The organism is Marinilactibacillus sp. GCM10026970 (assembly GCF_042660675.1).
GTDB lineage: Bacteria > Bacillota > Bacilli > Lactobacillales > Carnobacteriaceae_A > Marinilactibacillus.
The window spans coordinates 1-57,671 of the sequence record NZ_JBHSUL010000012.1; the positions used below are offsets into that span (position 1 = coordinate 1).

A 57,671-nucleotide genomic window follows, 5' to 3' on the forward strand; every position below is an offset into this window, starting at 1 on the left:
AGATTTGGTGTGGTAACTTTAGTCTATCAGAGAATCTCGCTTGTTTCATTTTACATAAAAATAGTGCTGGCGAATTCTCACCAACACTAGATATTATAGAACCTCCAAATTTTGGGCATCTATCTCTTTTGATTATTCTTGTGCTTTAAGTGCTTCTATCATATCAATATACTTCAACTTGAAATGCATCAAGATCATGACAAGCCCTGAGAACAAGAATGTCAATAAACCTGAATATAGATAACTAGTAAAGTTGATGTGACGACTGAAGCGCATCATATCTACTTCGGCTGTATTGATGACGAATCGATGCATAATAATGCCTAGCCCCAATCCGAAAATAATACCCATCAACGTCAGTACAAGATTTTCTCTATAGACGTACATGGTCACTTCCTTGTCATAAAAACCAAGTACTTTAATCGTTGATAATTCACGTTCTCTTTCTGATACATTAATGTTCGTTAAGTTATATAGAACAATAAAAGCCAGTGTCGCTGCTGAAATAATAATGACGAGCGTCACAACATCCAGACTATCTAGCGACCCTTGCATACTGTCGTAGACCACAGAGACAAAGGTTACGCCCTGTACGGCTTCTTCTGCATTCAGTAATTGCCCAACATCTGTGTCTTCTACTTCGTCCGTATCGTATTTCAATAGACGAGTATTATAGACAGGTTCTTCTCCTGTCGCTACTTCAAACGCTTCTGGAGAAAGATAGACGAAATGCTGGAAGTAATGTTCCACGGTCCCTTTCACTTCAACATCGTATACTTCTTGGTCATTTCCATTAATTTGAATCCTATCTCCTACAGAAATATCTAAAAGATCTGCTAGTTTTTCTGTAATGATTGCCCCTTCGTCAGGCAGATCATAAATGTTTTCTGGATCCTGCTTGTCTTTTAGGACTACGAAATCTTTTAGCTTCTCTGTATCTTCCGGAACAAATAAGTTGATATCTTGACGGTTGCCTTCTGCTTCAGCAGTAAAGGTATTTTGTTCAACTCTAAGATTTTCGTCAATCTCACTCATTCCATTAAGTGTGCTGTCGTAATTTTCTAAATCACTTTGTTCAGCTTCTGAATTTTCAGATACAATGGCTTGGTATAAGTTGATTTCTCCATATTGGATACCACCAATATTTGCAATGGAGTCTGATAAACCAAAACCTGTAAGCAAGAGCGCTGTACACCCAGCCACTCCTATGATGGTCATCAACATACGACCTTTATACCTGAATAGATTTCTTGAAGCAACTTTTTGAGTAAAGCTAAATCTATTCCACAAAAAAGGGATTCTTTCAATCAAAATTCTTTTTCCTTTTTTAGGCGCTTTTGGTCTCAGCAAGTCGGAGGCATTGCTTTTCAAAGAAATTCTTACGGAAACTAAGGTTGCCAATCCTGTTGCACAAAGGGATGCCAAGATTGAAATAATAGAATAGCTCCAATAGAACTGTACACCGATATCAGGTAGATTGTAAATTGACCCGTAAGCATCCATAATGACTGACGGGAATATCCAGTAGCCAATACCTAATCCAATTAATGCACCTAATATCGTAGCTAGGAAAGCATAAACAAAATATTTTAGAGATATATCTGAATTTTTGTATCCCAATGCTTTCATTGTCCCGATCTGACTTCTACCTTCATCGACCATACGTGTCATCGTTGTTAAAGAAATCAGTGCCGCTAATAGGAAGAAGAAGACAGGGAATATCTGAGCAATTGCTCCGATTCTTTCTGCATTTTCACCGTACTCAGAGTACCCTGCGAAATAAGAGCGATCATTAATTAGATACTCCGGATCATTTAAATTATCAAGATCATCTTGTGCTTCTTCTAATTCTGCTCGAGCATCTGCTATTTCTATTTCTGCATCTTCACGCTCATTTTCAAAGGTTTCAAGGCCTTCTTGATACTCAGCCTCTCCATCTTCTAATTCTACACGCGCATCTTCAAGCTCTGCTCGACCATTCGCAAGTTCTGATTCCAAAGTAGCTTCTGCTTCATCTAGCTGCTGCGTTCCAGATGCAACTTCTGCTGCTTGGCTTTCAAGTTCTGCTAAACCGTTTGTAACTTGCTGCTGTGCTTGATCAAGTTCAGCTGCTGCGTCCTGTAATTGCTGACGACCTTGCGCAACTGCTTGTTCACCTTGTTCAAGTTCTTGTTCTTGAGCAGCTATTTGTGCTCTATTATTCTCCAACTCTTGTTGCGCTATAGCTAGTTGTTCTTCTGGTAACTGACCAGCACTTGCCTGAAGCTGTTGTTCAGCAGCATCAAGTTCTTGACGCGCAGCTTCGATTTGCTGCCTACCATTTGCAATTTCTTGTTCTGAAGAAGCTAACTGAGCTTCGGATGATTGACGTTCCTCTTCAAGTCGAGCTCTACCTGCATCAATATCTGCTTGTGCATTCTGAAGTTCTGTACGAGCACTTTGAATCTGAGCCTCGCCTTGTTCAATTTCTGCTCTTTGCGATTCAATCTCAGCACGGGCATTCGCCTCTTCTTGCTCCAGTTCAGCAAGACCATCTTCATAGGCTGCCCAACCTTCATCAAGTTCACTTCGAGCATCTTGTAATTCACTTCGAGCATCTTCCAGTTCGTTTTCTGCTGACTCTATTTCCTCATATCCATCATTGATTTCTTCTTGACCTTCTGCTCTTATTTCAGCCAGTCTTTCTTGAGGTCGATTTTCAACTAAGGTTTCGAGTTCAGCTGTTTTCTCGGTAATAAATGCATCATAATCATCACTATAGGCTTCATATTGAGACGATTCGTCAAAACGAATAAATGTCTCTGTATAATATTCAACATCAAAATCTTCTTCCAAAATAATGGAAAATCCATCCAATGTTCCAGAACCAGCTTGTGTGTTCCCACGTGTATCACTTTCTACATAAAGCGGACTTTTCACAAATCCAACAACTTCAAATTCAAGTTGTTTAAACGTATCTTCATAAGCATCATCTGTGCCAGACTCGAGTTTGATCACATCGCCGATAGCATACGTTTTCTGATAAGTTGAAGTAGAATCGAGCGCAATTTCACCAGACTTTTCTGGAAGGCGGCCTTCTAGTATTGTAAAATCATTGATTTCTTTTTGATCTTCTGGATTGTATCCATATATTTTAGACGTCATCCCAGTTTGGTTCATGACAACATCGGTGGAATACAGGGTTTCAACTGTACTGCCTTCTACCGATTCTAAAAGAGTTTTGTCGTCATCATTCAGACCATAAGTAGATAGGATTTGAAAATCCATTAAATCATGTTCCTGATAATAATCATCTGCCGTTTGGATCATAACTGGACCTGTTGCACTGATTCCCGCGAAAAAGGCTACACCCAGTAAGATTATGGCAAAAATAGATAGAAAACGTGTTTTAGTTTTCCATATTTCTCTAAACGTATCTTTCCATAAAGCTGTTTTTTTCACTACTATTCCTCTTTTAATTTAGATTCGTTTGCTTATAGACTCTTAGGTGTATTTTACCATTCGATATCCTGAACAGGTGTCGGATTTTCATTAACCGTCATACTTCTTACTTTTGCATTATTAATATCAATGACTCGATCAGCCATTGGTGAGATTGCCCGGTTATGCGTAATAACAACAACCGTTGCGTTATATTCTTCTTTTGATTTGTTCAATATCTCTAAAACTTTTTTCCCAGTTTCATAATCTAAAGCGCCAGTTGGCTCATCACAAAGAAGAAGTTTAGGTTGTTTAGCTAACGCTCTTGCAATCGCTACCCTTTGCTGTTCCCCACCTGATAATTGTGCCGGAAAATTATCCATTCGGTGTCCTAATCCAACACTTTTTAATACTTCCGCAGCATCCAATGCATCTGGTGAGATTTCTGCCGCAAGTTCCACATTTTCTTTTGCGGTCAAGTTTGGAATCAGATTATAGTTTTGAAACACAAAACCCACATCATCTCGGCGATACTTAGTCAGTTGTTTCTCACTGAACCCTACAATATTCGTGCCGTCTATAATCACGTCACCTTCGTCAGCAAAGTCCATTCCACCCAGTATATTCAGTACAGTTGTTTTACCTGCTCCACTAGGGCCTACAATAACGGCGAATTCATTTTTTTCTATATCAAAAGTAATCCCATCGTTCGCAACAACGGTTGTTTCTCCTGAACTGTATCGTTTGTATTCATCTTTTACTGTTATATAAGCTGTCATTCTGTAGTTCCTCTCTTAAATTCTCTTACTCTATATTAGCATAGGCAATGTAATCTATGGGTTTTGTTTGCCTTTCATTACATATTCTTCACAAAATAGTCATGATTTTATGATTATTGGCACTTTGTTTTAACTATTTACCCTTTTAAAAATGGCGACAAACATTTAAAAGTCAGAAAACAAAAAAGATCAGCAGAGTCATTTTCACTCCACTGACCTTTTCATATCCTGATTAGTTTGTTTTTTCTAAGACCATCACTTTAAGATAATCACTTTCAGGATACTGTTCATTAATTTTAAAATCTTCTGGCAATTTGTATTCATCGAGTAGATAAGCATCAACATTTTTATTGTCAAACGCTTCGTTTACCATTTCATAGAAATCATCACGAGTTAGCTTCCAAGTATTGGATGAAGCGATTAACATACCTTTATCTGCTAACACTTCAAGAGCATCTTCAATTAATCCAACATAATCTTTTTCGACTGTAAACGTACGCTTTTTAGTACGAGCAAAAGTTGGTGGATCCAGGATGATTATATCAAATTTCGAATCATGTTTTCTAGCATAATCTAAATAATCAAAAACATCGATCACTCGGATTTCATGATCATCTGGATTTAAACCGTTCAGCTCGAATTGTTCAATTGTCTTTGCTTTACTTCTGTTCGCAGCATCGATGTTAACTGTTTTTACTGCGCCACCCATAGCTGCTGCTACTGAAAATGCTCCAGTGTAACTAAACGTATTTAAAATCGTTTTCCCGGTGCCCCAGTCTTCCATCAATTTCCCTCTGACATTTCTCTGATCAAGGAATATCCCTGTCATCCAGCCTTCATTGATGTAAGTCGCATACTGAATACCGTTTTCTTTGATAATCAATGGTTCTGGCGGCACTTCTCCGTCCACATGCTTGGAATCTAAAGTAGCATCGCTAAAGCGGACTTTTTCAACGATTCCTTTGAAATCAGGAACTGCTACTTTGAAAGCTTGATAGATTTCTTCTTTATGTGTATAAATTCCTTTGTTGAACCAAGAAAAGATATAGAAGCCATCATAGTAATCGACTGTTATTCCACCGATACCATCACCATCTGCATTGAATAAACGGAAAGCAGTTGTTGAGCCATCTGCATAGAAAGCAGAACGAGCCTTATGAGCAATTCTAAATTGACGATCGTAGAAGACAGAATCAATAGTTTCTTCTTTATCCGTAGTCAAGATCCAGCCAATAGTACGATTTTCTTTACCTAAATAGCCTTTACCGATAAATTTATTTTTCTCATCAACGATCTCAACAGCTTCACCTTCAGTATAATCACCTAGGTTTTTAAAATCATATTCTTCCAAAGCTTGATAGCCGTTGCGCAATCGATTCGCTGCTAATGCTTTAACTTGTAATTTTCTCAATTTATTACCCCTTTATTTTCGAGTGATTCTTTTTAATTTAGATTAATTTTGTAGTTAATTTTGGATGCTTATACGTTCTATATTGCATCCGGAAACCTTATTCTACCATACAAAAAGGTGAATGCCAGATATTTATATGACATCCACCTTTTTCACTATTCAATTATTCTTCGTCTTGTGCTTGTTCTGGCATTACAGGTTCTTCATTGTTTTGATCAATAGAGTCCGCTGGCTGTTCTTCTTGCTCCGTGTCCATATCGTTTTGTAACTCAGGTGCGTCTGTTTTATATAAGTCGACCGTAGACTCTCCACCATTTGTTTCGATTAGACTTGTACTTCTCAGCGGATCATTTTCGAATATGCTTAACTGATTTGAATAAACATAGTCATTTTTCTCAACATCGCTGAATGAATCAGGAGTGTAAAAGCGTAACAAGTCCATCATCATCAAATCATCTGAGTAAGACAATTCCTGTCTTGCATTTTCACGTATTTCATTCAGTTCAGCAAGTTCTTCTTCAGACAACTCTCCTTGGACTTCTTCTCCAGTTTGAGAATCATAGATTTTTTGACCTATAAATGAGTATTCTGGAGTCATAACATTTCCGTTTCGGAATGGTACTGTATTGTTATGTTCTTCAGATAAAATATCTTGTCCCATAAAGATATAGTCATCTGTTTGAATGCCCAACAAGTGCATCAACGTTGGTAGCATATCTACTTGGCCGCTGTACTTGTCGATGATTTCTCCATTATCCACACCTGGTGCATGAATAATTAATGGAACCTTTTGCATTTCTGCATTCTGGAAGTCTCCCCATTCATCTTGGTCTTCTCCTAGAAGATCAGCAAGATGAGGATTTCTCATATTGGAAATACCATAGTGGTCTCCGTAGAGTACAAATACTGAATTTTCATACATTCCAGCTTCTTTCAAATAGTTAAAGAACTCTTCAATCGCTTGGTCAGTATAGTTTGCTGTAGCAAAATATTGATTGATTGTTTCATCTCCCGTTTGAGCTGTTGGGAATCCAGAATTTTGCTCATCCAACGGGTAAGGGAAATGATTCGTTACAGTGATAAACTTGCTGTAAAATGGTTGTGGTAATTGCTCGATATATTGTGCAGACTCTTGGAAAAACAGCTTATCTTTAAGGCCGTATTCAAGCGAGCGGTCTCCCGATACATCATAATAGGCAGAATCAAAGAAATAATCATAACCAAATTGTTGATACGTATCGTTACGATTCCAGAAAGATCCCACATTACCATGGAATGCCGCTGAAGTATATCCAGCTTCTTGCTTCAATATGTTTGGTGCTGCATGGAATGTGTTTGTTGTTCCTAAAGTTTGGAACGCACTTCCTTGTGGTAATCCATATAACGAGTTTTCTCCTAGTATCTCCGCGTCAGATGACTTACCTTGTCCAACTTGGTGATAAAAGTTTGAGAAGCTATAAGACGAATCGTCATGATATAGACTATTCACGAAAGGCATAACTTCATGCATTTCGCCATTTTCATCTTCTAGATCATAATCGATCACAAATTGTTGCACACTTTCCATCGCAATAACGAAAACATTACGACCTTCAGCTTTACCAAAATATTCTACATTGGGTGCAGCATTATTTTCTTTTGCAAATTCCATAATATCTACTAAATTTGACTCATCGGCGCTTGCTCGAACATGGTTATTCTGTGCCGTTTGGAATGCATCGTAAGCTGTAAAGAAGTTCAGACCTAGATATTTCACAATGTAGTTACGGTCAAAAGTACGCACAAGTAATTGAGGTCGGTTACTCTCAGCTAATGCCAAATTCCCTGCAAAAAGTGCAAACCCTAAAACCGTTGTCGCAATTGCGTAGCGTTTCTTGAATGGTCGTACGTCCATTGTTATATTGGTCTTTTTCTTATAAAGAATAATACCAAGTAGTATGATGATATCCATCCAATACAATAAATCCCAAGGTCTCATCATAGCAATTGTTGAGGTGAATACAGCTCCTGAAACATTATTAGAACCTAATAATATGTTCATTGTTAGAAAATCTGAAAACTCTCTATAAAACATAATATTAAAATAAAGAATCATTGAAGCAATTGTCATAATACTAAACAATGCAATATAAGATCTTTTTGGCTTTTTAAAATAAAGCGCTATTGAGAAAAGGATAACCGTTACCGCGATTGGATTAATCAGCAATATAAATTCTTGTATGGCTCCTGAAACACCTAAATTGAATTCAAAGGTATACGCCAAGTATGTTTTTAACCAAAAAAGAACACTTGCTAGACCAAAAAAACCGATCCTTGTATTTAAACTATTTTTTATCTTAGACATGAAGATGCCTCCTATACTTTCTGTGAATCTATTTTTTAAATCACTCTATATTGGATTTAAATCCGATCTATCACTTACGACATTTTACATTAAATTTACATAGAAGGCAAATGACTCCTTCTTTAGGTTTTACAATAAGATATTGTAAAGAAAAGTCTACTATAGAAGAAAAAAAGACCTTTCACACTTAGCGAATCATACTTAAGTGTGAAAGGTCTTAAGGGTTATTTAAGATTTAATTTTTTTCTGGGTTTGGAAAGTCCACTGTAAAAATCGTCCCTTTTTCAGGTGTGCTATCCACACTAATGGAAGCATCATGAAGAGCCACTAGCTGCTGCACGATGGATAAGCCTAGACCAGATTCTCCAAATTTTGTATTGGTTCTAGAAATATCAGCCTTATAGTATCGATCCCATATATTTTTCAGCTGATCTTCTGTCATACCAATTCCACTATCTTGAATTTTAATCTGTGTACCTTGTTGAGTTTTGATACCCGTGACAGTAATCAAACCATTCTTAGTAAATTGAATGGCGTTCTTTATTAAGTTTACTAATATCTGTTTGAATCGATCATAGTCAGCATAAACGGTTATCGGCTCTTCAACACTCAATTGTAGTGTGTTATTTGAACTTTCAGCAAGAGATTTCATCTGTTCCTGAATTTCCTCAAAAATCTCGTTCAATGGCAGCGCATGTTTATTCAGCATAATTCGATTAGAACGAATATTTTCATAATCCAAATTCTCATTTACTAGTCTAATGAGTCGTTTTGTTTCTTTTCTCATCAACTTGATACTTCTTAATCGTTGCGATTCCGGAATAACATCATATTCTAAACCTTCAAGAAGTCCGTTAATTGTAGTCAACGGTGTGCGCATTTCATGCGCTGCATCTTGCATGAACGTTTTCCGCCTGTCTTCTTGCCGCGCAACTTCTTGACGAGACATATCGAGAGCTTGAATCATTTTATTGAAGTCCTGAGATAAGTTATCGATCTCATCTCTGTCTTTATGACTAAGCCTGACATCATAGTCACCTTCTGCCACCATATGAGCAGCTTGCCTTAGTCTATTGACTCTTTTAACCTGATACCTTGCAAATATGAAACTCATTATAATAGCAATAACAGTTGAAATCAGAAAAGCATTAAACAAATTCCTTTTCAGTTCACTCATTTGTCGCTCAATCTGACTAACCGGAGCACTCACAGCTACAAAACCTGAGTACTCACTTGTGCTTTTGTTGAAATAAGGTAAATAAACATAGGCTGTTTCTCTAGGATTTCCGTAAAGATCGGCTTGTTCGGTGGTTAAAGAAACTCTTTCTCCGCTTTTCAAACGATCTTCTTCATCTGGTACTACTCTGGTTTCGATATTATCTGGTAAGTCTGGAAAAATCAGATGTCCATCATTATCAAAAACAAAAAATGTGACGCCCTGGTTTCCTAATAGTGACTGAAAATTCGACAACTCATCTGAACTCAAATTAACGTCGACAATCGATTCAGCATAGGCAAACAACCTATTTTCCGTTCCTTTTATTGCAGTGTTGCGTGCAAACAATACAATAGAAAAAACAGAAATCATTAGTATCATTATAATGACTGAAAGGAACCCTAGCATCAACTGATAAAAATAAGGAAATTTCATTAGGTTTCTACTGCTCCTGTATCATCAAATTTATATCCAACACCCCAGACAGTATGAATAACTTGTGGTCCATTTTGTACTAACTTTTGTCTCAACTTTTTAATATGTGCATCAACGGTTCTTTCATCTCCAAAATACTCGTAGTCCCAGACAATTTGTAAAAGTTGTTCTCTTGAGAAGACTCTTCTAGGACTATTCGCTAAGGTATAAAGTAAATCAAATTCTTTAGGTGTTAAACCTTCCAGCACTTTATCGTAAAGCACAACTTCTCTGGTATTTCTATCTAATTTCAAGTGTTCTGTTTCAACTTCATATTCTTCTTGGACTCCTTTTTCCGGATTATCTGTCTGGTCTGCTCTCCTTTTAAGTGATTTGATTCGAGCAACCAATGTCAATGGACTAAAAGGTTTGGTGACATAATCGTCAGCACCGATTTCTAGACCGATGACTTCATCACTCTCCGTATCCTTAGCCGTCAACATAATAATCGGTATACGAGTAGAATGTTTTCTGATCTCTTTACAGATCATCATGCCATCCATTTCTGGTAGCATAATATCTAAAACAATTAGGTCAAACTTTTCTTGGTTATCCATATAGGTTTCGAGACCTTGTTTTCCATTATGAATAAACGTTGCTTCCCATTCTTCTTTCAAAAAAAACATTTCAATCATTTCACAAACAGATTCATTATCTTCAATCATTAAAATATTCATGTATATCCCTCTTTCACTTAAGGTTTTCCTAGGGTTTATTCTACATTATACATTGAATATTTGAAAATTTAACGCGAATCTAAATATTTCTTCTTTTAAATTAGATAAAATAGTGAAAATAATTCGAATTAATTATTGCTTATTTTCAGTAAAAAAAAGCTCGCCAGTGGCGAGCTTTTGAACCGATTATATTACGAGTGTACTTTCTTGTTTTTTAGGTTGTAGAAATTGTACGTCATTAACTAGTAGTTCGACTACATAAACCGTTTCCTTGTCTGAATTTTGATAACTTCTAGATTGCATTTTACCATTCAAACCGATTAAATCTCCTTTATTGCAGTATTCTTCAATCAACTCTGCACGCTTGCCCCAGGCGACTACAGGTATAAAATCTGCTTCTGTATTCCCTTCTGATTTGTAATGTCTTTGAACAGCAATAACATTATTCATCACGATTTTACCTTCCCCTACATCTCTCAGTTCTATATCTCGAACAATTCTTCCTACAAATGATACCTGATTCATCCCTTTTCCTCCTGTAACAGTAATTTGTGAGTCATCTTATCTACTCTCTTTAATTACTGTTCACTTAACTAGAAAAATGACGAAAAAAACAAGCAGAAAGTATCTGCTTGTTTTTAAACTGCTTTCGAGTTGTGATTATAAAATAAACTCCAAAATATGCTGCCAAAGTTCCGGTTCGAAAACATCCATCGAACTGTTTCCGTCCCCAATGACACCATATCCGATCATAACGCCTCCAATGAACGCTGCCGTGATCAATATAAGTACGATAATGATTTTTAGTAAATATAGGCCAGTTTTCTTCAAAACAGATTGCCATGTCATATAATTACACCTCTAAACCAGTTTATTTTATCTTCTACGTGAGTCATCGTGCAGTGGCTTATTTACGTTTTTTTAAACTTTCTAGTAAAATTCCAGTTCCTAACGCTACTGAATCTAAAGGATTTTCTGCCTTGAATACAGGAACTTTCAGTTCCTCTGCAAACAATAGATCAATCCCATCTATCAATGCGCCTCCACCTGTAAGAATGACTCCGCGATCAATAATGTCAGCAGATAATTCTGGTGGCGTTTTTTCTAAAACTTCTTTAGCTTGCTCCACTACTACCACCATGGATTCTCGAGTTGCTTCCATCACTTCAAGTGAAGTAATCGAAATCGTACGCGGAAGACCTGAAACAACATCTCTACCTCTTACGTCCATCGAATCATTACGTCCATGATCAAATATGACACCTATTTCCTTTTTAACGGCTTCAGCTGTTCGAACACCAATTAACAGATTGTGCTTTTTCTTGATATAAACAATAATATCGTTGTCCAATGTATCTCCAGCCACTTTCACAGAACGACTAGTTACGATACCGCCCATAGACAAAACAGCAATATCACTTGTTCCACCACCGATATCAATAACCATGTTTCCACTCGGTTGAAAAATGTCCATTCCTGCTCCAATAGCTGCTACCTTTGGCTCTTCTTCCAGATAAACGTTTTTGCCACCACTTTTTTCAGCAACTTCAATGATCGCTTTCTGCTCAATAGCTGTAATATTAGTCGGACAGCAAATTAAAATATTTGGTTTAGACAAAAAGCCTTTTACATTTAATTTATTTATAAAGTACGTTAGCATCGCTTCTGTAATATCAAAGTCTGCAATGACACCGCCTTGTAGGGGTCTGATTGCTTGAATATTTCCCGGAGTTCTACCGACCATTAAATACGCTTCTTCACCTACTGCCAGTACTTCTTTTGTTTTTGTATCAAGCGCTACAACAGAAGGCTCATTTAATACGATACCTTTACCTTTGACATGTACTAATACATTCGCAGTTCCTAAATCAATTCCAATATCTCTTGCCATGATTGTTCTCCTCTCAAGCTTTTTACACTTATCGTTAAAAGGTAAAAAGTCATATCGTATATCTTTTCTCATTTAAAATTTTTTTATTTGATATTTAAGAATTTCTCACTCTTTCTATCATACTCAAGATTGTAAAAAAGAGCAAGATTAAAAAAAGCTCCCATCAATATTCATCTGTTATGTACAAAAAAAGCTGAACCGAGTAGATAAAGGTAGTTTACCTATTCGGTCCAGCTCATTGCGAATCTTTAACCTATTCGAATTATTCTGAAACGACTGTGTCTTTTGATTTAATCACAGATTCGTCTGCATTGATTCTTTCGACGTCTGCCCCTAGACCAATGAGTTTCTTGTGGAAATTGTAATATCCACGGTCCAAGTGATTCAAGTTCGTTACTTGTGTGTAACCAGCTGAGACTAGACCCGCTAGAATTAAGGCTGCTGATGCTCGTAAGTCACTTGATGCAACTTCAGCTCCTTGTAGCGCTTTTCCACCAACGATAACAAGACTTTGTCCATCAATTTTGAATTCAGCATTCATACGACGAAGCTCTTCCATGTGCATGAAGCGATTTTCAAATACGGTTTCTCTCATAACGCTCGTACCTTCAGCCTGTAGCTGAGCAATCGTCATTTGAGCTTGCATATCCGTAGGAAAACCTGGATGAGGCATTGTTTTAACGTCTGTCGCCATTAATTTTTCCGGTCCGATAACACGCAATCCTTGTTGTTCTTCTTCAAAGATTACACCCATTTCTTTGAGTTTAGAAATTAAAGGTTTATTGTGTTCAGATACAGCATCTTTAATTAAAATATTTCCTTGAGTGATTGCTGCAGCCACCATGAACGTTCCACTTTCTATACGGTCAGGAATGATCATATGATTCGTTCCAGTAAGTTTCTCTACTCCTTCAATACGAATCGTTTCTGTTCCAGCGCCGATAACTTTAGCACCCATACGATTCAAGAAATTAGCCAAATCTACAATTTCTGGTTCTCTTGCAACGTTTTCAATTACGGTTGTTCCTTCAGCTAGTGTAGCTGCCATCATAATGTTTTGAGTTGCACCAACACTAGGGAAGTCTAGATAAATATGAGCACCTTTAAGCTTCTCTGCTGAAGCTTCAATGTACCCTTTCTTGATATGTACCTCTACTCCCATTGCTTCGAACCCTTTTAAATGTAAATCTATTGGACGGGTACCAATCGCGCAGCCACCTGGTAATGCTACTTTTGCGTAGCCTGTTCTAGCTAATAATGGTCCCATAACAACAATAGATGCACGCATTTTGCTCATAAAGTCAAATGGTGTTTCATCGTTTAATTCTTTTGTAGCGTCAAAAGTCATCTGCTTATTTTCTTCGTCAAATGTAACTTCAACGTTCAAGTATTTTAAAACAGCTTCCATTGTATAGATATCTGATAATAATGGCACATTAGATAGTGTATTCATGCCGTTTTCTGCTAATATAGTTGCTGCTAAAATAGGTAATGCAGCATTTTTTGCGCCTTCTAATTCGACGGTACCTGATAATTTACGTCCGCCACTTACAACGATTTTTTCCATGCTTTGCCCTCCAAGGTGATACTCTTCCAAGATCATTCTACTTCGGTATACGATTATATCGACAGGTTAGTTAAAATTAAAATTTATTTTGGAACCCATTCTCATGATGGTTCCTTGCATTTTTGTTTATTTAATGTAACAAAACAAATTAAAAACAGGATTGATGAGATAAGACTATTGCAGTTATTACAAATCACAATAATCTGTTATATTATATCAGAAAGCACCCTGTTAAGAAACTGTTTCATCCGCGCTGTATATGACTTTTGTGTGAACAATTAATTGAAACGTTTCCATGATCTACAGTTCTGTTTTAAGGATTAGTTGAATAGTTGGACAAGATTCTGAGATGAAAGTACGAATTCGATAAAAAAGCTACTTACGGTATACCCAAGTGCTATCGAAATCAGAACATATAAAATTCTCGCTTGTCGAACATGATATTTTTTGATCCAATAGTCTGTTTTCAGTCCCTGTAGCGCCCAAAATGCTAGTAGTACAAAAACAGTATGCGAAATTAATGTAACGAGAGATTGCAATCCAATATAAGTCATCATTTGATTCCTTTCGAAGTTAGTCTATCATACCTGTTGAGACGATTTCACTTATTCTGCTTATAGGTTCTGTTTTATCTTATTATAAACGAGAAACCTCCAATCCACATATAGGATTGAAGGTTTTTTCGTCTTAATTATAATGTTCCGAACAGTCTGTCTCCTGCATCACCAAGACCAGGTAAGATGTAACCTTTCTCATCTAACTTTTCATCTTGTGAAGCTGTATAGATGTCAACATCAGGGTGAGCGTCTTGCAAAACTTTTACCCCTTCTGGTGCGGCTACTAGACATACAAATTTAATATTTGTAGCGCCTCTTTTTTTCAGTGCATCAATTGCAGCAACAGCTGACCCGCCTGTTGCAAGCATAGGATCAACAACTAGCAATTGACGATCAGGTAAGTCAGAAGGCAATTTCACGAAATACTCTACTGGTTCCATTGTTTCGTGGTCACGGTACATTCCCACATGTCCAACTTTAGCAGCTGGAATAAGATCTAGCATACCATCGACCATTCCTAGTCCTGCTCGAAGGATTGGAACGATTACGACTTTTTTACCAGATAGTTGTTTTTGTGTTGATGTTACTAATGGTGTTTCAATTTCTACATCTTCTAGTGGCATTTCACGAGAAACTTCATAGGCTAAGAGCCTTGCAATTTCATTTACAACTTCTCTAAAATATTTTGTACCTGTGCGTTTGTCTCTGATAATTGTCAGCTTGTGTTGAATCAGTGGATGATTGATAACTTGAAGTTTCCCCATTGAAATTGCTCCTTTATGATTAAATTATATTTCTTTTCAAATTCACTTGTGTGATAACCTCTAATCATTGTACATAAAGGCCGAACATTTTTCCATTATATTTATCAATTCAAATCAATTTGTCATCTAGTATTCCAGCCGTAACGGTTACACTCACAGTAAATGCTTAAAGAGAACTTCTTATTTCTATTAGTACTAGTCTTAAATAACTGAGTAGGCAGCAGCCTTTTCGAGTCGATTCATATAAGCCTCACCAATTCCTGACTTATTGAAAGGTTCAGCTAGTATAACTGTCGCTTCCGTTTCTTCAAAGAAGCGTAATCCTTTAAACAATCGTTTAGACGCTAATACGACATCTGATTTTTCTCCTAATGAAAAGGAAACTGTTTCTTTTGTCCCAAATTGTTTAATGGTTTCTTGAGATGCCAGTATACCAACAACTTCCCCATCAAGCTGATATTTTTTTATAGCTTTTTCCCATCCAATACCTTTTTCGGAAATGATTATCACAGGTTCGGTCGGCGAGTAATGAGTATACTTCATCCCAGGAGCCACTGGTGTATCAGATTGATTGGTTAGCCCGGTATTAAATTTTACTGGACCAATAATAGCTTCAATTTCGTTTCTTGAGATACCCCCCGGTCTTAAAATCGTCGGAGATTTCGGATTGGAAAGGTCTAAAACGGTAGATTCAAGTCCAACCCCTGTTTCTCCACCTTCTACAATACCCGCTATCTTACCATTCAGATCACGGTAAACGTGTTGTGCAGAAGTAGGGCTTGGTTTTCCAGAGGAGTTTGCACTAGGCGCAGCTAGTGGTTTACCGGTATCTTTAATCAACTGCAATGCAATCGGATGATTTGGCATTCGAATACCAACAGTCCCTAGCCCAGCTGTAACGGTTTGTGCTATTGGTCCTTTTTTCTTCAGAACGATTGTACAGGGTCCAGGCCAAAAAGCTTCCATGATTTTTTGAGCGGCTTTGGGAATTTCTTCTGCGTACTCATATGCTTGCTCAATACTAGATACATGAATGATTAAAGGATTGTCTGCCGGTCTTCCTTTAGCTTTATATATTTTCTTGACGGCCTCTTCATTGGTTGCATCTGCACCGAGTCCATATACTGTTTCGGTTGGAAACGTGACTACTTCACCTTCTAGCAGCAACTGCGTAGCTTTTTCTAGCTCCTCTTCTTTTATCCATATCGTTTCCACTCCATTACTCCTCTCTTTTCTTTTATATAGCAATATAGACGACTCTGTCTTGTCCTGCCATATCTTTCCAGATTTCTACCTCTGCATTTGGTAGCGCATCTTGGAATATATTTTGAACACGTTGACCTTGAAGATAACCAATCTCCAGAATCACTTTAGCTTCTGGATTCAGTATTGACGGCAACTCCTTTGCTAACCTTTTATAAATGTCTAGTCCATCTTCAGATGCAAACAAAGCAAGTGCAGGCTCATGTTCCAACACAGACTGATCCATTTCACCATGTTCAGATGTTGAGATATAAGGCGGGTTAGACAGAATTAGATCGTAATGATGTGTTCTTACAGCTCTCGTTAAGTCACTTAAATAAAATCTAACCTCTGCTTTCATTGAGGCTGCGTTTTGTTTAGCAATCTCTAATGCTTCTGAGCTGATGTCCACTGCTGTGACTTGGTCTTTTGGTCTTTCTAGTTTGTGAGAAATAGCTAATACGCCTGTCCCGGTTCCGATATCTAGCACGTCCAATGACTTGGATGATAAAGTCTTCAAATATCGATCAAACCATTCTTCAGTTTCAGGTCTAGGAATAAGCGTATCGCTTGTCACTTTAAATTTTCTATCGTAAAACCATTCATGACCGACAATATGCTGCACGGGTCTTCCCTCTAAATAATGATGTAAATCGTTTAGAAATTGCTCTTTCATCTTTTCCGGCATGACTTGTGAACCCATTCTAACCAAATCTGTCTTTGTTAAATTAAATCGCTCTTTTAACAGCCATTCAGCTGCGTATCCTTCAAGCTCTGCTTTTTTTAAAAAAGAAGAAGCCCCTGAAAGGACTTCTCTGATGGTTTCTTTATGGTATAAATCATTCATACTCATTTTGAAGTTGCTCCATTTTTTGAGCTTGTTCCCAGAAAACCAATGCATCGATAATTTCATCCATTTTACCCGCTAATATTTGGTCCAATTTTTGAAGAGTCAAGTTGATGCGGTGATCCGTAACTCGACTTTGGGGATAGTTATACGTACGGATTCTTTCAGAACGGTCTCCTGTTCCTACAGCTGTTTTACGTTCTGCATCTACTTCTGCTTGTGCTTCTTGAGTGATCTTGTCATAAATACGCGATCTTAAAACTTTCATCGCTTTTTCTCTGTTTTTAAGTTGCGAACGCTCATCTTGCATAGCAACAACGACTCCGGTAGGCTCATGCGTTAATCTAACGGCTGATGCTGTTTTATTAACGTGCTGCCCGCCAGCGCCACTTGCATGATAAATATCTACACGAATATCATTTTCTGCGATATCAATTTCAACATCTTCAGCTTCCGGCATAACGACAACTGTGGCAGTTGAGGTATGAATTCTACCTTGTGATTCGGTTTGAGGGATACGTTGTACTCGATGTGCACCGTTCTCAAATTTAAGCTTAGAGTAAACATTCTGTCCAGAAATCAGTAAGGTCACTTCTTTGTACCCACCAATCCCATTTGAATTTGCATCCAGCACTTCTGTTTTCCATCTTTGTGATTCCGCATAACGCTGGTACATATCCAGAAGATCCGCAGCAAATAATTGTGCTTCATCTCCACCAGCAGCTCCTCTAATTTCCATGATGATATTTCGCTTGTCGTTCTCATCTCTAGGAAGCAATAAGATTTTCAATTCTTCTTCTAAAGCTGCTTTTTGTTTCAGCAACTCTGTTCTTTCTTCTCTAGCCATTTCTTCCATGTCATTATCCAGAGATTCTTCAAGCATTTCTTCTGTTTCAGAAATCCCTTCAACGACTGCTTTATATTTTCTATAGCACGTGACGGTTTCTCTTAAGTCACCTTCTTCTCGACTAAGCTTCAAAAATCGATCAGTATCTGAAATAACTTCTGGGTCACTCAGTAATTCATTTAATTCGTCGTATCTATTATCTACTTGCTCTAGTCTGTCGTACATACTCATTTTTCTTCGCCTCTTTCTAGACTACTTTCCATCGATTCATAATAATGTTTACGGCACACAGGATAATAAGCTTCGTTTCCTCCAACCATAATCTGGCTACCGGTTGAAACAGGTTTACCTTCCTGCATTCTCATATTCATAATCGCTTTCTTGTGACAAAACCAGCAAATGGTCTTCATTTCTTCTATTTTATCAGCCAATAACAATAAATACTTCGAGCCTTCAAACAATTCGTTTCGAAAATCATTTTTTAATCCGAACGTCATAACCGGTATGTTTAACTGATCTACAATAAATGCGAGTTGTAAGACATGTTCTTTTTTTAAAAATTGCGCTTCATCAACCAATACGCAAGCTAGACCTTCTGATTGCTGTTTGACGACTTCAAACAAATCTGTTTGATCTTCGATAGGTGTCGCCTCACGCTTCAATCCAATTCGACTAGTGATATATCCAACAGAATCTCGGTCGTCAATCGCACTTGTAAATAGAAGAACTCTTTTATTTTGTTCTTCATAATTATAAGCTACTTTTAAAATTTCGATAGACTTCCCACTATTCATTGCACCATATCTAAAATATAGTTGAGCCATGATTTGCCCTACTTTCAATTTATTCTTAACCAGTTCTTATAAAGCAAAAACTAGCCAATCCTTATAAATTATATGATAACCCCAAGGAAAGTACAAGAGTTGTATCTACTGAATCCTAGAATATCTGTCACCAGACAACCACATTGTCAAAGGCTAGCTTGTAAAAACGATTTCAAATTTAACGAATTATGGTACACTAAACGTACAAAATATCGAGGAGACTGATTATGATTCAACCATTATTTTTTACAGGTGTTATGCAAGAGAAAATCTGGGGAGGTACAAATCTTCGAGATCTTTTCGGCTACGATATTCCAAGTGAGCATACTGGAGAACTTTGGGCGATCAGTGCACACAAGAATGGACCTGCGACTGTTTCTCAAGGAGAGTACAAAGGTCAGACGTTAACAGAACTTTGGGATCAGCACCCTGAATTGTTCGGACACCAGCCAGGTGATGTTTTTCCACTTTTAACAAAAATTTTAGATGCTCAGACTGCACTATCTGTTCAAGTCCATCCAGATGACGCGTACGGATTAAAACACGAAGGTGAACTAGGCAAAACAGAATGCTGGTACGTAATTGATGCAGAAGACCAAGCGGAAATCGTTTTCGGCCATCACGCAAAAACAAAAGAAGCGTTTACTGAAATGATTCATGCTGGAGAATGGGATCAATTATTACGTTATGTGAAGGTGAAACCCGGTGATTTCTTTTATGTACCAAGTGGAACTGTCCATGCAATCGGTGGTGGCATTACGATTCTTGAAACGCAACAATCCAGTGATACTACTTACCGCGTTTATGACTATGATCGAAAAGATGAGGCTGGTCAAACTCGACCTTTACACATCCAGCAGTCTATTGATGTCACAACGATTCCACACGTGGATCCTAAACCTATGCAAAATGTAGTTAAGCAAGGTGATACTGAGATTAAAACTTTTGTTGATAATGAGTTCTTCAAGGTAGAAGAATGGGTTGTTGACGGAGAAACGATTCTTAAAGCAAGTGGACTATACACTCTTGTCAGCGTGCTAAAAGGTGAAGGGAGCATCATCGTCGATTCTACTAGCTATCCACTCACTAAAGGCACTCATTTCATCTTACCGCATGGTATAAATGAGTGGACACTTAAAGGTCATCTTCAAATTATTGCTTCTACACCAGGAGAAAATATTTAATGACTAGAATTTAATCTAAAGTAAATGAGGACCAGGAAGACTTTAGCTTCCTGGTCCTCATTTTTTAGAGTGTTTCCGAATAAATGGATGTAGTGCTTGCTTTGAAATCTGCATAACTACTAGCCAGTCCGTGTTCGCTGACGTCCATTCCCGCTTCCTCTTCTGCTGGAGATACTCTTAAGCCAATTGTAGAATCAATGACTTTGAACGTTATAGTCATTGTAGCAGCTACCCATACTATCACTGCAGCGACGCCAATAAACTGAATCAATAATAGTCCACCATTTCCTCCATAGAGCAATCCCCCGTCTGTAGAGAAAACTCCGATTAGAATTGTTCCAAGAGCCCCCGCAATTCCATGTACACCAAAAGCTCCGACTGGATCATCAATTTTTAATTTGTTTTCGACGAATTCTGTACCATAGATCATCGCAACAGAAGACAAAATACCGATCCCAAAAGCCCCCGCTGGTTGAACGACGGCACAACCGGCTGTAATACCAACCAACCCTGCAAGTGCACCATTTAACGTCAAGCTAACATCTGGCTTCCCGAATTTGACCCAAGACAAGATCATCGCAACGAGTGTTCCAGAAGCTGCTGATAGATTTGTATTTAACAATATAAGACCAATCAGACTCAATGACTCATCCCCAGAAGCTTCCAAAGTAGATGCTCCGTTAAACCCAAACCAAGCAAACCATAAGATAAATACCCCTAAAGCAGCCAATAACACATTGTGACCGGGTATTGACTGTGCACGACCTTGTTTATCAAATTTACCAATTCGCGGCCCAATGATCTTCGCGCCGATAATTGCTGTTACACCACCTACCATATGCACTGCTGTAGAACCGGCAAAATCTTGAAATCCTAAACTAGATAACCAGCCGCCTCCCCAGATCCAGTGGCCAGATATGGGATAAACGATTCCTGAAATAATAATAGTATAAAGCAAGTATGAACTAAATTTTGTTCTTTCTGCCATCGCTCCAGAAACAATGGTCGCTGCTGTTGCGCAAAAGACTGTTTGAAACATCAAGATTACGTATCCAGGTATATTCGTATCATAGTTTCCTGTTACAAAAAAGTCAGGTGTTCCAATAACCCCCGCTATACTTGGTCCAAACATAATTCCAAAACCAATCACCCAATAGAGTAAAGACCCCAGTACAAAATCCATGATATTCTTCATAATAATATTGCCTACGTTTTTAGCTCTTGTAAATCCTGATTCTAAAATAGCAAACCCTGCTTGCATAAAAAACACGAGCACAATCCCTAACAAAACCCAAATCGTATCAGTAGCTGACATGTATTGATTCCCCCTTTGATATGTTATGACTACTATACTTTTAAAGTGGTCTATTTATCAACAGCATTTAACCGTCTTCGTTCAATCTTAAGTATACCCCTTATATATCATTAAAATATCACTTTGATAACCCTTACCACTTTATATAATAATCATTTCACCCGAATTGGTCTATACAAAAAAAACAAGACCCTATCTAAAAGGTCTTGTTTTGTGAATCAATATCCAATTACTTTGCCGACAAAAGATTAAGCATAATCTTCGTTCTCTTCATAAGAAGCAAACTGACTATTGTAAAGATCTGCATAAAAGCCATCTTGTTCCATCAATTCATCATGATTTCCCGTTTCAATGACGTCTCCTTGGTTCATAACAATAATTTTATCCGCATCACGAATTGTAGACAATCTATGCGCAACTACAAAACTTGTTCTGTTTTCAAGCAAGTTCGTCATGGCTTTTTGAATGAGAATTTCCGTTCTAGTATCTACAGAAGACGTTGCTTCATCAAGAATCAATACTTCTGGATCAGCCAAGAATGCACGGGCGATTGTAATTAGTTGACGCTGTCCTTGGGAAATATTCGTTCCTTCTTCATTTAAAATCGTATTATATCCTTCTGGAAGTCTTCTGACAAAATCATCTACGTGCGCTGCTTTAGCAGCTGCATAAATTCGATCTCGGTCATGTCCGTGTTCTTCGCTACCGTAGGCAATATTATCCCAGATTGTACCATTAAATGACCAAGTATCTTGAAGAACCATTGAAAATTTCTTTCTAAGCTCAGGTTTAGGAATATCTCTTGTGTCTACCCCTTCAAAGCGTATGCTTCCGCCTTTAACGTCATAGAAGCGTTCCAAAAGGTTGATCAGCGTTGATTTACCTGCACCAGTTGGTCCAACTACAGCAATCATATCACCTGGTTTAACGGTTAGATTGAAATCGTTCATTAGTAATGCATCATCGGCTTCGTCTCCATAGCCAAACTGAACATGCTCAAACTCAACTTTATATGGTGTGTTGGGCTTGGGTTCAAATCCAGAAGATTCCTCTTGCATCTCTTCTTCATCCAACACTTCAAATACTCGCTCACAAGCAGCTATCGTCACTTGAATCGTATTAGCTAAGTTGGCAATTTGCCTTACAGGTTGCGAGAATTGATTCACGTACTGGATAAAAGCTTGTACATTACCAAGGGACATTGTTCCGTTAGCTACACCCATTCCTCCGACAATCGCTACACCAAAGTACCCTAAATCTCTTGAAAAGCTGACTAAAGGCATCATAATTCCCGATAGAAACTGGGCTTTTAATGAGGCATCGTTTAAGCGGTCACTTCTGTCATCGAATTTTTTAATTTCATCTTCTTCACGGTTATATGTTTTAACCACCGTGTGTCCTGAGAACGTCTCTTCTACATGATCATTTACATTTCCTAACTCACGCTGTTGATTCGCAAATTGCTTTTGTGATTTCGGTGCTACAAAAGCGATTAAAATCAAACTGATTGGTACTGTCGCAATTGTCACAAAGGTTAGTCGTAAATCAATCAAGCTCATTACGATCAAAACCGTTACAAACTGCACGACACTGATAATAAACTGAGTCAGTGACTGTTGCAAAGTATTGGCAATCTGATCCATATCGTTAACCGCACGTGAAAGGATATCTCCTGTTGAGTGCGTGTCATAATATTTAATCGGTAATCTAGAAATTTTTTCTTTTAATTCTTTACGCATATCATACACAGTTTTTTGAGCAATTCTAGCGGTGATAAATTGCTGAAAAAACTGAAAAACAGCTTGAGTAACGTATACGATAGCTACCGTAAGAATGATATTTTGAATGACCCCAAAATCAATCGGGAATCGATCAATCGTCTCGCCAGCTTCTTGCAGGCTTCTTCCTTCTTGAAGGCCTCTGTAAATCTCAGTTGTTGCTCGACCTAAAATATGGGGTGCTTGAGCAGACATGATTGTGGCTGCAATTGCTAGGAATAGTGTTGCAACAAGTGCCCAGAATCGAGTCGACATATATTTTATAAGTCTTAATACCGTTCCCCAAAAATTATTCGCTTTTTTTGCACGCATGTGGGCTGCGTTTCCTGTTCCACCTTTTGCCATTTAAATGTCCTCTCCTTTCAACTGAGATTCCATGATTTCCTGATAGACAGGGTTGTTTTCTTTCAATTCCTCATGTGTTCCTTTACCCACGACTGTTCCTTGATCTAATACAATGATTTGATCTGCATCAATAACTGTACTAATTCGTTGTGCAATAATAATGACCGCAGCGTCTCTAGTGTCAGGTTTCAAAGCCTCTCTTAGTTTCGCATCAGTCTTGAAATCAAGTGCAGAAAAAGAATCATCAAATACCAAAATATCTGCATTAGTAACGAGTGCTCTTGCAATACTAAGTCTTTGTCGTTGTCCACCGGAGAAGTTTCCTCCACCTTGTTCTACTCTTGAATCTAATTGTTTTGGTAAGCCCGAAACGAAATCTTTACCTTGAGCTACTTCCAGCGCATGCCAGATTTCTTCATCTGAGGCTTCTGGTCGACCATATTTCATATTTTCACGAATGGTCCCACTGAAAAGCAATGCTTTTTGGGGCGCAAATCCAATCAGTCGTCTTAATTCACCTTGTTTTACATCCCTAATATCAATACCATTTACTTTAATTTGACCACTTTCAACTTCGTAAAGGCGTGAAATCAGATTAGCTAAAGTTGTCTTACCAGATCCGGTACCTCCGATAATAGCCAGTCTTTCTCCTTTATTTAAAGTGAAGTTAATCCCTTCTAAAGCTGTCGCTTCTGCCCCATGATATCTGAAACTCACGTTATCAAATTGAACAGAGACGTCAGTATCCGTCAATTTCTTAGGGTTTTTAGGATCTTCAATTAAATTAGGTGTATTTAAAACTTCCATTACCCGTTCTGCTGCAACTTGGCCACGAGGCAGGAAGAACAACACCATTGAAACCATCATTACGCCGATTAAAATTTGCATAGCATAGGTCATGAAGGCAACCATATTCCCCACTTGCATATCACCCGTACTAATAAACTGTGCACCAAACCAAGTAATTAAAATATTTGTTACACTAACGGCTAAGACCATTGAGGGCATCATAAACGCCATGATAGTATTGGCTTTAATAGAAGTTTGAGCAAAATCCCAGTTCGCTTCATCGAAACGTTCACGTTCATAAGCATCTTTGTTGAAGGCACGAATAACCCGAATACCTGTTAGACCTTCACGAAAGATTCTATTCAAATTATCTGTTTTTCTTTGCATAGATTTAAATAATGGACTTGAAAATCTTAAAATGAACCAAATCAATGCACCTAGCACTGGCATTGTAATGAAGAATACGAAAGCAAGTCTTGGTTCTCTAGAGTAGGCCATTGCGCCAGCACCAATCATTAAAAATGGCGCTAATATCATAGTCCGCAAGACCATCATCATAACAAACTGTAACTGCATGATGTCATTCGTAGCTCTAGTAATCAGCGTGGACGTACCAAATCTGTCCAGTTCCTCATTTGTAAAATAAATAACCATGCGGTAAATTTTCTTTCTCAAGGTATGACCCAGTCCTTGAGACTCTTTCGCCGCAAAAAAAACATTTAAAAGAGCAGAAACAATTGTCAGGAGTGTGAATCCTAACATGAAAAAACCATTTCTTACGATATAATCAATGTTTCCTTCTGAAACCCCAAAGTCTATGATATTTGCAGTAATGGTTGGCATCGCCAACATCCCAGCAACTTGAACTGCCATAAAGAAGACAGTAATGAGTACATTCCAGGGATTCATAAATTTTGCTACTTTTCTCATACTTCATCCTCCATTTTTTCATCAGTTAACTCTTTTAAAACACCCTTTGTCATCCATTCTAAGCGTGTTGCAAATAATTTCTGCGTCTCTTCAATCGTCAACTCTTTCCAGAAGCCTTCCATAATCGTGTCATTTAAAATATTCAGTATATATCTTAAAATTGAAATAAATTCCTGATCCGTACACGCTTTAACTTGCTCTCTTTTAACGACATCAATCACTCGTTCATCTATAGGATGTTCCGTCTTGTTGTTAGAAGGAGTGGCAATAATCGTTGCGCCAGATTCCTGATTGATTTGATAATTCATATGCAGATACATATTTTCAAAAAAACCGAATTTCTCTGAATCCATAATATATTTGATATACTTTTCACCAAAAATTTTATAACCTTCATAGAAATCACCTTCTACTTCTTTAAAACTTTTAACCATCAATCGATTATAGTTATACTTGAATTTGCCTAATAAATAAAAATATAAGTCCTTTTTATCTTCAAAATATTGGTAAAAGCTTCCACGCGAGATTCCTGCATTTTTTACAATATTAGAAATCGAAGCTTCATTGAGCGATTTTTCAGTGAACTCCTTCATTGCTCCTGCAATCAATCTTTCTCTTTTTGACTCTGGTAAATTGAAAAATGTCTGTGTTGGCATATTTCCCCTCCTATTCCTCCAGGTTTCTTTATACATTATCTAATATGACATGGTGTCATGAAACATACTTTTGCTATTATATGTGACAGCGTGTCATAAATCAAGTCTAAGGTTTCAGTTTTTTTATGAAATGTACGCTCAAAAAAAGCCTCTTAAGATCAAGAGACTTTTCCTGTTATAGATTATTTTTCTACTACGTCTACGGTCTTTTCAGTCAAAGGCTGTTTTTCTTCATACAAATCAGAATGCCGTTGGTACCACTCAAACGCTCTTAAAACAATAATTTTCAACACCGCGTAGCCAGGAATTCCTAAAACAACACCCATAACACCAAACAGGCGACCTGCGACCAATAGTAAAAAGATAATATTAATTGGATGGATTTTTAAAGAATTACCTAATATTTGGGGTGAAATCACTCGCCCTTCAAGGAGTTGCTCAATGGCCATAACAATCAAAACTTTTAATAGCATAACAGGCGAATCTACTACCGCAATAATAACAGTCGGAATATATGCAATAAATGACCCCAGATAAGGGATTAAATTCAAAAAGCCTGCAAAGATCCCTAATGTTAATGCAAAATCAAGCCCGACAATTGAGAATCCAATCCAGAACATCAATCCTACGCAAGTAGCAACAAGCAACTGGCCTCTTACGTAATAACTGACCTGCCTGTTAATATCACCAAGAATATCTCGAACACTGGCTCGTATCTTAGTAGGAAGAACTTTCAAAACTTGATCTGGAAGCTGTTTACCATCTTTTAAAAGATAGTAAACAATAAAAGGTGTTGTAAATAAGGTGATGCCTAATCTTGTAAGGGTACCAAAGAAACTTCCGATTCCGCCGACTGTTATATTCAAGAAATTAGACGCTTGCCCACTAAAACTACTGATTAAAGAAGTATCACTCATCTGGTCCATAAAATCTGTAAAAGCTTCTGTACCGAGTAAACCATCTAACAACAACATCAGGCTATCCCAGTAACTTGGCCAATTGTTGATTAGAGATTCAAGCTGACTTTGAATAATTGGTACAATAAAGTTGATGCCTACAATAATAAACACAATAATCAGCGCAAATACGAAGGCGATGGCTGAATTTCTAGTAAACTTTTTCTTTACCAGCCAATCTACAGCTGGATTCAAAAGGTAATAGAATATCGTTGAAAAGACTAACGGCGGTCCAACGATACTGAATATAATTTCAATCGGTTTGAATAAATCCGACAATTGTTTGATCATAAACAGGTTAATGAAAACAAGCAAACTAACAAGTAGTATAGATACCACTTTATTATCAATAATTTTTTTCCAGAACCATGAATGACTAAATCCCTTAGTCTGATTGGTAGGTTGCTCTTGTTTCATAATGATTCTTCTCCTTTGACGTGTCACTTTCATAAATCATTCTATCATATTCTGAAAAGAATACCTTTAAAATCTCTTTAAAGAATGCCTCTTCAAGACCTTTGATGAATTCCGTTTCATAATTTATCCAAGTTTTGGTATACTGACCCTAACAACCTCAAACTAAAAGGAGGAGTCTGTTTATGACTCAGAAAGTTTTGTTAGGAACTTATACTAAGAAAGACAGCAAGGGAGTTTACAGCATCGAACTGGATCAAGAAAAAAAACAACTAAGTAATCTTGAACTTGTTGCTGAAGTTGGTAATCCAACCTATCTTGATATCTCAAACGATGGAAACACATTGTTTACCGTTTTAAAGGATAACGGTAAAGGTGGTATTGTTTCTTTTAAAAAGAACGAAGAAGGTACATTCACAGAAGCAAGCGTCAATGCCTCAGAAGGCTCTTCTCCTTGTTACGTTGCCTATGATGAAACAAGACAATTGGTTTATACTGCAAATTATCATGATGGTGAAGTTGCTGTATACAAAACAGATAGTGAAGGTTCACTTGAACTAACTGATAAAATCAAGCACTCAGGTAAATCTGTTCATGAAAACCAGAAATCTGCGCACGCACATTACTTCAATCTAACTCCTGATAATCGCTACCTTATTGCTTGCGATCTTGGAACAGACGAAGTGATTACTTATGAAGTAAACGACGAAGGTAAGTTATCAGAAGTTGATGTCATCTCAGTAGCTCCAGGAACTGGCCCTCGCCATATCGTGTTCCATCCAAATGAAAAATATGCTTACGTATTTGGTGAATTAAGTAGTGATGTTTTAACTTATGCTTACAACAGCGAGAGCGGTACGCTTTCACTTCTACAGACGATCTCTTCCATTCCTGAAGAACATACTGAGTTCAATGGTGGAGCTGCTATTCGTATCAGTAATGATGGCCGCTTTGTTTATGCTTCAAACCGAGGACATGATTCAATTGTGGTTTATGCTGTTCAAGAAGACGGCACATTGACACTTGTTGAATACGTTCCAACTGAAGGAGAAATCCCTCGTGATTTCAACCTCGATCCATCAAACCAGTTCGTAGTTGTTGGTCATCAAGACTCAGATAATCTAACGTTATTTGAAAGAGATTCAGATTCTGGTAAATTAACTTTACTCCAAAAAGACGTTTTTGCACCTGAAGTTGTTTGTGTGGCTTTTGTTAAATAAATCCAATCTATTTAGAGATGCTTTTGAATAAGCATCTCTTTTTTTGTTTGCAATTGCTTTTAATTAGTGTAAAATGAAATTATAACGAATTCGAGATAAATGAATTAGTTGTATTTTCGAAATTTGTGTATTGTTGTTTAAACTTGAAAGTAGAAAGCGTGATGACTATTTCAGAAATACAAGGATTTCACCATACTACAGCTTTTGCAAAATCCCTTAAAGAAAATCAGCAATTTTATATTCAAATTCTAGGATTACGTTTGGTCAAACAGACTGTTCATCAAGAAAACTTCAAGACCCCTCATCTCTTTTATGGTGACGATACTGGGACTGCCGGAACACTTCTCAGTTTTTTTATCTATCCTAAAATGGGACGTAGTTATTTAAACGATCATTATTACAAGTCGATCACACTGGCTATTCCTATAGGAAGTACTTTATACTGGAAAAAAAGATTGAACGACTTTATGATTCCTTTTAAAAGTAATGAGGATTCATCAATGCTTTATATAAAAGATCCAGATGGGCTTTCACTCATTTTATCTGAAGTAGAAGAACAACTGACAAAAGAACCTGTAAACCAAGGTTCTTCTATTCCCAAAAACAAGCAAATCGTCAGAATTCTTCAAGTAGACTTATCCGTTCCAGATGTGGATAAGGAAATAGACTTTTACCGTAATTTCCTAGGTTTAAAAGAACCTTCTCAAAATCTTTTAGTTTTCCACTCAACTGAAACAGCCAAGCCCTCGAGAATTGGAAGAGGCTCGATAGACCATATTGCTTTTAGCGTCAAAAACGAATCTGACTTGATGCTTTACAAGACTCGTGCAGAAAATTTGGGATATACTGTAGAAAAACTTGCAGACAGACAGTACTTCAAAAGTCTCTACGTTTTGAGTCCTTCAGGATTAAGAGTAGAACTAGCGACTCTTCGACCTGGTTTCACTTTAGATGAAACAGTAGAACAATTAGGCAATAGCATGATCACACCCAAACCATCACCAAATAAATTGGAGGAATAAATATGACAAATCAAGAAATCACAGGTATACACCACGTAACGGCTATGACAAGTAGTGCAGAGAAAAATTATGAATGGTTCACAAATATTATTGGTTTACGTCTAGTCAAAAAAACCGTTAACCAAGATGATATTCAGACTTATCACTTATTTTTCGCTGATGACGAAGGCAATCCAGGAACAGACATGACCTTTTTCGACTTTCCAAATAATCCTAAAGGTTCTAAAGGAACAAACGATATCTCAAGATCATCTTTTCGCGTGCCGAGCGATCGCGCATTAGACTACTGGTTGAAACGTTTTGAGCATTTTAACGTGAAACATTCTGAAATCAAGGAACAATTTGGAGTAAAAGTTATTCAGTTTGAAGACTTTGATGAACAACAATATCAACTTGTATCAGACGAAAATCTTGATGGCGTTGCTCCTGGTAAACCATGGAAAGATGGACCAGTTCCATTAGAATTTGCTGTATATGGTTTAGGCCCCGTTATCGTCAGAGTAGATGATTTCGATCAAATGGCTTCTGTACTTGAAGACACTTTGCAGTTTAGAAAAGTCAGTAAAGAAAATCAATATACGCTTTATGAAATGGGCAAAGGTGGAAATGGCGGTCGACTCATTATTGAAGAGAGCACTATCCTTCCTGCTGCACGTCAAGGATACGGGAGTGTTCACCATGTTGCTTTTAGAGTAGATGACAGAGCTGCATTGAATCATTGGACGGATCAATTAAGTAATCTGGGGTATGCAAACTCAGGATATGTAGACCGCTTCTACTTCGAGTCTCTTTATGCGCGTATGTATCCTGGCGTCCTCTTTGAATTTGCTACTGACGGTCCTGGATTTATCGATCACCAAGAAAATTATGAAACACTAGGAGAAAAATTGGCTCTACCACCTGCTTATGAAGCGCACCGTGAACAGATTGAAGGCCTAGTTCGTCCGATAGATACTGTAAGAAGCACAAAAGTATTTGAAAAAGAATACTTTGGATTTGGTGAGGTATAAACCATGCATCACTTTAAAGCAGGCGACTTATCGTCAAAACAACAATATAAGTTTATTTCTGGTAGTGTAATTCCTAGGCCAATTGCCTGGGTTACTTCCCTGAATGAGAAAGATGGCGTTGTCAATGCAGCTCCTTATAGCTTTTTCAGCGCTGCTTCAAACCAGTTGCCTTTGCTGACAGTGGCAGTTTTACGCGCCGGAGATAAAATTAAAGATACAACTCGCAATATTTTAGAGCAGAAAGAAGCCGTTGTTCATATCGTCAACGTCGAATTGACTAAAGACATGAATGAGACTTCTGCTCCACTTGCTCCTAATGAGACTGAACTAGATCGTACTAGCCTAAGCTTAGTGGATAGTCAAACCGTCAAAGTACCAGGAATCAAAGAAGCTAAAATTCGTTTTGAGACAAAATTGCATCAACATATTCCTGTAGAAGATGAGAATGGGCAGATTGTCACCGATTTATTTCTTTTAAAGGTAACAGATTTTTATTTCGATGAAATGGTATTCGATACGGAAAAAGAATATATTTTACCTGAAGCTTTGAATCCAACAGCTAGATTATCAGGAAACCAGTATGCTGAAATGGGTAACCTGTTTTCTTATGAACGACCAACTGAATAATCATCATAAAAAGCACCAACCTGTTAAAAGGTCGGTGCTTTTTAAAGTTCTCTTTTACTTTTTAGAAGAAATCGTTCCAATTTCTGTACCTCTAGCTGTTTCACCAGTTGTAGATAATTCAAATTTATCTACTTGATCCATATTACTAAATACGATAATTACAGTATTTTCTTTGCCTGCAGAAGCCAGTTCTTCTAGATTAACTGTAGAGACTTTAGTTTCAGGCGTTACCTTATCTCCTTCTTTTACTAAAGTATCAAAAGGTGCACCCTCTAGTTCAACCGTATCGATACCAATGTGAATCAATACCTCTACGCCATTATCTAGTAAAAGTCCAACAGCGTGTTGTGTAGGGAAGACACTGACAACCTTACCATTTCCCGGAGAGTAAATATCACCATCGCTAGGTACGATGCCAAATCCGTCTCCCATCATTTTTTGAGAAAATACTGGATCTTGTACGTCTTCGATTGCGATTACTTTACCATTTACTGGGTTCATCAACGTTTGAGCTGAATCTCCGTCACCGCTTTTGCCTTTCAAAAAATCAAACATTCCCATTTTTAACCCTACTTTCTTAAAATTTGTATTCTCGTACCCGACTACTTTGAATTGGTCGACTACTTGATTTAGTTCATCTTACCATAGTTTCACTGAATAGATGAACCAATACGTACAAAACAAGTGATGATAATCAAGTGATATCTTAATAAACCTTTAAACTTTCACCAAGTAGTTGGAAAATCTTAAAAATTTCGGTATGATAGACGAGGTCAAAATTTTACATAAAACGAATAGGAGTTTATTATGCTAATAGAAATTATCAAAGCCATTATTCTAGGAGTCGTTCAAGGTATTACTGAGTGGTTACCAATCAGTAGTACGGGTCATATGATTTTGTTCGATGAATTCCTTGTATTAGATGCCAGTACGCAATTCAAAGAAATGTTTTTCGTTGTGATTCAACTTGCTTCTATATTTGCGGTTATTCTGCTGTTCTTCAATAAATTAAATCCATTCGCGCCCTCAAAAACACATGCGCAGCAAAAAGAAACTTGGAACATCTGGTATAAAGTGCTCGTAGGCATCATACCTGCAGGAATTATCGGGATTTTATTTGAAGATCTCATCAACCAGTACTTTTATAATTGGGTAACCGTTTCAGTTGTGCTTATTATTTATGGTGTAGCTTTTATCATCATTGAAAAAAGAAATAAAGGTAAACAGCCGACCATATCTACTTGGGAAGAATTAACCTATAAAACAGCTTTTATCATCGGGATTTTCCAAGTGTTGGCTTTGATTCCAGGAACTTCAAGATCTGGTGCAACAATCATCGGTGCTATCTTGATTGGAGCGGCTCGCCCCATCGCTGCAGAATATTCTTTCTTCTTATCGATTCCTGTAATGGTTGGAGCAAGTGCGCTCAAACTGTTGAAATTTGGGTTTAATTTTACGACTGCTGAAATGACTACTTTACTAGTAGGTTGTATCGTCTCCTTTGTCGTTTCCGTTTTTGCTATTCGTTTCTTAATGGGATACATCCGTAGAAACGACTTCAGTGCTTTTGGCTGGTATCGAATTATTGCAGGTGTAGTCGTCATTGGTTACTTCTGGTTTATCGGCTAAACGATTGCTTTAAAGATCCTATACTATTTAAGCTACTCTGCCTAAAAAGCGGGTAGCTTTTTTATATGAACATAACCCGCAATCTCAACATTCAAATTAGCGATTTCTTAACAAGAGACTTACAAAACACCATCATTAAGACAATAATTAAAATATTTGTAATATAATGAAACGATTTCTTATAATATAAGCGAACAACTGTAATCTTTCTGATAACCTATTTGTGCTCATTAAAGGTATACTAGTATTAGACAAACAAAAGCTACGCGTTGTCAAAGGAGTATTTTCATAATGAAGCAGCTAACTTTTTTACAGAAACTCATGAACTGGATTAAACCAAGTCGCGTTCAAGCCAAATCTAATGAAGATCCTTTTTACGAATCAGATTTAATTGGAAATTGGTCAGTCAATGCACCAAAATCTTCAAAAAATATTTCCTTGGAAATTTCTTCTGAGGGGACAGATAAATACCATACCCAATCGATAAAGTCGATATTGCCTCAAGAAACACCTGGCCGTCTTGTACTTAGAGATAATTTTGGCTATCAATTAGTTGTTGAAAAAAAAGACGATGAACAATATGTGCTGTTTGATGAGTTAGACGATGCAACCTACCCTATTGAAAAAAAGTAACGAGCATTTATTTTATAGACTATTAAAAGCTCGCTCCAACAGATGCTGAGGCATCTATTGTAGCGAGCTTATTTTATTGATTTCAATTGATCAGGAATGTCGATATCAAGGTAAGCAAGAAAAGTAAACTTATTATCCATAGCACTTTATTTGTATCTTGTTTTTCCCCAGTAAGCATTTTTACAATCGGAAAAGCAATGAATCCATAAGCCATTCCTTCTACAATGCTACCTGTCAATGGAATCAATAATATGATTAATAATAAAGGAATCCATTCAACGATAGTCTTCACTTTGATATTCAAATTACCAATAATCATAGAACCTCCCGTTACAACAATGACCGGTCCTACAGCTTCAGAAGGAATATACGATAAAAATGGCGTAATGACGATAGAAAGCAAAAACAATCCACTGACTGTAACAGCAGTCAGTCCTGTTTTACCGCCTTCTGCTATCCCAGCACCACTTTCGGCAACGGGAATCGCAGGACTGGTCCCCAGTAGTCCTGATAACAAACCGGATATTGCCCCCACTTTGTATCCCTGATTTGTGCGTTTCTGATCTGGGATAAAGGCTTCTAGCATTCCAATCGTTTCAAATATCAGAAGCATTAGAAGTGAGAATACACCTAGCCAGAATTCGAAATCCAAAAACCGACTATAATCTGGTGCGCTTAAAAGCTCAGGATATCCTGCCAGAGCAGTTAAATCAAAACTAATGGGTTCAAAACTTTGACGGTTTACAAGCCAGTATAAAACCGTGGTCAAAAGGATTGCAATTAAGAAACCACCTTTAACGTTTAATTTCTTTAAAATAACGACTAGAATCAATCCAGCTAAACCGATCCAATTGAAATATATTTGGCGATCAATCAAAATTCCCATATTTTCTAAACCAATCAAGATTAGAAACAGTCCTATACCTATTGTGATTGCTTGTTTTAACTCTTTAGGTATTGATTCGCTGAATAGCGTCATAATGCCTAAGAAAGCAACGAGCACGAACAAAACGCCTGTCACCACAACTGCAGCAAGTCCTTCCTGCCATGTCAGACCTAAACCTGCTACCAATGTAAAAGCGAAAAAGGCGTTTTCTCCCATTCCTGGGGCCATAACCAATGGTGCGTTTGCCATAACACCCATCAAAAACGTTCCAATCGCTGCGACAAAGATTGTCGAAAATACACTATATTCAGCTGGTACACCAACTTGAGCCAGAATACTTGGATTTACAAATAAAATATAGGATACCGAAAAGAATGATACAATTCCTGCTAATACTTCTTGTTTAACGGTCGTTCCAAATTGAGTTAAATCGAATTTTTTGAACATTTTATCTCGTCCTTTTGCTTTACTTGGAATACAATACAGCAAGATTTAGTGTATCAAGTAAATTCTTAAATTGAAAGCAAAATATTACGCTAGACAAGAAGTCATTTAGTTATTTCACTCTTATCACGGTCTTAAACAGGTTCAATTAATGGATGTACGCCTTCTTTTCTTGTACATTGTGGTTTTGCTTTCCAAATTTCATCTGCATATCGCTTAATCGTGTAATCAGCCGAAAATGGTGCTGAAGCTGCAATGTTCAGTAAAGACTTACGATTCCATTCTCGCTTATCTTTATATAAAGCGTCAACCTTGTCTTGAGTATTTACATAATCATCAAAATCTTTTAATACAAAATATTCGTCATTGTAGTGTACCAGAGCGTCAAACACCGCTTCTCCTTCTTTTTGGGCATTCGGTATTGTTCCATCAACCAAAGCATTAAGGACTCTATTTAAGCGTTTATTTGAATCATAAATACCTCTTGAATCATAACTATGTGTCTGCTCGTAAGCTTTAACTTCTTCACTTGATAGACCAAATTTAAAGAGGTTTTCTTCTCCGACATACTCCATAATTTCAATATTTGCACCGTCAAGAGTCGCTAATGTTAACGCACCATTGGCCATTAGTTTCATGTTGCTTGTTCCAGAAGCTTCTTTACCCGCTAACGAAATTTGCTCACTGATTTCGGCTGCTGGAATGATTTTCTCGGCCAAAGATACACCATAATTTTCGAAGAAAACGACTTTGAGTTGATCTCCTACATCAGGATCATTGTTGACGAGTTCTGCTATCGAATTGATCAATTTTATAATTTGCTTTGCATAAAGATAACTCGGTGCTGCTTTTGCTCCAAAGATAAACACTCTTGGCTGTAAGCTAATTGAAGGATCATCTTTGATTCTCAGATATCGGTCTAGAATGTGTAAAGCATTCAAATGCTGTCTCTTGTAAGCATGCAGGCGTTTAATTTGAACATCAAATAGTGCCTCAGGATTAATTTTAAGAGATTGTACTTTTTCTACATAATCTGCAAGTCTAACTTTATTCTGATATTTAATTTCTGCTAACTGGTCTAGTGTTGGCTCATCTTTTTCCAAAGATTTAAGTAGCTTCAGTTCAGCAGGGTTCTGTTTCCACTCTTCACCAATTTTAGAATCGATTAGTTCTGTCAAAGTAGGATTGGCCAAGTGCATCCAGCGTCTTTGAGTAATTCCGTTCGTTTTATTATTAAATTTCCCAGGATATAGCGTAAAGAAATCTTTCAATACATCATTCATCAGTATATCGGTGTGTAATTGGGCTACTCCATTCACACTGTAACTTCCAATAATCGCAAGGTGAGCCATATTTACCATACCATCTTGAAGAATGGCTGTTTTCCAAACTAGAGACTCTCCATATAGTGGTAAGTTTTCTTCTACAAACCGGCGATTGATCTCATTTATAATCATATTTATTCTTGGTAAAAGTGACTCCATCATCTCAATAGGCCATTTTTCAAGCGCTTCTCTAAGCACTGTGTGATTTGTATAACTACAAGTTTTACTAGTTATTTCCCACGCTTGCTCCCAGCTCAAGTGTTCTTCATCAATCAAAATACGCATGAGTTCGGGCACTACAAGCGCTGGATGCGTATCATTAATATGAATGGCAATTTTTTCTGGAAAGTATTTTCTAGGTAAGTTGTATTTTTTAAATTGCCTTACAATAGACTGTACGCCTGCTGACACCATAAAGTATTCTTGTTTTAGTCGAAGCAATCTACCTTCATAATTGGAATCGTCCGGATAAAGAACTTCGGTAATTTCTTTGATTGGTTCTATTGCTTGAAGTGAATGATAGTTTTCTTCCTCTTCTAAAGGAATCTCAGCAGACCACAACCTCAAGTTATTGATCTTATTCGTCTTATACCCAACCATAGGTGTATCGTAAGGAACAGCTAATACATTCTGAGTATTTTCGTAGTGCGGAGTCATGCGACCTTGCTGATCTGGTTCTAGCCATACGTTGCCTCCAAAGCGAACAATGTATGATGACTGATCATTTCTTGTTTCCCAAACATTCTGGTTTCGCAACCAATATTCGGGCAATTCAACTTGATGTCCATCTACAAACTTTTGGCGGAATAAGCCGTATTGATATCGAATACCATTTCCATTCCCTGGAATACCCAAAGAAGCTAGAGAATCCATGAAGCAAGACGCTAATCTCCCAAGCCCACCATTTCCCAGTGCTGGATCTGCTTCCGCTTCGACTAAATGATTGAAATCAAGACCTAACGCCTGAACACCTTCTTCGATTACAGGTAAAATGTCCATATTATAGGCATTACTCTTCAGTTGACGTCCTGGCAAAAACTCCATCGAAAAATAATAAACCTGTTTGACTTTGTCCTTTAAGTATTGTTCCCGTGTAGATTTCCAATTTTCGGAAAGTTTATTTTTGATCAACGTACCTAATGCAGTATATTGTTGCTCATTCGTACCTTGGTCGTATGTGAAAGCATATATATTTTGAAATTGTTGCTTATATTCTTGAGTGAATGCATCTACTGAATTAAACATGGGTTCCTCCAATTCTAAATTCCGGGCATCTTTTAGTGATTATACAAATATCCCTTGAAATTTTCTACTCACAACTGAAAAAGAAAATCTCAAGGGATGCTTTTTTTTAATAACTCAAATATTTGTATTGGTCTAGATATTTCTCAGCTGATTTTTCCCAGCTATTATCTTTTTCCATCCCTCTGATCATCATACCCTTCCAATGGTCGGGGTGATCATAATAAACGGCTAAAGCACGATCAATTGTTTCAAGTAGCATAGATGCAGAGAAGCCATAAAAACTAAAACCAGTACCTTCACCACTACTACTATCATACGCTTGAACAGTATCTACAAGACCGCCCACTTCATGAACAATCGGTAGCGTTCCATAACGCAGGGAATTCAATTGAGACAAGCCACATGGCTCAAATTGTGATGGCATTAAGAACGCATCCGTACCTGCATAAATCAGTTGTGCAAGGTCGCTATCAAATTCGATTCTCGCACTAAATTTATCTGGATACTTTGAAGTGAAGTAACGGAATGAATCTTCAAAATATTCTTTTCCCGTTCCTAGAAGCACAACTTGGACATGACGATGCGTTAATAATTCATCCATTGCTTCTGCAATAAGCTGAACACCTTTTTGTTCATCTAGGCGAGTCACTACACCTAAAAGTGCTACTCCTTTGTCTTCTGGTAGTCCAAAAGCTTTTTGCAAGGCTAATTTATTTTCATATTTACCTGATAAATCTTCTGTAGAAAATTGAGCAGGAATGACTTTATCCTCAAGAGGATTATAGACGTCATAATCAATTCCATTCAAAATACCAACCAGTTTGTAAGAAATATTTTGCAGATCATGGTCAAGACCATAACCATTTTCAGGCGTCTTAATTTCTTCTGCATATGTCGGACTAACCGTTGTGACAAGGTCTGCGTAATATATACCACCTTTGAGCCAATTCACCTGATCGACTTCTTTTAAACCATGATCATGAAAAGCGCTATAACCCATATCAAAATAATCTGACAAGACATACTGGTCATATCTACCTTGATACAAAATATTGTGGATAGTCAAAACTGTCTTAACATCTTTCAAGGCATTTACCCAATGATATTTATCTCTTAGTAAAACAGGAATGACTGCTGTTTGCCAATCATTCGCGTGTAATACATCTGGGACGAAATTGACTTTTTCCATCATTTCAATGACTGCCATACTAAAGAAAGCAAAACGTTCACCATCGTCACCATAATCATAAAGATTTTCACGATCAAAGTAGAACAAGTTGTCGACAAAGTAATACGTCACGCCATCTTGTACGAGTTCTTTGATGCCACAATATTGATTACGCCAGCCTACACGTACATTAAAACTCGTTACGTCTTTGAGCTGGTCTACATACTGATCCGCCATCTTTTGCTTGAAAAAAGGCAGAACGACACGTACGTCGTTCTCGCCCTTAGCAAGCTCTTTTGGTAACGCACCTAGGACGTCACCTAAGCCACCAGTTTTAAAGAAAGGCGCGCATTCAGATGCTGTAAACAGAATATTCATACTGATGCCTCCCCTTTATTATTTTTCGTCTCCAGATACAATGGCATTTTTACTGATAACGACTGGATTTTCAGGCGTACCCTCTAGATGCGCACCTTTTTTAACATACACGTGTTTATCTAAAATAACATAGTTCAGATACGCACCTTCTTCAATGTAACAATCTTGCATAATAATTGAATTTTCAACTTGCGCATTTTTTGCAATATTCGCTTTTCTGAAAATCAATGAATTTTTAACAGATCCGTATACTTCACAGTCATTCGCAACTTGTGAATTATGAATCACTGCATTTTCACCATAGAAAGTGGGTGCAGAATTTTTCGATCGTGTCAATACAGGATCAGCTCTATAGAATAATGCATTAAAGTTGTCTTCATTCAGCATTTCCATATTTGCTTCAAAATAACTCTTAATATCTTCAATGGCTTTTAAATAGCCCGTATATTCAAATCCGTATACCTTATCGTTGTCTTCTAGCGCAAGCTCTGAAAGACTCTTAACACTTACGCAAAGATTTCGTTCTCTTGCTTTTTGTAAATAGTCTAAAAAAGTCTTCTTATTAATGACCATGACCTCAATACCAACAGCAAGTGCTTCTTCATCCATACCCACTTCAGTAAGAGGCGTAATATTGTTGATTCGGCCTTGGCGCTCTTCGTCGAATTCGTATGCATTGTATGAAGAGTCTTCTCTAAATAAATTACGATCTAGTTTTTTATAGGCAATGGTTACATCACTATCTTTATCGTTGTGATAATTTACAATTGACTTGATTTGAATATTTGAAAGCATACTAGAACCCATTAACAAAATATACTCTGCATGGGAACGTGTTACATATTTATAGTGATCATCGTAATAAGCTGGAGTGTAATGTTCTTCTGCATTAGACGTTTTCAGACGAATTTGGGAATGTGTAAATACCCCTCCGCCTGCAATTGAGTCAAGTCCCCATGTTGCACCTGATCTAATGTGGTCATACAAAGAATGACCCGATTCAGAAATGAATAACGCTGCTGAAACAGCTTCAGCGTTGTAAAGACTTGAGAAAGGGAAATCAATTAATCTGTAACGACAAGCAAATGGTAAAGAAGCAATCGGTCTTCTCTCCGTTAGAGGTCTTAACTTATCTTCATTTTCTACCAAATTAAATATTGCTGCAATTTCATTCCGCATCTTTGTATCCTCCTACTTCTTCTCCGTAGCCTACTACTGAAATCTCACCATTATCACCGATAATTTCTGCACCGTCGTAAACGTACGCATTCTCTCCAATAATTGCTTTGGTTATGGTAACATTTTCTCCAATTACTGCTCCTGACATGATCACACTATCTTTTACAACAGAATTCTTACCGATTTTAACATTATGCGAAAGAACGGAGTGATTAACTTCCCCTGCGATGTAACAACCATCAGTAATCATAGAATCTTTTACTTTAGCTGTATCCGTTAAAAACTGTGCTGTTGTATTCGGATTTTGTGAGTAGACTTTCCAGTTTTTGTCTCGAATATTTAATTCATGATCAGGATTCAAAAATTCCATATTTGCGGCCCATAGACTTTCAACTGTTCCAACATCTTTCCAGTACCCTTTAAAGGAATAAGCATATACAGACTCGCTGTTTCTCAAGTATGCTGGAATAACATGGTGGCCAAAGTCATCCATTTGTCTATTTTTTGCTTGATTATCTACAAGATATTGCTTTAGTCTTGGCCAGTTGAAGATGTAAATCCCCATTGAAGCTAAGTTAGATTTTGGCTCTGCCGGTTTTTCTTGAAATTCAGTGATCCGCTCTGTGCGATCAGTATTCATAACACCAAAACGTGAAGCTTCTTCCCATTCAACGGGCATAACACCAACTGTCAAAGAAGCTGCTTTTTCTTTATGGAAATCCAACATTTTCTCGTAATCCATTTTATAGATATGGTCTCCTGAAAGAATGACAACATAATCCGGATTTTGCGCATCAATAAAACTGATATTCTGATAAACAGCATGTGATGTCCCTTTAAAGAATTTTTCTCCATCAACACTTGAATAAGGCTGCAAAATAGTTGCGCCCCCGTTGTGACGGTTTAGTCCCCAGCTTGCCCCATTACCAACGTGCTGATTCAAGACTAATGGTTGATACTGTGTTACTACACCTACATTATTGATTCCTGAATTGGCACAATTGGACAAGGCGAAGTCTATGATACGATAATTACCACCGAATGGTACAGCTGGTTTGGCAATTTGTTTTGTCAGTTTTCCTAATCTAGACCCCTGTCCACCAGCTAATATCATTGCTACTGTTTCTGTTTTCATCTATATTCGGAAGTCTCTAAGAGAACTTCCTTCCCTCCTTTTTCTTGGTGAGTCTGTTTGCGATGACCTTTCGATGCTATTAAAAAATTAAGATGATTTTGGAACACCGTATACTCTTTTAGGTTTAAGAATGATGATACTTAATGCAGGTAACATCAACTCAACAGATTGCTCATACCCGTTAGTGGAAATTGCATCGGTTTTTAAGACCCCTTGCCCTTTTGTCCATGTCCCACCTAAAGTGTCAAGTTCTGTATTCCACACTTCTTCGTATTGCCCTTTAAACGGTACACCAACTCGAACATTATGGCGTTCTACCGGAACAAAGTTGCAAAGAATAATTAGAAAGTCTCTAGTTTTTTTACCTTTTCTAATAAAAAATAACGTAGTCTGTTCATTATTTGAAGCATCTAAAATTTCTAAACCGTCTGTTTGATGATCGATTTCCCATAATGCTTTTTCGTTCTTATAAAAACTGTTTAATCTTTTTGTAAACTCAAGGTGACGATGGTTGTAAGGATCTTCTAATTTTGTCCATTCCAAGCCTTCATCAAATCGCCACTCCAGAAATTGTCCAAATTCTGATCCCATAAACTGCAACTTTTTCCCAGGATGCATCATTTTGTACGTTTCAAGTGTTCTGAGTCCTGCGAACTGGTTGTATCGGTCTCCAAACATTTTATCCATCAATGACTTTTTCCCGTGAACCACTTCGTCATGGGAAATTGGAAGGACAAAGTTTTCATTGAATGTATACATGAAAGAGAACGTAATTAGATCAAAATGTTGTTTTCTTTCAATTGGATCCATTTCAAAGAATTTCAATGTATCGTTCATCCATCCCATATTCCATTTATAGTTGAAACCTAATCCCCCCTCATGGACAGGGTGTGTAACTTTACTCCAAGCTGTACTTTCTTCAGCCATGACTAACAAGTCAGGGTGTCGTTCAAATAACACTCGATTCATTTTCTGTATAAAAGCAACACCATCTCGATTATGGTTAGATCCATCTTCATTCAGTGTGTATTCCCCGATATCATAATCCAGATAAAGCATATTACTTACAGCATCAACCCTCAAACCATCAAGGTGAAACTGTTCTATCCAGAATAAAGCATTAGATATCAAGAAACTATGAACTTCAGATTTTGATAAATCAAAATTCAATGTACCCCACCTATTATTGACTGCACGATTTTCATCTGTATATTCAAATTGTGGCGTTCCATCAAAATAAGCTAGTGCATAAGCGTTTCTATTGAAATGACCTGGAACCCAGTCCATTATGACTCCAATATTTGCCTTATGTGCGGCTTCAACAAAATCTTGAAACTCTTCCATCGTGCCATATTTTGAAGATAAGGCATAAAATCCAGTCGTTTGATACCCCCAACTAGCGTCTAGCGGATGCTCCATTAAAGGTAGAAATTCAATATGTGTGTATCCCATCTCTTTAACATACGGAATAAGCTCTTCTTGAAGCTGTTTGATTGAATACCAAGATCCATCTTCATTACGTTTCCATGAACTCAAATGTACTTCATATATATTTAAAGGCCGTTCATAGACTGACTTGCGTTTTCTATTCGCCATCCATAGTCCATCAGACCATTTCTTTTCAGGAAGTCCTTTAACAATTGAAGCGTCCTTAGGTCTGATTTCAAATTCTTTTGCATAAGGATCAATTTTGTAAGTAATTGTTCCATCCTGCTGTACAATTTTGTATTTGTAGTGGTCACCTGTCTTGGCTTCTGGTACAACCATGGACCAGGTTCCTGTTTCAGATACTCTTTGCATCACGGCTTCCTCTTGCCATTGATTGAAGTCTCCTACTACATATACTTCAACTGCATGAGGTGCCCATACAGTAAAACGAAAACCATTGCGCAACTCAGTTGTTCCTAAAATATAGTAACTATCAAAGTTTTCTCCTTTGTTGAATAAGTAAAGTGACTTTTCCATTTCTGAATCAGTCATCTTGGATGAAAATTCATTATCCATTCAAGAAGACCTCCTTTCACTTATAATATAAAACGAGACGCTTCCTAAGAAACTACTCCCATGTGATGATAAATTTATATAAATATTCTATACGTTACAAATCTCATTTTTATTCTCTTATACCGATATTGTATCCTAACTTCATTATAACACCAAACAATTTCACTTATTCTATCCTATATGTATAATGTGTGCTAAAGTATTGTAAAGATTATATTATTCGCGTAACGATTCATTCTGTTAGAATATTAAGCACTTAAATTGAGCGAACTCTGTATAGAACATTTCAAATAATTACTTATACTCATTTATAATTATTCATTTATATTTTTAAGGAATCTATCGGGATATAATTTGCATCATATCAGATTTCAATCATCTTTTCTGTTAAAATTAATGCATAATTAACATCATAAAAAACATGATTGTTTCATAATCAAAATTCATTTAATTATATAAATCGCTAAGCAACAATAAGTAAAATCATTTGGGTTATCCGCCTCTAGACCGATGACTTTATAACAATAAAATGCTATCATTAGTATTGTAAGGTGATCGAAGGAGGTTACATACCGAGTAAAGGAGGCTAAAAAATGGAAGGATTACTACTCGCTATTGGTTTTATTGGAGTTGCTATTGCGATTTTGACACCACTATCAAAAACTGGTTTTTCAGTCACAATGCTCAGCTTTATTGCTTACTTTAGTGTCATTGGAATTGATACTTGGTTACCATTAGTTCTATTCACAGCTGGTTTACTATTGATTATCTTTGAGATCTTTGTTCCAGAGTTCGGCGTTGCCGGAATACTGGGTGCACTCTTTTTGATATCCGGTCTCTACCTGACCCTTGGAGATATTGCCATGACGATTAGAGATTTAAGTATGGCGATTGTGATTACGTCTGGTGTTGTATTCTATCTCGTAAGAACTGGTTATTCCCTTACGAATGTCAATAAATTGATATTGAATACTGATATGAAAGGCAATCAGAAATCAGCTACAAAAAAATCTACTATACAGATTGAACCAGGTCTTGAAGGCGTCACACAAACACCTTTACGTCCATCCGGTAAAGTCTCATTTGGAACTACAGATGGAATCTTAGTAGATGTATTAAGTGACGAAGGATACATTTCAAAAGATGTGACCGTCGTTATTGATAAAGTTTTGGGTACAAAAGTCATTGTAAGAAAAAAATAGAATAGGAGACAAACTATATGAATGAATTTATGTTAGATGGTTTTTATGGCATCATCATTTTCGCGGTCATCGCAATTGTTTTAATCAGTATTTTCTTAAGATTCGTTCCAGTTGGATTATGGGTTACAGCCTACTTCTCTGGTGTTAAAGTAGGTATTGGTACTTTGATTGGTATGAGATTGCGTCAAGTTAGTCCTCACGCGATTATTAGACCTTTGATTAAAGCAACTAAAGCAGGTATCACCCTTTCTACAAACGAATTAGAAGCACATCACCTTGCCGGTGGTAATGTGAATGCTGTTATCGATGCATTGATTGCTTCTTACCGTGCAGATATTGATCTTGAATTCGAAAAAGCTGCGGCAATCGACTTAGCTGGTCGTAACGTATTTGAAGCCGTTCAATTTTCAGTTAATCCTAAAGTCATCGTTACTCCAGATATCGCCGCGGTTGCTAAAGATGGTATCGAAATCGTAGCAAAAGCGAAAGTGACTGTTCGTGCAAATATCGAGAGATTAGTCGGTGGTGCTGGTGAAGATACAATCATCGCTCGTGTTGGTGAAGGTGTTGTAACAACTGTAGGTTCTGCAGACAAGCACTCAGACGTTCTTGAAAATCCAGATATGATTTCTAAAACTGTATTAAGTAAAGGGCTGGACTCCGGTACTGCCTTTGAGATTCTATCTATTGATATTGCGGATATCGATGTCGGCCGTAATATCGGAGCTAAACTACAAACAGAACAAGCTGAAGCGGATAAAAATATCGCCCAAGCAAAAGCTGAGGAAAGACGCTCTATGGCGATTGCCCAAGAACAAGAGATGCGTGCTGAAACTCAAAAAATGCGTGCTAAAGTTGTTGAATCCGAAGCTAGTGTACCGCTTGCTATGGCCGAAGCACTTCGTAAAGGTCAAATCGGCGTAATGGATTACTATAAAATGCAGAATATAAATGCTGATACTGATATGAGAAGTTCTATATCAAATCAAGCCGGACCTACTGACGAAGAAGAGTGATAAGATATGGATATCTTGATCTGGTTAGTTCAATTAGTGATTTTCTTTAGTATTGTATCAGGTGTGCTGAACTCACTAAGTAAAAAAGCAAACAAGAATCAGTCTTCTAACAGAAGAAATGTTTTTAACGAACCGACTCAGACTTCTACTCGTAGATCTACTGCTCAAGCTGCGCCTAAGCAAAATAGGCAAGCAACTCCTCAGAGATCCACTCAGCAGCAGACTGTCAATCAACGTCGTACAGCAAGAGATAAGACTGTACGAGATGCTAGTACTGCTAGAGGTGCTGCAAGAGATATTACGACTGAGCGAGAAAGACGTAGAAAAGATAGAGAGAAGCTTGATCAGGCTCGACAAGAACGTACAAATAAACTTAGAAATCAGTCCTCGAATACAATGACTGAAGTCAAATCATTAAAAACAAAAAGTATTTCTAAATCTAATGAAACAGCCGAATTTGGATTTACAGAAGATAATATCGTTAGAGCCTTTGCTTATAAAGAGATTTTGGATAAGCCTATTGCTTTAAGAGACGAATAACAAAAGACCCGTCATGATGCATACTGATCAATCAGTATACTTTCACGACGGGCTTTTTTTGATTTTTCGATTAATTTTATTAAACAGTGGAATTAAAGGTGTATAAAGTAAAACCATAAATACACTATTCCCAATCGCATGATAGACATCGAACCAGATGCCGGCAAACCAGTATCCGATAAAGGCTGGAAAAACCATCTGATACATCATGGCCTGAATGACAGAAACAATCAGACCATATAAAATACCCGTTACCCCAGAAAAGATCACCCAATAGATAAGAGCACCATCCAAATTCTTTATGCATAAAGAGAAAGTATAACTAACTAAAATGATGACAGTGAATGCAATAATCTGAGAGATTGTCCATGGTCCCATCCCTAAAGATAAATTAGAGATTATAATTGAACCACTCCCAACAATCAAAGCATCTACGACCCCGAATGTTATTGTCATCAAAATCAAAATCGTCGTAACCGGTTGAACATTCGGAAGAAAGCTAAAAAACAACCGACTCGTTTGAACGAGTGCAATCATCAGTGCCAGAACAGTTAATCTGTATACAGGAAAGTTGTTTTTACTATTCTTCATTCTGACTCGTTTCAAGATTCCAGGTAATCTCGTCTCCATCTTCTAAAACATACTCACCCGCTCCAACTTGAGAAAACTCTCCATTGATATCAAACAACCAGTAAGCATTTTTTTCTGCATTTTGTTCCAAACCGTTTATTGAGGTTATAAGACCACCACTGTCTACTGCATCGTATTCCTCTTGCATGACTTCAAGTAGCGTTGTATCTTTTGGACTAGTCAATTCTTGATCCATCTCATCTTCATCAATACTATAAAGCTCATCATCGATTGAGAATTCAATTGTGTACGTGACCTCTTCACTTTGGTTCTGTGTAATATCAGAAGTTTCTGACTCAGTTAATGTACTGTCCTGATTTCCACATCCTACTACTAAAAAACTAAACATACATAGCCCTACTATTTTTTTCATTTCAACTCTACTCCTCTTTCAATAATCATTTTGATGTACATATACTTTTTCAGTGAGAAAAAATTCTCTTTTAATTTTGATGAATCGGGTAAAATCATTCAAAATTTGGAATAAAATCGCTCTACTCTCAAATTCTTTTCTTGTTTGAGGTAGTTCAGACTCTTTGAACGTTTGATAAAGTTCTGAAATGTCTTGTAATAAGTCTAAGCCTGTATTCTTTTCGTGAAGTTGTTCTGCGGTTCCTTTGAAAAGATCCGCGAGTATCTGGTTTTGACTCGTCGCCAATTTAACGGACGGAAGATTCTCACACATTTTTTGCAAGACAACAGATTGTTCTTTTCTCATTTGTGCATAACGAACATAGTAACTGGTTTTCTTGAATACTTGATTCGCATATTCATTTAATGCAACATGGTTCATTTCTTGTATTTTTTTATCTAACTGTACAAGCTGTTCAAATAATTCTTTGTAATTCTGATCTCCTTGTAATTGATCATGAAAAATCAAAAGCGCCTTACTCATTTCATTTTCAATTTCTTCAACGAACTTCTCTAATCTATTTTGCTGTTTAGGCATCCACAGATTTACCAATAAAGCAGTAAATACCCCGATTAACATTAATGCTGTTCCATTGATCTGCCAATCCCAAGAAATACTTTCAGCTGTGATGAAATGTGTCACAAGAACTGTTGTCGGAGCAATCCCTGACTCCACCTTACCTTTGCATGCTATAGGGATAAAGATGGCTAAATATAACCCAAAAGCAAAAAGAGAGAATCCCAAACTTGCAAATAAGATAGATGCGATACAAAATCCTAATATCATTGAACAGATTCTAGCTGCTGCGATTTTAATCGATTCCTGCTTTGTATCTAAGACACTTAAAATCGCGATGACTCCGGCTGCTAGTGTATAATTTAGCTCAAATAACTGAGCTATCCATACAGCTAGAACTGTAGCTACCACGATTTTGATGGTTCTTTGAGTTGTATTCATTTTATAACTCCTACAGAAAATCAAGCTGATATCCATCTATTAGCTTATTTCTCATTATTTATAAAGGGTGTCACAACGTTCCAGAACGTATAATTGAAATCAACAACCATAACCCCATTATTCCAGCTCCTAAGAAAATGATGATTGCCAGAATAGATACACTTGTCCCCTCCGCAACAGCTAAGATGACAGCTGAAGCCAAAATAAGCGCAGCTATAATCACGGCAAAAACGATCCGATTAACCATTTTATTTAATCCGGTCCATTTTTTATCTCCATCCACTAAATCCAAATGTACTTTTAATCTACCATTGTTAATGGTATCAAGAGATTTTGTGATCTTTGCAGGGAGAGATGCTGAATTTTGTGCAATTTGATAAAGACCAATCATGACTTTGTCTTTTGTAATGGTTTCGAAAAAGGAAACGTCATCGTTTGTTTTAATATAAGTAGAAGCAATTTTTAAAACGTTAATATCTGGATGAAGTTCTGTTATAACGCCTTCAAGAATCGTCATTGACTTTGCTAATAATAGAAAATCATTTGGCATAATCATTTTGTATTTATTTGTAATATATAGTACATCAGAAAAGAATGCACTCAAATTTATATTTTTAAAACTTCTCGAAGCATACATGTGATAAAAATCTGCAAGATCTTCACTTAACGCAAAGCGATTAACCTTTGTTTTAACAATAGCCATCTGTAAGAGTATATTCATCATACCCTCAATATCTTCCAACACGAGTGCTTTGATCAGCCGAATCAAACTTTCTCTTACGTCTGAAGAGAGCTCTCCAGTAATGCCGAAATCTAAAAAGACAATTTGCTTTCCTTTGATAATCAAATTCCCTTGATGAGGATCTCCATGAAAAAAGCCATCGTTGAATACTTGAGATAAAAAAGAATACATCAGTTTTTCGGCAATATCTTTCTTATCGTATCCCGCTGTGGTCAATTTGACAGCGTCTAAGCCCTTGATTCCGTCAATATATTCCTCAACCAGCACTCTTTTCGATGTATATTTCAAAAATGGTTTTGGCGCCGTAACAGCCTTGATTTCTTTATTTAATGCTCTAAATCTAGCTAAATATTTTGCTTCATTACGAAAATCAAGTTCGATTTTTGTAGTGGCTAAGATCTCATCGAACGCGGAATCAGCATCTACCAGCATATCCTTGACAGTGTTCGGTGCCATAGAAAGTATTTTAGAGAATAGTCTAATATCTCTTAAAAGATTTTCTTCTATCTCCGGTCTCTGGACTTTAATAATGACGCTTTCTCCAGTGTGTAGCTTCGCTTTATGTACTTGAGCAACAGACGCACTCGCAAGGGGGTTTTCTTCAACATATTCAAAAACTTCTTCAAGTGTTTGGTCAAATTCTTCACTAAAGATTTTTCTAATTTCAGCATAAGGAAAGTGAGGGGCATTATCTCTTAATTTTGATAGCTCTTCAATATAGTTATCTGGCAATAAGTCCCGTCTTGTGGAAATAATTTGGCCAATTTTAATAAAACTAGGACCTAATTCTTCAAAAGCCTGTCTAAGCCTTTGTGCATCTTGCTCATCATCTTTGGATCTAATACGTGTATTGTAAATATGGCCAAACCCATATGAAGCAAGGACTGTCCCGATTTCTTTCAATCTATCTCTATTCGTTTTTGACATCATGCACCCTCCTTTCATAAAAAAGTGCTGGTTAGAATGAACTAACCAGCACCATTCCAATTATCTATCGGTAGAACTGTTTTCAAGTCTCTTTTCTAATTCTTGAACTTTTGCTTCAAGATCGTCGATATCTTTTCTCTGAGCAACGTTCATACTTAATAATAATGCTTCTAATCTTTCTTTTTCTTCTACATCAGTCGTATCCTGAGTTTTCTTTTGAATCAGTTCAGAAGTCAGTGTTTTACCTTCTTCAACTGAAAGCTTTCCTTTTGCAACAAGTCGATCGATTTGTTCCATTGATTTTTCGACAGCCAGAGCAGTTCCACCGACCCCGATCAGTAAAGCTTTTTTAATATCATCTACTAACATAAGCATACTCCTTTCAATGAACCTTATTTTTGCAATGAACCTTACCCATATAGTATAGCATTCAAAAAAGAAATTGTCAGAGATTATCATCAGGCATTCTTATTCATAAAGTTTCATTTGATTAAGGTACAATGTTTCCTGCCGCTCTATAGATTTCATACCATTCATCACGACTAATGACTTTACCCGAAGCCGATGCATAAGTTTGGATTCTTTCAGGATTCATTGTCCCCAGAATCACTTGCATTTTTGCTGGATGTCTCAATAACCAAGCAATAGCAGTCGCTTCATTATTCATTCCATAGTTTTCTCCAACTTTACTTAATACTTCATTGACTTTTGGATAGTCTGGATTATTTAAAAATACCCCATTTTCCCCTTGAACTGGTGACCATGGTTGGATCGTAATATCATTCAGGCGACAATAATCTAAAATAGCACGGTCATGATCAATAGAGTTCGCATCTTTTGTATTCACATGAATACCCGCATCGATCATTCCAGTGTGTGTCACACTTAATTGAAGCTGGTTGGCTACAATATCTTGTTCAATATATTTTTCGAGTAGTTGAATTTGATAAGGACTGTGATTACTTACACCGAAATGTTTCACTTTCCCAGCCTTTTGCAAACTTGTAAAAACTTCCGCTACTTCTTCTGGTTCAACCAACGCGTCCGGTCTGTGTAGTAAAAGTACATCCAAGTAGTCTGTTTCCAGTCTTTTTAGAATACCTTCAACAGAAGAAGTTAAATGTTCTTTAGAAAAATCATATTTCCCAAATCGAATACCCGCTTTGGATTGAATCAGAAAGTTTTCTCTTTTAAGTGAACTTTGCTTTAAAGCGGCAGCAAACCGTTCTTCTGACTCTCCTTTTCCATAGATATCTGCATGGTCATAGAAGTTGATTCCGCTATCATTTGCTGATTCCAAAACAGCTGTTGCTTCTTTAACATCTAACGCATTCATTCTCATACAACCTAAAGCAACTTCAGATACATCTAGTTGACTTTTTCCAAGTTTAATCGTTTTCATTATCATGCTCCTCAGTACAAATTTACTTTCTGATATTATTGTATAAGTAACGCCAAAAATAATCGAGGAATATTGACTATTATTCATCGAAAAGAATGTGACAAAATTATGACAAGTCAATGTCATTTATTAAATCGTGCATTTGTGACGAAAGTTTGTCAAAATCTATTGATTTTCATCTTGATTACTCCTAAAATAGGTATTGTAACAAATTGTTCACAAATTACCACTTAAACCTAATCGTAAATCATTTTACATAAAATGATTAAGCACACTTTTGAAAAGGGGCAAACCAATCATGATCAAATTATACGTATCACCAAGTTGCACATCTTGTCGAAAAGCGAAAGCTTGGTTAGAAGAACAAAATTTAGAGTTTGAAGAAAAAAATATCTTTCACGAACCTCTATCGATAGACGAAATCAAAAACATTTTGAGCTTAACTGAAGAAGGTACTGAAGAAATCATTTCATATCGTTCTCAAGCTTATCAGGCCTTAGATGTAGATATCGAGGACCTTTCTATGAACGAGTTACTTAATTTATTCAAAACGCAACCAAGTCTCATTAGACGCCCGATCATCATGGATGAGCGTCGTTTACAAATTGGATACAATGAAGAAGAAATCCGTTGTTTCCTTCCAAGAAAAGTTCGCGAGTTAGAACTTGCAGAAATTCACCGTAAACTTGCAGACGAAGAATCAATCGAAATAGCGTAAATATACTAACACTAAAGCCTGAAGCTGATCATTTGATCGGCCTCAGGCTTTTTTAAGATTCTTCTTTTGTGTGATCTTCTTCATCGTCATCATCACTACTAGGCATAATTTCAATTTCTTTGTCAGCCTCTTCTCGTTCTTCTTTTTCTTCTGGAGCATCTTCTTCTTTTTTAGTTTTGCCATTTTGTTCAGCTTTTTCTTCTCTTTTTTCTTTATCTTCTTGATCGATTCCATTCTCTTCAGAATCATCATAATAACCGTCATCCATCTTTTCTCCCAATACATCTCGTCTATACTGGTTTTCGCTATAAAGGTAGACATTATGAACAATCCTGATAATTGGTCTCATTAAAAGAAAGAAACTAGCGAATATATATAAATACATTCCTAATCTCTCCAAGTTAGTAAAGGCTTGTGTTAAGCTTCCTGCAAGATATAACCCACCTGTAGCAATATCATTTCCAAGAGAGATAATTGTATAATAATTTTGAAAGTACAATCTGAAATTACCCATTTTGACAATCATGTCTTCATCTTTACGAGGATGAACATCATGTTCTTTTTTTTCAATTTGTGGCATGTTATCAATGCTCCTTTACCATTACTAGTATCTCCTATATTATCATAATCATAACGTAGTGTCTTATACTTAATCTCCCAATTTAGATTATTCTGATGCACTTTGACCATATCACAATTAAATAACAGATGTTAAACAACTGTTATTTGGTATCATTCTTTTATAGGGTGTTACTATAGTTCTAAACTATTCTTAGATTTATCGTACTTCACGTATACTAGTTCTCTCATTATCTTAAAATTTCGTTGTATAGTATGCAAAAAATCATTAGGTTAAGACGTTTATACTCTATTTTGCTTGAGTATATTTATAAATAGAACATTCAGACCAACAGGATTTTTTTAACCAACTATGTTATCCTTTATCTTATAGATTTTGCCAGGGTGTTATTAATTAGTCTGTTAAGTTTACAAATGTTTCAATTACTAGGATCTAATTAAGTAGCTCATATTCCGTATGAGTAGATATAAAATTTAGGACAATTATATTTAGGATAAAGATATGTTCTGAATAAATTCTTTCATAAAAGGAGATTTAAAAATAATGGATGTTAAAGAAGAAGCTTTAAAAATCAGCAAAGAAAAAGGTGGAAAAATTGAAGTGAATTCAAAAGTTTCTATCGAAACAATGGAAGACTTGGCTATTGCTTATACGCCTGGTGTGGCCGCTGTAAGTTCTGCTATTGCCGAAAACATAGAAGATGTCTACACGTATACGTCCAAAAAGAATCTAGTAGCTGTTATTACTGACGGATCTGCCGTTTTAGGGCTAGGAAATATTGGTCCAGAAGCTGCGATTCCAGTTATGGAAGGAAAAGCTGCTCTATTCAAGCGTTTTGCCAACGTTGATGCTGTACCTATTTCTCTGGATACACAAGACACCGAAGAAATCATTTCTCATGTGCAAGCTATTGCACCTTCATTTGGAGGCATTAACTTAGAGGACATCAGCGCACCACGCTGCTTTGAAATCGAGCGTCGTTTAAAAGAATCACTGAACATTCCTGTATTCCATGATGATCAACACGGTACAGCGATTGTCGTTTTGGCTGCAATATACAATGCTTTGAAACTAACTGAAAAAAATATTGAAGACGTCAGAATCGTTGTTAATGGCGGCGGAGCTGCAGGAATCGCCATCTCAAAACGTCTTCTCTCTGCTGGTGTAACAGATGTCTTATTAGTCGACAAAACTGGCATACTCTCTTCAAACGATGCAAATCTTGAAGATCGCCACAAGGAAATCGCTGAAGTGACAAATAAAACAAATATTCACGGTGACTTACACAAAGCGCTAAAAGGGGCCGATATTTTCGTTGGTGTTTCTGCTCCAAACGTACTGAAAAAAGAGTGGATTGCCGACATGAATGATAAACCGGTTATCTTTGCAATGGCTAATCCAGAACCAGAAATTAATCCTCAAGATGCTAAAGATGGCGGAGCCTTTATTGTGGGTACAGGCAGAAGTGACTATCCTAATCAAATCAACAACGTATTAGCTTTCCCGGGAATTTTCCGTGGAGCCCTGGATGCTCGTGCAACAGATATCACAGATGATATGCAAATTGCCGCTGCCCAGGGTATTGCCAGTGTAATTCCTGATGACGAATTGACAGTAGAGAATATCCTTCCCAATGTTTTTACTGAAGGTGTCTCAGATATTGTTGCAAATAGTGTAAAAAATGCAAAATAATTCATTTTAATTTATCCATTGACTTAAAATGGAACACTTTTAGAAGCGGGACGATTCAATATTCGTTCCGCTTTTTATTTTTTTAAAACAATTTTCTATGCACAAAAAAAGCTAGGATTTTCATCCTAGCTTTTTTCAGCAACTTTAGTAAAACTAAAGTGAAGTATGATGTTCACAGCACCAGGGACTTCCGATACCAACTTCCTGTTGTGTGCAATGCACATGTATCGTGCTTGACAGTCCACAAATGTGGACTAATCGACTCATCGCATGGACTAACTATAGCATACCAAAACAATTTACACAATACTTTTTAAAATTCAAGTTGATTTATCCAGGCTTCTTTGATTAGACCATGACCCGCAACAGTAGGATGTATTCCGTCCTCTCCTGTATAGTACGGGTAACCGTACTTGACTCCTTGCGCACTAAATAACCCATCCAATGGAATTAAATCCGTCAAATATTCACGAGCCATCTTTCTGACAATATGAATTCTTTGATCTAAGTCTTCTCTTACCTGAATTCTTTCTTTAGGATATGGCAGAACAAAAGGTTCCATTAGTACGATTCTGGCATCTGTTCTCTGGAGAAGAGATTTTAGCAAGAACCTATAGTCCTCTTCAAACTGCTCAATCGCGCTAGGATCCATACGTTTATTGATATTTAACTGATGAGAAGAATCATTGATTCCTACAAGAATAGATACGATATCTGGATTGAGATTCAGACAATCCTCTTCCCACCTCGCTTTCAAATCAACCACTTTATCCCCAGCAATTCCCCTATTGTAAAACGTCAGTTGGTCCTCTGGCAATGCAGCTTGCAACTCAGCAGCTACCATAAGCGGGTACCCTTTGCCTAAATCATTAGGATTAGAACGATCTCTGTCTACATCCGTAATACTGTCTCCGATAAATAAGATTTTATCTTGTTGTTTGATCTTCATCTATTTGTCCTCGTTTCTCATCTATAGTCAAATCACTGCAGTCAGCCAAAACTAAGGAAACTTAAAGCATACGTCTAATTCAGCTCGATCCTTCTAACGTTTTATGCTTTTGCATAAAATTATAGATAGCACCAATCAGGTTCGCATCATTTTTAAAGTGACACAATTCTACTACCGGTCTATATGGTGGTACTCTTAATCTTGAAAACAGTGCGTCCATTTCTTCGTTGATCTTTTCAATAAGATCTGGTTTATTGGATACGCCACCGCCCAGTAATAGAACTTCTGGATCAAAAGAATAAGCTAAATTATAAAGTCCTCTAACTAAGTAATGAAAAAAAGTCTGTACTTCTTCTTTTGCAATATCATCTCCTTTTTCGGCTAATTGGAATACTTCTTCCCCGCTAACTTTATTTGTAGGAATATTCATCCGCTTAGCGTATCTTCTGGCCATAGCAACCGCAGTGCCAAGCTCACTGAACGTTCTTTCTCCATCTAATAGCATGAATCCGAACTCTCCACCTAGTTGGTGATGTCCGTGCTGTATTTCACCATCTACAATGATTGCTCCACCTATACCGGTTCCTAGCACTACAAAGAGTACATTACTTTTATCTTTAGCCGCGCCTCTCCAGCTTTCTGCTAGGCCTGCACTATTGGCATCATTTTCAAAAGAGACCGGTAATTCAAAAGCTTTCTCCAGTTCATCATAGATTGGAAAAAAGTGGATATAAGGTACTTCACTAACGCCTTCGATCTGTCTTTCAATCTGATTAATTGCACCAGGTGCGGAAAATGCAACCCCAGAAAGAAAAAACTGCTTTTCAAAACTTTCTTTTACATGAACTAACTGATTCTTTAATTCTTCCCAACTTTCAGGGGTCAAAAAGCTCCCTTTTTCTTTCAGACGATCCTCGTCCCAAATGGCATATTTCACTGAGGTTCCACCTATATCGAAAGCCAGTAAGCTCATAGTACCCCTCCTAAAAAACTCATTTAATGAAAGTGCTTTCCTGATTATATCATGCTTATTTATTTTTCGAAATATCTGTTTTTCAAAGTTTAAAAATTTTACCATGTAGCAATGGATCCGTCAGCCCTTGGCTCTGTGCCACCTATTAGTACACCATTCGGCGCTCTAAGAATAATTTGACCTCTACCAAACAGTCCTTTTCCAGGTACGATTGTGACTTCATGTCCTCTTTTAATCAAGTCTTCAATAATGCTTAACGACATTTCTGGTTCAATGGATACTTTTTTGCCTTCATCCCAGTGCCATCTTGGAGCATCAAGTGCATTTTGCGGATTCAAGTGAAAGTCAATCATGGAGCTAATGACTTGTAGATGTGCTTGTGGCTGCATTTGCCCCCCCATTATGCCAAATGGACCAACAGGCTGTTCTCCTTTTGTGATAAATCCAGGTATGATCGTGTGGAACGGTTTTTTATTTGGACCGACAACATTTGGGTGCCCCTCTTCCATTGTAAACCCGCAACCTCTATTTTGCAGACTCAAACCATAGTCCGGCACCACAACACCGGAACCAAACCCCATATAATTGCTTTGAATGTAAGAAATCATATGACCTTCTTCATCCGCAGCAGCTAAATAAACAGTCCCCGAATAATCTCGAATACCTGGCTTTGGATCTAGTGCTTCTTCTTGTACTAGAGCAGCTCGCGCTTTAGCATAGTCTTTAGACAATAGTTTATCAACAGTTTCATTCATATGTTTTAAGTCTGTTATGGTTGCTTGGCCGTCACTAAATGCCAATTTTACAGCTTCAATTTGTTTGTGAATCGTTTCTGGGTCGTCTTTTCCTTTTAATTCAAGGTTTTCTAATATAGATAAGGCCATTAAAGCGATAATACCTTGCCCGTTTGGTGGCATTTCCCAAATATCGTAGCCTTTATAGTTCGTTGAAATTGGTACTATCCATTCAGGTTTATACTCTTCTAAGTCTTCTTTTCTAATAAAACCGTGATATTTTTTTGAAGTGCGATCGATTGCTTCTGCTATTTCCCCTTTATAGAAAGCTTCTCCACCCGTTTCTCCAATCAATCGAAGTGTTCTAGCGTGGCCTTTAGAAGACCAGATTTCTCCGGGTTCAATTGGATGACCCTCTGGAGCGAACGTACTAAACCAAGTTTCTAATTCTGGAAATTGCTCCAGCTTTTTCTTCAATATTTTAAATGTTCTTTTCCATGCATTGGATACAACATTTGAAACAGGAAACCCTTCTTCGGCAATCTTAGCTGCTGGTTCCAAAACTTCTTTTAAAGATAACTTGCCATGTTTTTTGCTTAATTCTACCCAACCCGCTGGTACTCCTGGTACAGTAATTGGAACGATTCCGTGTGTAGGAATCTCTTCATGTCCTTTTTCTAATAAATTCGCTCTTGTTAGTTGCTCTGGAGCATGTCCGCTAGCATTTAGTCCGTGCAATTCTCCATCTTTCCAAAGAATCGAAAAGCTATCTCCCCCTATGCCATTCGATCCTGGTTCTACAACTGTCAAAGTTGCAGCCGCTGCGATTACCGCATCAATTGCGTTTCCTCCTTTTTTCAAGATTTCTAATCCTGCTTGGGAAGCTAATGGGTGCGAACTGGCAACCATCCCTTTTTTCCCATATACAAGTTCTCTTCTAGAAGCATAATGAAATACGCTTGCATCAAATTCTGGAATCGTCATATCTTTCTCCCCTACTGTAAGTATGAAAGTAAGCCCGAGAAAAATTTCTCGAGCTTACTTTGTAAAACTATTTAACTGTGC

General features: G+C 37.2%; 50 protein-coding genes. 12 read left to right on the forward strand and 38 right to left on the reverse strand.

Annotated elements, in window-relative coordinates:
* Positions 1-132 precede the first annotated feature (132 nt).
* From ACFP65_RS04330 to ACFP65_RS04405, 16 genes are all read right to left on the reverse strand, one after another.
* A complete protein-coding gene (locus ACFP65_RS04330; RefSeq protein WP_379916239.1) occupies positions 133-3,441 on the reverse strand; it encodes an FtsX-like permease family protein in 3,309 nt (1,102 codons plus the stop codon).
* A gap of 53 nt (positions 3,442-3,494) precedes the next feature.
* The gene (locus tag ACFP65_RS04335) at positions 3,495-4,199 is read right to left on the reverse strand and encodes an ABC transporter ATP-binding protein (protein WP_327757463.1); all 705 of its coding nucleotides are present in this window, start codon (positions 4,197-4,199) and stop codon (positions 3,495-3,497) included.
* A gap of 232 nt (positions 4,200-4,431) precedes the next feature.
* Positions 4,432-5,610: a class I SAM-dependent rRNA methyltransferase gene (locus tag ACFP65_RS04340; protein ID WP_379916241.1), complete on the reverse strand. Its 1,179-nt coding sequence runs from the start codon at positions 5,608-5,610 to the stop codon at positions 4,432-4,434.
* 163 nt (positions 5,611-5,773) lie between these two features.
* Complete coding sequence (locus ACFP65_RS04345) at positions 5,774-7,954, reverse strand: LTA synthase family protein (RefSeq protein WP_379916243.1); 2,181 nt, start codon at positions 7,952-7,954, stop codon at positions 5,774-5,776.
* A gap of 235 nt (positions 7,955-8,189) precedes the next feature.
* Positions 8,190-9,605 carry an ATP-binding protein gene (locus ACFP65_RS04350; protein WP_379916245.1) on the reverse strand — a complete coding sequence of 472 codons (1,416 nt, stop codon included), beginning with the start codon at positions 9,603-9,605 and terminating at the stop codon, positions 8,190-8,192.
* Entirely contained in the window at positions 9,605-10,321 is a 717-nt protein-coding gene (locus ACFP65_RS04355; RefSeq protein ID WP_379916247.1) for a response regulator transcription factor, read from the reverse strand. Before ACFP65_RS04355 ends, ACFP65_RS04350 begins: the two co-directional genes overlap by 1 nt.
* 186 nt (positions 10,322-10,507) lie before the next feature.
* On the reverse strand, positions 10,508-10,846 hold the full coding sequence (locus ACFP65_RS04360) for a single-stranded DNA-binding protein (protein ID WP_379916249.1): 339 nt from the start codon (positions 10,844-10,846) through the stop codon (positions 10,508-10,510).
* Positions 10,847-10,981: 135 nt separating this feature from the next.
* Complete coding sequence (locus ACFP65_RS04365) at positions 10,982-11,170, reverse strand: DNA-directed RNA polymerase subunit beta (protein ID WP_379916251.1); 189 nt, start codon at positions 11,168-11,170, stop codon at positions 10,982-10,984.
* A gap of 58 nt (positions 11,171-11,228) precedes the next feature.
* A complete protein-coding gene (mreB, locus tag ACFP65_RS04370; protein WP_225743449.1) occupies positions 11,229-12,212 on the reverse strand; it encodes a rod shape-determining protein MreB in 984 nt (327 codons plus the stop codon).
* Between the two features lie 262 nt (positions 12,213-12,474).
* Positions 12,475-13,779, reverse strand: a complete 1,305-nt coding sequence (gene murA / locus ACFP65_RS04375; RefSeq protein ID WP_379916253.1) for a UDP-N-acetylglucosamine 1-carboxyvinyltransferase — start codon at positions 13,777-13,779, stop codon at positions 12,475-12,477.
* A 320-nt stretch (positions 13,780-14,099) separates the two neighbouring features.
* Entirely contained in the window at positions 14,100-14,336 is a 237-nt protein-coding gene (locus ACFP65_RS04380) for a DUF1146 family protein (RefSeq protein ID WP_379916255.1), read from the reverse strand.
* Between the two features lie 134 nt (positions 14,337-14,470).
* Positions 14,471-15,100, reverse strand: coding sequence for a uracil phosphoribosyltransferase (gene upp, locus ACFP65_RS04385; protein ID WP_379916257.1), 630 nt, complete (start codon positions 15,098-15,100; stop codon positions 14,471-14,473).
* Between the two features lie 201 nt (positions 15,101-15,301).
* Positions 15,302-16,315, reverse strand: a complete 1,014-nt coding sequence (locus tag ACFP65_RS04390; RefSeq protein ID WP_379916259.1) for an L-threonylcarbamoyladenylate synthase — start codon at positions 16,313-16,315, stop codon at positions 15,302-15,304.
* A 22-nt stretch (positions 16,316-16,337) separates the two neighbouring features.
* Complete coding sequence (prmC, locus tag ACFP65_RS04395) at positions 16,338-17,195, reverse strand: peptide chain release factor N(5)-glutamine methyltransferase (RefSeq protein WP_379916261.1); 858 nt, start codon at positions 17,193-17,195, stop codon at positions 16,338-16,340.
* On the reverse strand, positions 17,182-18,261 hold the full coding sequence (prfA, locus tag ACFP65_RS04400; protein ID WP_379916461.1) for a peptide chain release factor 1: 1,080 nt from the start codon (positions 18,259-18,261) through the stop codon (positions 17,182-17,184). The genes prmC and prfA overlap by 14 nt, the downstream gene beginning before the upstream one ends.
* A gap of 2 nt (positions 18,262-18,263) precedes the next feature.
* Positions 18,264-18,860, reverse strand: coding sequence for a thymidine kinase (locus ACFP65_RS04405; RefSeq protein ID WP_379916263.1), 597 nt, complete (start codon positions 18,858-18,860; stop codon positions 18,264-18,266).
* Positions 18,861-19,087: 227 nt separating this feature from the next.
* Between ACFP65_RS04405 and manA the strand changes: the two genes are divergently transcribed.
* On the forward strand, positions 19,088-20,044 hold the full coding sequence (gene manA, locus ACFP65_RS04410; protein WP_379916265.1) for a mannose-6-phosphate isomerase, class I: 957 nt from the start codon (positions 19,088-19,090) through the stop codon (positions 20,042-20,044).
* 64 nt (positions 20,045-20,108) lie between these two features.
* Here manA and ACFP65_RS04415 read toward each other — a convergent pair whose 3' ends face one another.
* From ACFP65_RS04415 to ACFP65_RS04435, 5 genes are all read right to left on the reverse strand, one after another.
* Positions 20,109-21,359, reverse strand: a complete 1,251-nt coding sequence (locus ACFP65_RS04415) for an ammonium transporter (RefSeq protein WP_379916267.1) — start codon at positions 21,357-21,359, stop codon at positions 20,109-20,111.
* A gap of 248 nt (positions 21,360-21,607) precedes the next feature.
* A complete protein-coding gene (locus tag ACFP65_RS04420; RefSeq protein ID WP_379916269.1) occupies positions 21,608-23,482 on the reverse strand; it encodes an ABC transporter ATP-binding protein in 1,875 nt (624 codons plus the stop codon).
* Positions 23,483-25,201 (reverse strand): ABC transporter ATP-binding protein, encoded by a 1,719-nt coding sequence (locus tag ACFP65_RS04425; RefSeq protein ID WP_379916270.1) that lies wholly within the window; start codon positions 25,199-25,201, stop codon positions 23,483-23,485.
* A complete protein-coding gene (locus ACFP65_RS04430; RefSeq protein ID WP_379916272.1) occupies positions 25,198-25,857 on the reverse strand; it encodes a TetR/AcrR family transcriptional regulator in 660 nt (219 codons plus the stop codon). Before ACFP65_RS04430 ends, ACFP65_RS04425 begins: the two co-directional genes overlap by 4 nt.
* Positions 25,858-26,039: 182 nt before the next feature.
* Positions 26,040-27,230, reverse strand: a complete 1,191-nt coding sequence (locus tag ACFP65_RS04435) for an AI-2E family transporter (RefSeq protein ID WP_379916274.1) — start codon at positions 27,228-27,230, stop codon at positions 26,040-26,042.
* Between the two features lie 182 nt (positions 27,231-27,412).
* Here ACFP65_RS04435 and ACFP65_RS04440 point away from each other — a divergent pair, with 182 nt between their 5' ends.
* From ACFP65_RS04440 to ACFP65_RS04455, 4 genes are all read left to right on the forward strand, one after another.
* On the forward strand, positions 27,413-28,447 hold the full coding sequence (locus tag ACFP65_RS04440; RefSeq protein ID WP_379916276.1) for a lactonase family protein: 1,035 nt from the start codon (positions 27,413-27,415) through the stop codon (positions 28,445-28,447).
* A 161-nt stretch (positions 28,448-28,608) separates the two neighbouring features.
* Positions 28,609-29,469, forward strand: coding sequence for a VOC family protein (locus ACFP65_RS04445; RefSeq protein ID WP_379916278.1), 861 nt, complete (start codon positions 28,609-28,611; stop codon positions 29,467-29,469).
* A gap of 2 nt (positions 29,470-29,471) precedes the next feature.
* The gene (locus ACFP65_RS04450) at positions 29,472-30,479 is read left to right on the forward strand and encodes a ring-cleaving dioxygenase (protein WP_379916280.1); all 1,008 of its coding nucleotides are present in this window, start codon (positions 29,472-29,474) and stop codon (positions 30,477-30,479) included.
* Positions 30,480-30,482: 3 nt separating this feature from the next.
* Positions 30,483-31,106, forward strand: a complete 624-nt coding sequence (locus ACFP65_RS04455; protein ID WP_379916282.1) for a flavin reductase family protein — start codon at positions 30,483-30,485, stop codon at positions 31,104-31,106.
* Positions 31,107-31,160: 54 nt separating this feature from the next.
* Here the strand turns inward: ACFP65_RS04455 and ACFP65_RS04460 are convergent, their stop codons facing one another.
* Positions 31,161-31,667: a PTS sugar transporter subunit IIA gene (locus tag ACFP65_RS04460; RefSeq protein WP_379916284.1), complete on the reverse strand. Its 507-nt coding sequence runs from the start codon at positions 31,665-31,667 to the stop codon at positions 31,161-31,163.
* Positions 31,668-31,910: 243 nt separating this feature from the next.
* Here ACFP65_RS04460 and ACFP65_RS04465 point away from each other — a divergent pair, with 243 nt between their 5' ends.
* Entirely contained in the window at positions 31,911-32,735 is an 825-nt protein-coding gene (locus tag ACFP65_RS04465; RefSeq protein ID WP_379916463.1) for an undecaprenyl-diphosphate phosphatase, read from the forward strand.
* A gap of 291 nt (positions 32,736-33,026) precedes the next feature.
* A complete protein-coding gene (locus ACFP65_RS04470; protein ID WP_379916285.1) occupies positions 33,027-33,368 on the forward strand; it encodes a DUF4828 domain-containing protein in 342 nt (113 codons plus the stop codon).
* A gap of 82 nt (positions 33,369-33,450) precedes the next feature.
* On the opposite strand, the gene ACFP65_RS04475 is transcribed toward ACFP65_RS04470, so the two are convergent.
* The 6 genes from ACFP65_RS04475 to glgB all read right to left on the reverse strand — a co-directional run bounded on the left by ACFP65_RS04475 (position 33,451) and on the right by glgB (position 43,132).
* The gene (locus ACFP65_RS04475) at positions 33,451-34,701 is read right to left on the reverse strand and encodes an NCS2 family permease (RefSeq protein WP_379916287.1); all 1,251 of its coding nucleotides are present in this window, start codon (positions 34,699-34,701) and stop codon (positions 33,451-33,453) included.
* 131 nt (positions 34,702-34,832) lie between these two features.
* Positions 34,833-37,268, reverse strand: a complete 2,436-nt coding sequence (locus tag ACFP65_RS04480) for a glycogen/starch/alpha-glucan phosphorylase (RefSeq protein WP_379916289.1) — start codon at positions 37,266-37,268, stop codon at positions 34,833-34,835.
* 106 nt (positions 37,269-37,374) lie between these two features.
* Positions 37,375-38,814 (reverse strand): glycogen synthase GlgA, encoded by a 1,440-nt coding sequence (glgA, locus tag ACFP65_RS04485; RefSeq protein ID WP_379916291.1) that lies wholly within the window; start codon positions 38,812-38,814, stop codon positions 37,375-37,377.
* An 18-nt stretch (positions 38,815-38,832) separates the two neighbouring features.
* A complete protein-coding gene (gene glgD, locus ACFP65_RS04490; protein WP_379916293.1) occupies positions 38,833-39,993 on the reverse strand; it encodes a glucose-1-phosphate adenylyltransferase subunit GlgD in 1,161 nt (386 codons plus the stop codon).
* On the reverse strand, positions 39,983-41,128 hold the full coding sequence (locus ACFP65_RS04495) for a glucose-1-phosphate adenylyltransferase (protein ID WP_379916295.1): 1,146 nt from the start codon (positions 41,126-41,128) through the stop codon (positions 39,983-39,985). The genes glgD and ACFP65_RS04495 overlap by 11 nt, the downstream gene beginning before the upstream one ends.
* A gap of 87 nt (positions 41,129-41,215) precedes the next feature.
* Positions 41,216-43,132: a 1,4-alpha-glucan branching protein GlgB gene (gene glgB / locus ACFP65_RS04500; protein WP_379916297.1), complete on the reverse strand. Its 1,917-nt coding sequence runs from the start codon at positions 43,130-43,132 to the stop codon at positions 41,216-41,218.
* Between the two features lie 593 nt (positions 43,133-43,725).
* Here glgB and ACFP65_RS04505 point away from each other — a divergent pair.
* Genes ACFP65_RS04505 through ACFP65_RS04515 form a run of 3 tightly spaced genes read left to right on the forward strand, consistent with a single transcriptional unit; the run spans position 43,726 to position 45,890 of the window.
* Entirely contained in the window at positions 43,726-44,334 is a 609-nt protein-coding gene (locus ACFP65_RS04505; RefSeq protein WP_379916299.1) for a hydrolase, read from the forward strand.
* 17 nt (positions 44,335-44,351) lie between these two features.
* Entirely contained in the window at positions 44,352-45,350 is a 999-nt protein-coding gene (gene floA / locus ACFP65_RS04510; protein ID WP_379916300.1) for a flotillin-like protein FloA, read from the forward strand.
* 6 nt (positions 45,351-45,356) lie between these two features.
* Positions 45,357-45,890 carry a hypothetical protein gene (locus ACFP65_RS04515; RefSeq protein WP_379916302.1) on the forward strand — a complete coding sequence of 178 codons (534 nt, stop codon included), beginning with the start codon at positions 45,357-45,359 and terminating at the stop codon, positions 45,888-45,890.
* 42 nt (positions 45,891-45,932) lie between these two features.
* Here the strand turns inward: ACFP65_RS04515 and ACFP65_RS04520 are convergent, their stop codons facing one another.
* The 6 genes from ACFP65_RS04520 to ACFP65_RS04545 all read right to left on the reverse strand — a co-directional run bounded on the left by ACFP65_RS04520 (position 45,933) and on the right by ACFP65_RS04545 (position 50,960).
* Complete coding sequence (locus ACFP65_RS04520) at positions 45,933-46,481, reverse strand: ECF transporter S component (protein WP_379916304.1); 549 nt, start codon at positions 46,479-46,481, stop codon at positions 45,933-45,935.
* Positions 46,471-46,893, reverse strand: coding sequence for a DUF4430 domain-containing protein (locus ACFP65_RS04525; RefSeq protein WP_379916306.1), 423 nt, complete (start codon positions 46,891-46,893; stop codon positions 46,471-46,473). The genes ACFP65_RS04520 and ACFP65_RS04525 overlap by 11 nt, the downstream gene beginning before the upstream one ends.
* A gap of 18 nt (positions 46,894-46,911) precedes the next feature.
* Positions 46,912-47,889 (reverse strand): aromatic acid exporter family protein, encoded by a 978-nt coding sequence (locus tag ACFP65_RS04530; protein WP_379916307.1) that lies wholly within the window; start codon positions 47,887-47,889, stop codon positions 46,912-46,914.
* 70 nt (positions 47,890-47,959) lie between these two features.
* A complete protein-coding gene (locus ACFP65_RS04535) occupies positions 47,960-49,558 on the reverse strand; it encodes an ABC1 kinase family protein (protein WP_379916309.1) in 1,599 nt (532 codons plus the stop codon).
* Positions 49,559-49,618: 60 nt separating this feature from the next.
* On the reverse strand, positions 49,619-49,927 hold the full coding sequence (locus ACFP65_RS04540; protein WP_379916311.1) for a phasin family protein: 309 nt from the start codon (positions 49,925-49,927) through the stop codon (positions 49,619-49,621).
* A gap of 121 nt (positions 49,928-50,048) precedes the next feature.
* Positions 50,049-50,960, reverse strand: a complete 912-nt coding sequence (locus tag ACFP65_RS04545) for an aldo/keto reductase (protein ID WP_379916312.1) — start codon at positions 50,958-50,960, stop codon at positions 50,049-50,051.
* Positions 50,961-51,258: 298 nt separating this feature from the next.
* On the opposite strand from ACFP65_RS04545, the gene spxA reads away from it, so the two are divergent.
* Positions 51,259-51,678, forward strand: a complete 420-nt coding sequence (spxA, locus tag ACFP65_RS04550; protein ID WP_379916314.1) for a transcriptional regulator SpxA — start codon at positions 51,259-51,261, stop codon at positions 51,676-51,678.
* 52 nt (positions 51,679-51,730) lie between these two features.
* Here spxA and ACFP65_RS04555 read toward each other — a convergent pair whose 3' ends face one another.
* On the reverse strand, positions 51,731-52,258 hold the full coding sequence (locus ACFP65_RS04555; protein WP_379916316.1) for a YrhK family protein: 528 nt from the start codon (positions 52,256-52,258) through the stop codon (positions 51,731-51,733).
* Between the two features lie 543 nt (positions 52,259-52,801).
* Here ACFP65_RS04555 and ACFP65_RS04560 point away from each other — a divergent pair.
* The gene (locus tag ACFP65_RS04560) at positions 52,802-53,950 is read left to right on the forward strand and encodes an NAD(P)-dependent malic enzyme (RefSeq protein ID WP_379916318.1); all 1,149 of its coding nucleotides are present in this window, start codon (positions 52,802-52,804) and stop codon (positions 53,948-53,950) included.
* 313 nt (positions 53,951-54,263) lie between these two features.
* On the opposite strand, the gene ACFP65_RS04565 is transcribed toward ACFP65_RS04560, so the two are convergent.
* The 3 genes from ACFP65_RS04565 to ggt form a co-directional block, all read right to left on the reverse strand.
* Positions 54,264-54,899, reverse strand: a complete 636-nt coding sequence (locus ACFP65_RS04565; RefSeq protein WP_379916320.1) for an SGNH/GDSL hydrolase family protein — start codon at positions 54,897-54,899, stop codon at positions 54,264-54,266.
* Positions 54,900-54,978: 79 nt separating this feature from the next.
* Entirely contained in the window at positions 54,979-55,872 is an 894-nt protein-coding gene (locus ACFP65_RS04570; protein ID WP_379916322.1) for an ROK family protein, read from the reverse strand.
* A gap of 98 nt (positions 55,873-55,970) precedes the next feature.
* The gene (ggt, locus tag ACFP65_RS04575) at positions 55,971-57,590 is read right to left on the reverse strand and encodes a gamma-glutamyltransferase (protein WP_379916324.1); all 1,620 of its coding nucleotides are present in this window, start codon (positions 57,588-57,590) and stop codon (positions 55,971-55,973) included.
* Positions 57,591-57,671 lie beyond the last annotated feature (81 nt).

What these genes read in the sequence shown, in the direction of transcription:
- ACFP65_RS04335 (WP_327757463.1), bottom strand. Translation starts at nt 4,199, where the DNA reads ATGACAGCTTATATAACAGTAAAAGATGAATACAAACGATACAGTTCA.
- ACFP65_RS04345 (WP_379916243.1), bottom strand. Translation starts at nt 7,954, where the DNA reads ATGTCTAAGATAAAAAATAGTTTAAATACAAGGATCGGTTTTTTTGGT.
- ACFP65_RS04350 (WP_379916245.1), bottom strand. Translation starts at nt 9,605, where the DNA reads ATGAAATTTCCTTATTTTTATCAGTTGATGCTAGGGTTCCTTTCAGTC.
- ACFP65_RS04355 (WP_379916247.1), bottom strand. Translation starts at nt 10,321, where the DNA reads ATGAATATTTTAATGATTGAAGATAATGAATCTGTTTGTGAAATGATT.
- ACFP65_RS04360 (WP_379916249.1), bottom strand. Translation starts at nt 10,846, where the DNA reads ATGAATCAGGTATCATTTGTAGGAAGAATTGTTCGAGATATAGAACTG.
- ACFP65_RS04365 (WP_379916251.1), bottom strand. Translation starts at nt 11,170, where the DNA reads ATGACATGGCAATCTGTTTTGAAGAAAACTGGCCTATATTTACTAAAA.
- mreB (WP_225743449.1), bottom strand. Translation starts at nt 12,212, where the DNA reads ATGGCAAGAGATATTGGAATTGATTTAGGAACTGCGAATGTATTAGTA.
- murA (WP_379916253.1), bottom strand. Translation starts at nt 13,779, where the DNA reads ATGGAAAAAATCGTTGTAAGTGGCGGACGTAAATTATCAGGTACCGTC.
- ACFP65_RS04380 (WP_379916255.1), bottom strand. Translation starts at nt 14,336, where the DNA reads ATGATGACTTATATTGGATTGCAATCTCTCGTTACATTAATTTCGCAT.
- upp (WP_379916257.1), bottom strand. Translation starts at nt 15,100, where the DNA reads ATGGGGAAACTTCAAGTTATCAATCATCCACTGATTCAACACAAGCTG.
- prmC (WP_379916261.1), bottom strand. Translation starts at nt 17,195, where the DNA reads ATGAGTATGAATGATTTATACCATAAAGAAACCATCAGAGAAGTCCTT.
- prfA (WP_379916461.1), bottom strand. Translation starts at nt 18,261, where the DNA reads ATGTACGACAGACTAGAGCAAGTAGATAATAGATACGACGAATTAAAT.
- ACFP65_RS04405 (WP_379916263.1), bottom strand. Translation starts at nt 18,860, where the DNA reads ATGGCTCAACTATATTTTAGATATGGTGCAATGAATAGTGGGAAGTCT.
- manA (WP_379916265.1), top strand. Translation starts at nt 19,088, where the DNA reads ATGATTCAACCATTATTTTTTACAGGTGTTATGCAAGAGAAAATCTGG.
- ACFP65_RS04415 (WP_379916267.1), bottom strand. Translation starts at nt 21,359, where the DNA reads ATGTCAGCTACTGATACGATTTGGGTTTTGTTAGGGATTGTGCTCGTG.
- ACFP65_RS04420 (WP_379916269.1), bottom strand. Translation starts at nt 23,482, where the DNA reads ATGGCAAAAGGTGGAACAGGAAACGCAGCCCACATGCGTGCAAAAAAA.
- ACFP65_RS04425 (WP_379916270.1), bottom strand. Translation starts at nt 25,201, where the DNA reads ATGAGAAAAGTAGCAAAATTTATGAATCCCTGGAATGTACTCATTACT.
- ACFP65_RS04430 (WP_379916272.1), bottom strand. Translation starts at nt 25,857, where the DNA reads ATGCCAACACAGACATTTTTCAATTTACCAGAGTCAAAAAGAGAAAGA.
- ACFP65_RS04435 (WP_379916274.1), bottom strand. Translation starts at nt 27,230, where the DNA reads ATGAAACAAGAGCAACCTACCAATCAGACTAAGGGATTTAGTCATTCA.
- ACFP65_RS04440 (WP_379916276.1), top strand. Translation starts at nt 27,413, where the DNA reads ATGACTCAGAAAGTTTTGTTAGGAACTTATACTAAGAAAGACAGCAAG.
- ACFP65_RS04445 (WP_379916278.1), top strand. Translation starts at nt 28,609, where the DNA reads ATGACTATTTCAGAAATACAAGGATTTCACCATACTACAGCTTTTGCA.
- ACFP65_RS04450 (WP_379916280.1), top strand. Translation starts at nt 29,472, where the DNA reads ATGACAAATCAAGAAATCACAGGTATACACCACGTAACGGCTATGACA.
- ACFP65_RS04455 (WP_379916282.1), top strand. Translation starts at nt 30,483, where the DNA reads ATGCATCACTTTAAAGCAGGCGACTTATCGTCAAAACAACAATATAAG.
- ACFP65_RS04460 (WP_379916284.1), bottom strand. Translation starts at nt 31,667, where the DNA reads ATGGGAATGTTTGATTTTTTGAAAGGCAAAAGCGGTGACGGAGATTCA.
- ACFP65_RS04470 (WP_379916285.1), top strand. Translation starts at nt 33,027, where the DNA reads ATGAAGCAGCTAACTTTTTTACAGAAACTCATGAACTGGATTAAACCA.
- ACFP65_RS04475 (WP_379916287.1), bottom strand. Translation starts at nt 34,701, where the DNA reads ATGTTCAAAAAATTCGATTTAACTCAATTTGGAACGACCGTTAAACAA.
- ACFP65_RS04480 (WP_379916289.1), bottom strand. Translation starts at nt 37,268, where the DNA reads ATGTTTAATTCAGTAGATGCATTCACTCAAGAATATAAGCAACAATTT.
- glgA (WP_379916291.1), bottom strand. Translation starts at nt 38,814, where the DNA reads ATGAATATTCTGTTTACAGCATCTGAATGCGCGCCTTTCTTTAAAACT.
- glgD (WP_379916293.1), bottom strand. Translation starts at nt 39,993, where the DNA reads ATGCGGAATGAAATTGCAGCAATATTTAATTTGGTAGAAAATGAAGAT.
- ACFP65_RS04495 (WP_379916295.1), bottom strand. Translation starts at nt 41,128, where the DNA reads ATGAAAACAGAAACAGTAGCAATGATATTAGCTGGTGGACAGGGGTCT.
- glgB (WP_379916297.1), bottom strand. Translation starts at nt 43,132, where the DNA reads ATGGATAATGAATTTTCATCCAAGATGACTGATTCAGAAATGGAAAAG.
- ACFP65_RS04505 (WP_379916299.1), top strand. Translation starts at nt 43,726, where the DNA reads ATGGAAGGATTACTACTCGCTATTGGTTTTATTGGAGTTGCTATTGCG.
- floA (WP_379916300.1), top strand. Translation starts at nt 44,352, where the DNA reads ATGAATGAATTTATGTTAGATGGTTTTTATGGCATCATCATTTTCGCG.
- ACFP65_RS04515 (WP_379916302.1), top strand. Translation starts at nt 45,357, where the DNA reads ATGGATATCTTGATCTGGTTAGTTCAATTAGTGATTTTCTTTAGTATT.
- ACFP65_RS04520 (WP_379916304.1), bottom strand. Translation starts at nt 46,481, where the DNA reads ATGAAGAATAGTAAAAACAACTTTCCTGTATACAGATTAACTGTTCTG.
- ACFP65_RS04525 (WP_379916306.1), bottom strand. Translation starts at nt 46,893, where the DNA reads ATGAAAAAAATAGTAGGGCTATGTATGTTTAGTTTTTTAGTAGTAGGA.
- ACFP65_RS04530 (WP_379916307.1), bottom strand. Translation starts at nt 47,889, where the DNA reads ATGAATACAACTCAAAGAACCATCAAAATCGTGGTAGCTACAGTTCTA.
- ACFP65_RS04535 (WP_379916309.1), bottom strand. Translation starts at nt 49,558, where the DNA reads ATGTCAAAAACGAATAGAGATAGATTGAAAGAAATCGGGACAGTCCTT.
- ACFP65_RS04540 (WP_379916311.1), bottom strand. Translation starts at nt 49,927, where the DNA reads ATGTTAGTAGATGATATTAAAAAAGCTTTACTGATCGGGGTCGGTGGA.
- ACFP65_RS04545 (WP_379916312.1), bottom strand. Translation starts at nt 50,960, where the DNA reads ATGAAAACGATTAAACTTGGAAAAAGTCAACTAGATGTATCTGAAGTT.
- spxA (WP_379916314.1), top strand. Translation starts at nt 51,259, where the DNA reads ATGATCAAATTATACGTATCACCAAGTTGCACATCTTGTCGAAAAGCG.
- ACFP65_RS04555 (WP_379916316.1), bottom strand. Translation starts at nt 52,258, where the DNA reads ATGCCACAAATTGAAAAAAAAGAACATGATGTTCATCCTCGTAAAGAT.
- ACFP65_RS04560 (WP_379916318.1), top strand. Translation starts at nt 52,802, where the DNA reads ATGGATGTTAAAGAAGAAGCTTTAAAAATCAGCAAAGAAAAAGGTGGA.
- ACFP65_RS04565 (WP_379916320.1), bottom strand. Translation starts at nt 54,899, where the DNA reads ATGAAGATCAAACAACAAGATAAAATCTTATTTATCGGAGACAGTATT.
- ACFP65_RS04570 (WP_379916322.1), bottom strand. Translation starts at nt 55,872, where the DNA reads ATGAGCTTACTGGCTTTCGATATAGGTGGAACCTCAGTGAAATATGCC.
- ggt (WP_379916324.1), bottom strand. Translation starts at nt 57,590, where the DNA reads ATGACGATTCCAGAATTTGATGCAAGCGTATTTCATTATGCTTCTAGA.